Here is a 44,565-nt window from a genome sequence, read left to right as displayed (position 1 = left end):
TCGAGCACACCCCCGGAGGGACGCTTCCGTTGGGACCGACACGGCCCGGCCCCATGGCCACGAGCAGGGAGATCAGCTGTCCGTCAACCGGGAAGTACGTGTCCGCCTACAGGGAGGTTGGCATGTCCGCTAGCACATCCGGTGCGGTTTCACCTCGACCCGGCGGGGTGCCTGGTGGGTCGACCGGTGGGTGCGCGGCATCCGGTGCGTTATCACCTCGACCCGGGGGGGTCCTGGTGGGTCGACCGGTGGGTGCGCGGCATCCGGCGCGGTTTCACCTCGACCCGGCGTGTTCCTGGTGGGTCGACCGGTGGGTGCTCGGCATCCGGTGCGGTTTCACCTCGACCCCGGCTGGCTACAGTGCTCGCCATGGGTACGACGAGGGTGGCCGTCATCGGGGCCGCCGGCCGGATGGGGTCGACGGTGTGCCGCGCGGTCGAGGAGGCGGACGACCTCGAGCTCGTCGGCCGCTTCGACGAGGGTGACCAGCTCGGCGACCTCGCAGGGGCCGACGTCGTCGTCGAGTTCTCCGTGCCCGACGCGTCGCCGGCGAACGTCGAGCACTGCGTGGCGCGGGGAGTCCACGTCGTCGTCGGCACGACCGGCTGGACGCCCGAGCGCCTCGCCACCCTGCGCGAGCAGGTCGGCGACGACCCCGGCGTCGGCGTGCTCGTCGCCCCGAACTTCGCTCTCGGCGCCGTGCTCATGATGGCCTTCGCCCAGCAGGCGGCCCGCTTCTACGAGTCGGCCGAGGTCATCGAGCTGCACCACCCGGATAAGGTCGACGCGCCCTCGGGCACTGCCGCGCGCACGGCATCCCTCATCGGCGAGGCCCGAGCGGCGGCCGGGCTCGGCCCGGTCCCCGACGCGACGACCCACGACCCGGACGGGGCCCGCGGGTCGCGCGTGGACGGCATCCCGGTGCACTCCGTGCGGCTGCGGGGGCTCGTCGCGCACCAGGAGGTGCTCTTCGGGGGGCCGGGGGAGATGCTGACGATCCGGCACGACTCCTTCGACCGGGTCTCCTTCATGCCGGGGGTCCTCGCGGCGGTCCGAGCCGTGGCCGACCACCCCGGCGTCACCGTGGGGCTCGAGCACTACCTCGGCCTGGCCTGACGGGTGACGACGCTCGTCGGGCTCGACCTCGCCGGCCGCCGCGTCGTCGTCGTGGGTGCCGGCGTCGTCGGGACGCGCCGGGCCCGCCGGCTCCTCGAGGACGGCGCGTGGGTCGTGCTCGTCGACCCGAGCCCGTCCGACGACGCACGGCGGATGGCGAGCGACGACGACGTCGAGCTCGTGGAGCGGGCGGTCGAGGCGGCCGACGTCGAGGGGGCCTGGCTCGTCGTCGCCGCGACGGGCCACCCCGCCGTGAACGCCGAGGTGGCGGCCTGGTCCGTCGCACGGCGCACGTGGTGCGTCAACGCCTCCGACGGCCGCGGCGGCACGGCGCGGGTCGCCGCGTCGAGCACCCACGACGACCTCACCGTCGGCGTCGTGTCGACCGGCGATCCCGACCCGCGGCGGGTGGCGACCGTCCGCGACGCGCTCGCCGACCACGTCCGCTCCGGCGCGGTCGACCTGCGCCGGCAGCGCACGCGGCGGGGGAGGGTCGTGCTCGTCGGCGGCGGCCCCGGCGACCCCGGCCTCGTCCCGGTGGCCGGTCTCGAGGCGCTCGCGGCCGCCGACGTCGTCGTCACCGACCGGCTCGGCGCCACGGCCCTGCTCGACCGGCTGCCCCCCGACGTCGAGGTCGTCGACGTCGGAAAGACCCCGACCCACCACCCCGTGCCCCAGGACGAGATCAACCGGGTCCTCGTCGACCGCGCCCTGCGGGGGCTCACCGTCGTGCGCCTCAAGGGGGGTGACCCGTACGTCTTCGGACGCGGCGGCGAGGAGGTGCACGCGTGCCGTGCCGCCGGGGTGGAGGTGAGCGTCGTGCCGGGCATCACGTCCGCGTTCGGCGTGCCCGCCCTCGCCGGGATCCCGCTCACCCAGCGCGGGGTCGCGACGTCGGTCCACGTGACGTCGGGGCACGCCGGCGCGGATGCCGCGACGCTCGCCTCGCTCGCTGCCGGGGCGACCGTCGTGCTGCTCATGGGCGTCGCCGCGCTGCCCGGGATCTGCGCGGCCGCGATGGCGGAGGGGGTCGACGCCGACCTCCCGGTGGCCGTGGTGGAGCGGGGCTCGACGGTGGAGGAGCGGGTGACCCGGGCGACGCTCGGCACGGCTGCCGAGGTGGCCTCGCGCGAGGGGGTGCGCGCGCCAGCGATCGTCGTCATGGGGCGGGTCGCGGCGCCGGGGTTCCTCGACGACCCGGTGTGCGCGACGACGGCGCCGGACGATGACGGCGCCGGACGATGACAAAGGGCGCGCGCTGGGGGGCACGGCTCGTGGGGGCACGGCTCGTGACGGCGTCCCTCGTCGTCTGTGCGCACGTCACCCGGGACCCACGGGGGCGCGAGACCGTGCGCGATGGGAGGCACGGCTCGTGACGGCATCCCTCGTCGTCTGTGGGCACGGCACCCGGGACCCGCGGGGGCGCGAGACCGTGCGCGCCGTCCTCGCGGCGGTCGCCGCGCGGTGCCCGGACGTCCCCGTGCTCGAGGCCTACGTCGACGTGCACGGCCCCGAGGTCGCCGAGGTCGTCGCCGGGCTGCCGGCCGGCGAGCCGGTGGCGGGTGTCGTCGTGCCCCTTCTGCTCGCCGGGGGGTACCACGTGCACGTCGACGTCGCCGAGGCCGTCGCGGCGCGCCCGGACGTTCGCGCGACGCCCGCGCTCGGACCCGACGAGCGCCTCGTCGACGTCGTGCTCGACCGCCTCCGCGAGGCCGGCGCGGCGCCGGGGTCCTCGCTCGTGCTCGCCCCCGCCGGGTCGAGCGACGCGCGGGCGCAGGCCGACAGTGCGGCCGCGGCGCAGCTGCTCGCCGTGCGGTGGGACGGGCCGGTGACCCTCGGGTTCGCCGCCGGGCCGGCGCCGTCGGTGGCGGATGCCGTGCGTTCGGCCCGCGCGGCGGCCGGCGGTGCGCCGGTGGTCGTCGCGTCGTACCTCCTCGCGCCGGGCTTCTTCCAACGCCGTCTCGAGGAGGCCGGGGCGGACCTCGTGTCCGGGCCGCTCGCGCCGGACGAGCGGATCGTCGACGTCGTCGTCGACCGGTACCGCGCGGCGCTCGCCGGCTAACCAGTGAGGGCGCGTGGCCCGGCGGCGACCGCCCCTGCCCGGCGCTCGCCGGCTAGCCCCAGCCGAGGGCGCGCAGCCCGGCGGCGACCGCCCCCGCGGCGAGGACGACGAGCAGGAAGTTGGTGCGCAGCAGCAGGAGCACGACGGCGACCCCGACCGCGACGAGGCGGGCGTCGACGACGAGCGCGCCGGCATCCCCGGTCACCGCCTGCACGACGACGAGGGCGGCGAGGAGCGCGACGGGCAGCAGGGTCGTGACCCGCGACGTGCGCTCGCCGGCGAGCAGGCTCTCGGGCACGAGGTAGCCCGCGAGCTTGATGGCGAACGACAGCAGGCTCGCGACGACGACGGCGACCCACAGGCTCACGGTGTCGGGTCCGATCCGGGCAGGAGGCCGTCGGAGCCCTCGAGCGGGCGCTCGTGCCGACCGGCGTGCCGCAGCCCGACGACGAGTGCCGCGAGCGAGGCGAGGATGACGGGCACCCCGGCCGGGAGCACCGGGGAGGTGACGAGGGCGATGAAGACGGCGAGCACCGCGGTGGCGGCGGCGTCCCTGCTGCGCAGCCGGGGCCAGAGCAGCGCGACGAAGGCGGCCGCGGCGGCGGCGTCGAGGCCGAGCGCGCGCGGGTCGCCGAGGGCGTTGCCGAGGAGGGCGCCGAGCAGGGAGGAGAGGTTCCAGAGCACGAAGACGGCGATGCCGGTCTGCCAGAACCCGAGCCGCTGGGCGGCGGGTTCGGGTTGGGCGATGCCGACGGCCGTGGACTCGTCGATGGTGAGCTGGGCGGCCGCGAGCCGGCGCAGGCCGGTGGCGTCGAGGAGCCGCGAGGTCTGCAGGCCGTAGAGCCCGTTGCGGATGCCGAGCATGGATGCCGTGGCGATGGCGGCGGGGGCCGCCGCGAGGCCGCCGGACGCGATGATCCCGACGAACGCGAACTGGGACCCGCCGGTGAACATGACGAGGGAGAGCGCCATGGCCTGCCAGGTGTCGAGCCCGGCGGCGACGCCCAGTGCCCCGAAGCTCACGCCGTAGGTGCCGCTCGCGATGCCGACCGACCAGGCCTGGCGGACGACCTCGCGGCGGCGCGTGGGGGGCAGCGGCGCATCCGCCCCCGCGCCGCCCCCACGGTGCGCGTGCTCCGCGCTCACGCCGTCGCGTCCCCCGCGGTGACGGAGGCGGTCAGGCGGACCTCACGCAGGGCCTCGCCGTCGGGGGAGACCACGCGGTCGCGGTAGGCCCCGTCGGGTGCGAACCCGGAGGCGGCGAGGAAGGCCCGGGTGCGCTCGTCGTCCGAGAGCAGCCACACGGCCACCGACTCGGCCCCGGCCTCGCGGAGCACGTCGACGCCGGCGTTGAGCAGGCGCGAGCCGTGACCCTGGCGGCGGGCGTCGGGGTGCACGGCGAGGACGGTCACCTCGCCCGCGGCCGGGCCGGCATCCGGGTCCTGCGAAGGCCCCACCGCGCAGAGGCCGACGACCTGCTCGCCGGCGCACGCGACCATGAGGCGGTGCACCCCGCCGGGGGGTGCGTCGAGGCTCGCGCGCCAGGTGCGGGCGAAGGCGTCGGGCTCGAAGCGGGCCACGACCTCCGCGGGGACGCGGCCTGCGTACGCCTCGCGGAACACGGTCGCCTGGACGAGGCCGACGGCGGGCGCGTCGTTGGGCCGGGCGCGGCGCACGCTGGCGTCGGCGAACGGGGGCCCGCCGGGATGCGGCCGGGGCTCGTCGGCGTGGGGGTGCGGGTGGTCGTGCTCGTGCGGGTGGCCGTGGGCGTCGCCGGCGGGGGGCGGGGGGCTCATCAGTGACCCCGGAAGACCGGGTCGCGGCGCTCGGCGAAGGCCCGGCGCCCCTCGGTGAGGTCGTCGCTCGCCCAGGCACGGGCGAAGGCCGCCTCGTAGCGGGCGACCTCGGCATGGTTGTCGTGGTGGGCGTCGAACCCGACCTTGGACCCGGCCTGGCTCAGCGGGGCGAGGGCCGCGGCGCGGGCGGCCAGGCCCTGCGCGTCCGCGAGGGTGCCACGCTGCTGGGCGAAGCCGAGTCGCCACGCGTCGTCGGCGTCGAGGACGGTGCCGGTGAGCACCATGAGCCGGGCGGCGCCCTCCCCCCAGCACCGCGCGAGCCGGTCGATCGTCCAGTGGTCGACCATGAGGCCGAGCCGGGCGACGGGCACGGCGAAGCGGGCGGAGTCCGCGACGACCCGGATGTCGCAGGCGAGGGCCAGCTGCATGCCCAGCCCCATGCACGAGCCCTCGACGGCCGCGACCGTCGTCACCGGGAGGGCGGTCAGGTGCGCCAGCACCTCGGCGAGGCGCGAGGTGAACGAGACGTCCTCGAGCTCGGTGAGGTCGGCGCCGGAGCAGAAGTGGCCGGCCGCCCCGGTGACGACGAGGGCACGGGCGCCGCCGGCGATCGCCTCGGCGACGGTGTGGTGGAGCTCGTCGAGCGCCTCGTGGTTCAGCGCGTTGCGGCGGTGGGTGCGGTCGATGGTGACCGTGGCGACCCGGTCTGCGACGTCGAGGTGGATGGGCACCCTCACGACCCTACCGACCGGTGGGCGCACGGCATCCGCCCGGCCTCGCGCGACGCCTAGGGTGGTCGTGTCACACCCGTGACACCCCACAGACGAAGGAGAATCCGGATGGCCACCACCCGCACCGCGTCCGCCCACTGGGAGGGTTCCCTCATGGAGGGGGCCGGTCAGGTCTCGCTCGAGTCGTCGGGCATCGGCACGTACGACGTCAACTGGCCGGCGCGCGCCGAGGCGGCGAACGGGGTGACGAGCCCCGAGGAGCTCATCGCCGCGGCCCACTCCACGTGCTACTCGATGGCGCTGTCGCACGCCCTGGCGCAGGGCGGGACGCCTCCGACGACCATCGACACCACCGCCGACGTCACCTTTCAGCCCGGGACCGGGATCACCGGCATCGCGCTCAGGGTCGTCGGCTCGGTGCCGGGCCTCACGGCCGAGCAGTTCGAGGAGGCCGCCCAGGCCGCGAAGACCGGTTGCCCGGTGAGCCAGGCCCTCTCGGCGGTGCCGATCACGCTCGAGGTGCAGTTCACGAGCTGACGTTCGGATGCCGGGTGCGCCGGTCGGGGCCTCGCGTCCCGGCCGGCGCACCCGTCTCAGGTCGCCAGGCGTCAGAAGGGTGGGGGTGGCCGGCGCGCGCGGGCCGGACACCCCGTCGGTGTCGGAGGGAGGGGATCGATCGGCGCGCGCGGTGCCGGACACCCCGTCGGTGTCGGAGGGCGGGGATCGATCGGCGCCAGTCCCTCTCGCCGCATACGGTGGACGCATGCTCCTGCCGCTCACCGTCGTCGCGGTCCCCGGCCACGGCGCCGAGGACGTGCTCGTCGCCCCCGACGGGCGGGTCTGGACGGGCACGGCCGACGGCGCGGTCCACGTCCACGACCCCCGCACCGGGGCCACGACGACCGTCACCGCGACCGGCGGCCGTCCGCTCGGTCTCGAGAACCTCCCCGACGGCAGGATCCTCGTCTGCGACGCCCACCGCGGCCTGCTCGCGCTCGACCCGGCGACCGGTGACCTCGAGACCCTGCTCACCGAGGTCGACGGCGAGCGGCTGCGCCTCACGAACAACGCAGCCGTCGGCCCCGACGGCACGATCTGGTTCTCCGAGTCGAGCCGCGTCTGGCCGATCGAGGAGTGGAAGAGCGACCTCATCGAGCACACGCGCACCGGCCGGCTCCTCCGGCACACCCCCGACGGCGTGGTGACGACCGTGCTCGACCGGCTCGCCTTCGCCAACGGCGTGGCCCTCACGGACGACGCCGTGCTCGTCGCCGAGACCGCGACCCGCACGATCCGGCGCGTCGCGCTCCGCGCCGACGGCACGCCGGGGGCGACGACCACCTGGGTCGACGACCTGCCCGGCCACCCCGACAACCTGGCCCTCGGCAGTGACGGCCTCGTCTGGGTCGCGATCGCCTCCCCGGCCGACCGCACGCTCGCCGTGCTCCAGCGCACCCCGTATGCCGTGCGCGGGCTCGTCCGGCGCCTGCCGGACCGGTTGACGCCGTCGCCGAAGCGCACCGCCCGCGTGCTGGCACTCGACCCGACCGGCCGCACCGTGCACGACCTGGAGTTCGACGCGTCGACCTGGCACCTCGCCACCGGGGTGCGAGAGCACGCGGGGCGGGTCTGGCTGGGGAGCCTCGTCGAGCCCGCGATCGCGGTCGGCGACGTCCCGCTGAGGTGACCGGCAGGAGTCGGGTGCTCAACTGGTCGCCCGGGCAACCGTCTCGGCACCCAGCTCGGTGTGGACCTAGCCGCGGACCCGCTCGTAGACCACGCGCGACCAGCCCCCGTGCACCTCGCGCGTCTCCTCGGCCCACTCGTCGCGCGGCCACACCGGGAACCAGGTGTCGCCCTCGGGCTCGGCGTCGACCTCGGTGAGCAGCATCCGGTGCGCGAACGGCATCGCCTCGGCGTAGACCTGCGCGCCGCCCGCGACGAACACCTCGTCGGCCGGGCCGGCCAGGGCGAGCGCCTCGGAGAAGGAGTGGGCCGTCTCGACGCCGGGGTGGTGCCACGCCGGGTCACGGGTGACGACGATGGTGCGTCGCCCGGGCAGCACCCGGCCGATCGACTCGAAGGTGGCCCGCCCCATGACGAGCGGGTGCCCGATCGTCGTCGCCTTGAAGTGGGCGAGCTCGTCGGGCAGGTGCCACGGCATCGTGCCGTCGAGGCCGATGACGCCGTTGCGCGCCACGGCGGCGATGATCGTGATCCGGGTCATGAGGCCTCCTCAGACCGCGATCGGTGCCTTGATGGGCGGGTGCGACTCGTAGCCGACGAGCTCGAAGTCGCCGAGGTCGAACTCGTCGATGCCGGCCCGCGGCGCGATGAGCATTCGGGGGAGCGGGAGGGGCTCGCGCCCCAGCTGCAGGCGCGCCTGCTCGAGGTGGTTCGAGTACAGGTGCGCGTCGCCCAGGGTGTGCACGAAGTGGCCGGGGCGCAGGTCGGTGAGCTGGGCGACCATCATCGTGAGCAGCGCGTACGAGGCGATGTTGAAGGGCACGCCGAGGAAGACGTCGGCCGAGCGCTGGTAGAGCTGGCAGTCGAGGAGGGCCGGCCCGCCGTCGGATGCCGGGCGCACGTAGAACTGGAAGAGGGCGTGGCACGGGGGCAGCGCCATGGCGTCGACGTCGGCGACGTTCCAGGCCGACACGACGTGCCGCCGCGAGTCGGGGTTGGTGCGGATGGCCTCGATGACCTTCGCGACCTGGTCGACCTCGCGGCCGTCGGGCGTCGGCCAGGACCGCCATTGGTGGCCGTAGACCGGGCCGAGGTCGCCGTGCTCGTCGGCCCACTCGTCCCAGATCGTGATGCCGCGCTCCTGCAGCCAGCGCACGTTGGTGTCGCCGCGCAGGAACCACAGCAGCTCGCCGATGATCGAGCGCAGGTGCAGGCGCTTCGTCGTGACCACCGGGAACCCCTCGGCGAGGTCGAAGCGCATCTGGTGTCCGAAGACGCTGCGGGTGCCCGTTCCGGTGCGGTCGGACTTGTCGACGCCGTGCGTCATGACGTGGTCGAGCAGGTCGAGGTACTGGCGCACGCCCGGAGCCTACTCGGCGCGGGCCGAGGGAGTGCGGCGGCCCAATGGTAGAGTGCCACCCATGACGGTATCGATCGACCGGGCGGGGCGGGTGGTCATCCCCAAGGACATCCGCGACCGGTTGTCCCTGGCGGCCGACGCCGAGCTCGAGATCGAGGTCGACGGCGACAGCATCCGGCTCGTGCCGGTGCGTCGGCGCGGCCGGCAGGTGCACCTCGTCGACGGCTGGCCGGTCATCGAGCGCGGGGACGGGCCGCTCATCACCGACGTCGACGTGCAACGCTGGCGCGATGCCGACCAGCGCTGACCCGGTCGCCGTCGACACGAGCGTCGCGGTCGCCGCCCTGGACGCCGCCCACGCCGCGCACGACGTCTGCCGCGCCGCCGTGCAGGCCCTGCGGCCCGGCCTGGCTGGCCATGCCGCCTTCGAGACGTACTCGGTGCTGACGAGGATGCCGGGTGTCGCGGCCCTGGACGCGCCGACGGCGGCGTCGGTCATCCAGCAGGCGTTCCCCACCGTCTACGTCCTCGACGACGACGCGACCCGGCACCTCCTGCAGCGGCTCGGCACCATCGGCGTCGTCGGCGGTGCCGTCTACGACGCGCTCGTCGGCGAGGCGGCCCGCACCCACGGATGCCGGTTGCTCACGCGGGACCACCGTGCTCGCCGCACGTACGACCTCCTCGGTGTCGACCACGAGGTCATCGGCGCCTGACGCGAGGTCCCGCCGCGGCCGTGGCGGCAGGTGAGCCGTCCGGCGGGCCCGCACCACTACCCTTGCCCCCATGACGAGCTCCCCCTTCGGCCGGGTCCTGACCGCCATGGTCACCCCCATGTCACCCGACGGCGAGGTCGACTCAGCCGGAGTCGACTCGCTCGTCGACCACCTCCTCGCGACGGGCCACGACGGCATCGTCGTCAACGGCACCACGGGCGAGTCCGCGACCCTCACCGAGGACGAGAGCATCGAGATGGTGCGGCGCGTCAAGGAGCGGGTGGGCGACCGGGCCGCCGTCGTCGCGGGGGTCGGCTCGAACGACACCCGGCACGCCGTCCACATGGCCGGGCGTGCCGCCCGGGTGGGCGCCGACGCGCTCCTGCTCGTCTCGCCCTACTACAACAAGCCCACCCAGCCGGGCGTCGTCGCCCACTGCCGCGCGGTCGCCGACACGACCGAGCTCCCGCTCATGCTCTACGACATCCCCGGGCGCACCGGCATCCCGTTCACGACGTCGACCCTGCTCACCCTCGCCGAGCACCCCCGCATCGTCGCGGTCAAGGACGCCAAGGGCGACCTGTGGGCGTCCACGCACGTCATGGCCGCCACCGACCTGCTGTGGTTCAGCGGCGAGGACGCCCTCAACCTCCCCCTGCTCGCCCAGGGGGCCACCGGCGTCGTGTCGGTCGTCGGCCACGTCGCGGGCCGCGAGTACGCCGCGATGGTCGCGGCGGTCGACCGCGGCGACCTCGTCGAGGCCCGCCGCATCCACGCCTCCCTCATCCCGGTCGTCGACGCGATCATGAGCACCTCCCAAGGAGCCATCATGGCCAAGGCCGCCCTCGTCGAGCTCGGTGTCATCGGGTCGGCCACCGTCCGCCTGCCGCTCGTCGAGTCACCCCCGGAGCACCTCGAGCTGCTCCGGGCCGCCCTCGCGACGCGGTCCGCGCGATGAGCCACCCGCACCCCGACCTCGACCTCCCCGAGCCGCTCGTCGACGGCGGCGTCCGGGTCGTCCCGCTCGGCGGGCTCGGCGAGATCGGGCGCAACATGACCGTCGTCGAGCACCGGGGCCAGCTGCTCGTCATCGACTGCGGCGTGCTCTTCCCCGACGACCACCACCCCGGCATCGACCTCATCCTCCCGGACTTCGAGTTCATCAAGGACCGGCTCGACGACATCCAGGCCGTCGTGCTCACCCACGGGCACGAGGACCACATCGGTGCGGTTCCCTACCTCCTGCGCCTGCGGCCCGACCTGCCACTCGTCGGCTCGACGCTGACCCTGGCCCTCGTCGAGGCCAAGCTCAAGGAGCACCGGATCACCCCGTACACCCTCGGCGTGCGCGAGGGGGACCGCGAGCGGCTCGGGCACTTCGACTGCGAGTTCGTCGCGGTCAACCACTCCATCCCCGACGCGCTCGCGGTCATGGTGCGCACGTCCGGTGGCACCCTGCTGCACACCGGTGACTTCAAGATGGACCAGCTGCCGCTCGACGGCCGGCTCACCGACCTGCGCGCGTTCGCGCGGCTCGGGGAGGAGGGCATCGACCTGTTCCTCACCGACTCCACGAACGCCGAGGTCCCCGGCTTCACGACGCCCGAGCGCGAGATCGCCTCGGCAGTCGACAAGGTCTTCCGGCACGCCGAGCGCCGGATCATCGTCGCGTGCTTCTCCTCGCACGTGCACCGGGTGCAGCAGGTGCTCGACGCGGCGGAGAAGGCCGGGCGCAAGGTCGCCATGGTCGGACGGTCGATGGTGCGCAACATGGGCATCGCGGCCGACCTGGGCTACCTCCACGTGCCCGACGGGGTGCTCGTCGACATCAAGAAGCTCCACGACCTGCCCGACGACCAGGTCGTCCTCGTCTGCACCGGCAGCCAGGGCGAGCCGATGGCCGCGCTGTCCCGGATGGCCAACCGCGACCACCGCATCGACGTCGGGCCCGGCGACACCGTGCTCATGGCGTCCTCGCTCATCCCCGGCAACGAGAACGCCGTCTACCGCGTCATCAACGGCCTGATGCGGCTCGGGGCGAACGTCGTCCACAAGGGCAACGCCAAGGTGCACGTCTCCGGGCACGCGAGCGCGGGGGAGCTGCTCTACTGCTACAACATCGTCCAGCCGCGCAACGTCATGCCGGTCCACGGCGAGTGGCGCCACCTCGTCGCCAACGCCGAGCTCGCCATCGCGACCGGGGTGCCCCGCGAACGGGTCGTCGTCGTCGAGGACGGTGTCGTCGTCGACCTCGTCGACGGCAGGGCGTCGATCGCCGGTGCCGTGCCCTGCGGCTACGTCTACGTCGACGGCTCCTCGGTCGGCGCAGCCGACGAGACCCTCCTCAAGGACCGCCGCATCCTGCGCGACGAGGGCTTCATCTCGGTCATCGTCGTCGTCGACTCGATGACCGGCAAGGTCGTCGCCGGCCCGGAGATCACGGCCCGGGGGTTCGTCGAGGACGAGGTGGTCTTCGACGACGTCATGCCGCAGCTCGTCCGGGCGCTCGACGAGGCCACCGCCAACGGGGTCACCGACACCTACCAGCTGCAGCAGGTCATCCGGCGCTCGGTCGGCGGCTGGATGGGCCGCAAGATCCGGCGTCGCCCGATGATCATCCCCATGGTCGTCGAAGCCTGACCTCGGTTGACCCAGAAGGTAAAGAGAACGTAAAGTCCGCGTCAGCGGACCACCAAGGCGGGTCCTGTCGAGCCTGACCCCCCCATGGTTCCGGGAACCCCGAGGGCGTTCGCGCCGGGCCGGTCGTCATTCGTGGCGGCCGGCCCAGGTTCGTCGCGGGCGGCCGCAGCCCGACGGTCACGGCCGGCCGGCCCGGGTTCGTCGCGAGCGGCCGCGGCCCCACGGTCGCGCGTGGCCACGGCCCCACGGTCACGGCCCGCCCCAGCCGCTTGTCACGGCCGTGCCGATTGTCACGGCCGTGCCGCGTGTGACGCGTGAGTCCGCTGTGACTCTCGCGTAGCCTGCGACCATGGCGACTCGTACGTCCTCCTCGTCGCGCGGCCGCTCCGCCGCGACGCGACCCGCGACCCGGCGGCCGGCCGCCCGCACCCGCAAGGGGTCGGCGCGGGCTCGCTCGGGCGGGCTGCCGCTCCCGCTGCGCGCGGTGCAGAGCACCTGGATGGGCCTGGCCCACGCGACCGGCACCGTGGCGCGCAAGGTCGGGGACACCGGCCGTGACCTCGAGCCCGAGCACCGCCGCGACGGCGTCGGCCTCCTGCTCGTCGCGCTCGCCGTCGTCGTCGCCGCCCGGGAGTGGTGGGGGATGCCGGGCGCCGTGGGCACCGTCGTCCACGCCGTGGTCGCCGGCACGTTCGGCAAGGTCGGCTACGCCGTCCCGATCGTCCTGCTGCTCTTCGGCATCCGCATGCTCCGGGCTCCCGGGGACGACGCCGCCACGTCCCGGGCCGCGGTCGGCACGACGGCGCTCGCCTTCGCCGCCTGCGGTCTCGCCCACGTGGCGGCCGGCATCCCCACCCCACCCGAGGGGGCCGACGGGATGCGCGCGGCGGGCGGCATCATCGGCTTCCTCGCCTCGAGCCCGCTCGAGGCCGCGGTGTCGGTCTACGGCACCGTCCCGCTTCTGCTCCTGCTCGGCCTGTTCGGCCTGCTCGTCATCACGGCCACCCCGCTGCACCAGGTGCCCACGCGGCTGCGCGCGGCCGTCGACCGACTCACCGGGCACACCCCGGAGCCGGCGGCCGCCGACGGTCCGCAGGCCACGACCGCCCGACGGCGACGCGGCCGCGCCGACCTCGCGGCGGACGGTCCGCTGCCCGGCGACGAGGCGTTCGAGCAGGCCGCGCTCGTCGACCCGGTCACCGGCAAGCGCCTGCGGCCCGGCCAGAAGCGCCCCGTCACGCCCGTCCCGGCGCCCGGCACGGGGGGCGACGCGACCGCCGCCGCCGGCCCGGCCGCGCGCGGCCCGGTGCCCGAGAAGGCACCGCTCGAGGCGCCCCCGACGACGCCCGTCCCGCAGCGCGTCGAGCAGCTGCTGCTCGCGGGCGACGTCACCTACACCCTGCCCGACGCGGCCATCCTCGAGCCGGGCAGCCCGCACAAGGCCCGCAGCGCGGCCAACGACCGGGTCGTCGAGGCCCTCACGACGGTGCTCGACCAGTTCGAGATCGACGCGCAGGTCACCGGGTTCTCCCGGGGCCCGACCGTGACGCGGTACGAGGTCGAGCTCGGCCCCGGCATCAAGGTCGAGCGCGTCACGGCCCTGTCGAAGAACATCGCGTATGCCGTGGCGAGCGCCGACGTGCGCATCCTCAGCCCGATCCCGGGCAAGTCGGCGATCGGCATCGAGATCCCGAACACCGACCGCGAGAAGGTCAGCCTCGGCGACGTCCTGCGCAGCCAGGTGGCGCGCACGAGCGAGCACCCGATGGTCATGGGGGTCGGCAAGGACGTCGAGGGGGGCTACGTCATCGCCAACCTCGCGAAGATGCCGCACCTCCTCGTCGCCGGCGCCACGGGCGCCGGCAAGTCGAGCTTCGTCAACTCGATGATCACCTCGATCCTCATGCGCTCGACCCCCGACGAGGTCCGCCTCGTGCTCGTCGACCCCAAGCGCGTCGAGCTCACCGCGTACGAGGGCATCCCGCACCTCATCACGCCGATCATCACGAGCCCGAAGAAGGCCGCCGAGGCCCTCCAGTGGGTCGTGCGCGAGATGGACACCCGCTACGACGACCTCGCGGCGTTCGGTTTCAAGCACGTCGACGAGTTCAACAAGGCCGTCCGGGCCGGGAAGGTGACGCCGCTGCCCGGCTCCGAGCGCGTCATCACGCCCTACCCCTACCTCCTCGTCGTCGTCGACGAGCTGGCCGACCTCATGATGGTCGCCCCCCGCGACGTCGAGGAGTCCATCGTCCGCATCACCCAGCTCGCGCGGGCGGCCGGCATCCACCTCGTCCTCGCGACGCAGCGGCCGTCGGTCGACGTCGTGACCGGGCTCATCAAGGCCAACGTGCCGTCCCGGATGGCGTTCGCGACGTCGAGCGTCACCGACTCCAGGGTCGTGCTCGACCAGCCCGGTGCGGAGAAGCTCATCGGCCAGGGCGACGCGCTCTTCCTCCCGATGGGCGCGAGCAAGCCGATGCGCGTGCAGGGGGCGTGGGTCACCGAGTCCGAGATCCACGCCGTCGTCAAGCACGTCACCGACCAGCTCAAGCCGCGCTACCGCGACGACGTCGTCGTCGCCGCGCCGAAGAAGCAGGTCGAGGACGACATCGGCGACGACCTCGACCTCCTCCTCCAGGCGACCGAGCTGGTCGTCACGACCCAGTTCGGCTCGACGTCGATGCTCCAGCGCAAGCTGCGGGTCGGGTTCGCGAAGGCCGGGCGCCTCATGGACCTGCTCGAGTCGCGCGGCGTCGTCGGGCCCTCCGAGGGGTCCAAGGCGCGCGACGTCCTCGTCAAGCCGGACGACCTGCCGACGACCCTCGCCCTCTTGCGCGGCGACGAGCTGCCCGACGCCGGGGACGCGCCCTTCGACGGTGGTGCCCCGGCCGCGGTCACCGACGACTCCACCGACGACACCTCCGAGGTGCCGGTCATGGCCTACGCGACGGATGCCGTGGCGGCCGACCTCGACCGCCGCCCCGAGGCCGTCGCCTGGGGCGACGAGGACGACGACGAGCAGGGCGAGGACGCCTGGCAGCTCACCGGGCGTCGGTGACGCCGGCCTCCGCCGCCTCCGCCCTCTCGTCCGCTGGCTTCGCCCCCTCGTCCGCCGGCTCCGCCGCCGCCGCACCGTCCTCCGGCCGGTTGGCGATGTCCGCGCTCGACAGCTCGCCCTCGGCCCGCGCCTCGCGCAGCTGCTCGGCGACCTCCGCGACGAACGCCGACACCGCCTCCTCGCCGTGCACCGGGCCACCGGCGATGAGCCCGTCCGCGCCGAGCAGGACCGCTGACGGGTTGCCGGCCGAGAAGGCCGCCCTGGTCACGCCGTGGGGGTCGAACCAGGCGTGCCCCTGCAGGTAGGTCAGCCAGGTGTCGACGACCGAGGGCTGACCGGCGACCACGGCCCGCACGACGACCGGCGCCAGCTGCTCGTTCCATCCGGCGACGAGCGGCCCGATCCGTCCGCACGGTCCGCAGCCGGGGGAGAGGAAGACGAGCAGGTGGGCGGCTCGGGCGCTCTCCTGCGCCAGGAGCACGAGCGTGCCGTCCTCGGTGAGCACCTGGGCCCTCGGGATCGCCTCGCGCACGTACTCCCCGGCCTCGTCGGTCGAGGGCTCGGAGGTCGCCGACGACGGCACCCCGGACCCCTGCTCGGCGGGCGCGTCGCGGTGGGTCACGAGCACCGCGACCGCCACGGTCAGCGCGCTCGCCGCGAGCCAGGCGAGCGCCCCACCGTCGACGAGGGCGGCGATGACCCCGACCCCGCGCAGGCCGGCCACGACGGCGAGGGCGGCGGAGACGACGAGCAGCACGTTGCGCCACACGGTGACCCGCGTGACGCGTGCCGACCCCAGGGCACCGAAGCAGCCGCAGTCGACCGGCTCGGGCCGGCGCTGGGCGCGCACGACGAGCACGAGGTAGGCGACGAACAGGGCGAGGGCCAGGGCCGCGACGACCGCGAGCGCGGCGCCGGTCGCGAGCAGCAGCCACGCCCCGAGCGCCACCTCCGCCCACGGCACGAGCCGGCGTACGAGCGGGGTGTCGAGGGCGGCGGGGACGTCGAGGGAGGTGAACGCCGCGTCGACCGTCGCGGGGGCGCGCAGCTTCGCGACCCCGCTGACGAGCAGCACGACGGCGCACGTGACGACGGGCAGGAGGAGGGCGCTCGGCATACCCGCATTCTCACCCACCCGGCCGTAGGGTGAGGTCCATGCCCTTGATGTGGGAGGAGCTGCGCGAGCCCCCGTCGCGCGCCGCCCGGTGGAAGGCGACCCTCCGCAAGCAGCCGTCGGCCTTCCTGCTCGCCGTGCAGATCCTCGTCATCCTGCTCCTGCCGGCGCTCGAGTCCTCCGACTGGGGCCGGGCGGTCATCTCGCTGCTCAGCCTGTCGGCGCTCATCACGGCCGTGTTCACGGTGCGCAGCACGCCGGCCCTCACGTGGCTCTCGGCGACCCTCGCCCTGCCGGCCGCCCTGTTCGAGATCTGGAGCCTCGTCGACGACCGCGCGATCATCCTCACCCTCGCGCACACCTTCCTCGCGCTGTTCTACTTCTACACGGCCTACGCGCTCATCTCGTACATGTTCGAGGACGCCTGGGTGACCAAGGACGAGCTGTTCGCGGTCGGCGCCTGCTTCACCGTGCTCGTCTTCGCCTTCGCCTACCTCTTCATGGCGATCCAGGAGATCTACCCGGCGTCGTTCACGTCGTTCGACGGGCCCGGGCAGCGCACCCTCCTCGAGCTGCTCTACTACTCCGGCGCCAACCTCACGAGCGTCGGCCTGAGCGACGTGGGGCCGATCCGGGCGCAGGCCCGGGCCATCGGCACGGTCGAGCAGCTGGCCGGGGTCATGTACGTCGCCATGGTCATCTCGCGCCTCGTCGCGCTCACGGTGATGCGCGCCCGGCAGTGAGCGGGTCCCGTCCGTCGAGGTCCTCGATCCGGGCCAGGCTCGGGCCCCGCGTGCGGGCGATCTCGCGCGAGCGCTCCTCCGCCTCCCCGAGCACCCGCAGGGCGTTCCCCCCGGCCAGTGCGGCGAGGTCGCCGTCGCTCCACCCACGCTCGGCCAGCGCGGCGAGCAGCCGTGGGTAGCCGCTGACGTCCTCCAGCCCGTCGGGGAGGCGGTCGACGCCGTCGTAGTCGCCACCGAGGCCGATGTGCTCGATGCCGGCCACGGCGCGCACGTGCTCGCAGTGCGCCACGACGTCGTCGAGGGTCGCCGTCGGAGCCGGGTGGGTGAGCCGGCGCTCCGTGACGAAGGCCCTGGACGCCGGCACGTCGGCGACGTCGACGCCGGCGAGCTCCGCGGCATCCCGCGTCTCGAGGTCCCACGCACGCACGGCGGGCGAGACGAATGCCGGCACGAAGGTCACCATGCACACGCCCCCGTTGCCCGCGAGGCGCTCGAGCACGTCGTCGGGGACGTTGCGCGGGTGGTCGCACACGGCCCGGGCGGAGGAGTGCGAGAACAGCACCGGAGCCGCGCTGACGTCGAGGGCGTCGCGCATCGTGTCGGCCGAGGTGTGCGAGAGGTCGACGAGCATCCCCATCCGGTTCATCTCGCGCACGACCTCGCGCCCGAACGGCGACAGGCCGCCCAGGACCGGCTCGTCGGTGGCCGAGTCGGCCCACGGCACGTTGTCGTTGTGGGTCAGCGTGAGGTAGCGCACCCCGAGGGCGTGCAGCATCCGCAGGGCCCCGAGCGAGCAGTCGATGCTGTGGCCGCCCTCGGCGCCGAGCAGCGAGGCGATCTGGCCCCGTGACCGGGCACGCTCGATGTCGGCGACGCTCGTCGCGAGGGCGAGGTCGGCGGCGTACCGCGTCGTCATGGCGTGCACGGCGTCGACCTGCTCGAGCGTCGCCGTGACCGCGGCGTCGCCCTGGAGGTCGGCCGGCACGTAGACCGACCAGAACTGGACGCCGACGCCACCCTCGCGCAGGCGCGGGATGTCGGTGTGGGTCGGCTGCCCGGGCCGGGAGATGTCGAGCCGGTCCCAGTCGTAGCCGACGCGCTCGCGGGCCTCCCACGCGAGGTCGTTGTGGCCGTCGACGACCGGGTGGTCGACGAGCAGCCCACGGACGTGGGCGAGGGTCTGCGGACGCATGCGCGCGACCCTACTCGGCGTGCGCGTCGCGGCCCGGCCCGCAACTAGAGTGGCTGGCATGCCCACCTCCTCGAGTCGCGGCAGCGTCGCCCTCGTCACCCTCGGCTGCACCCGCAACGAGGTCGACTCCGAGGAGATCGCCGGCCGGCTCGCCGCGGAGGGGTGGACCCTCGTCGAGGATGCCGCGGACGCCGACGTCGCGGTCGTCAACACGTGTGGGTTCGTCGAGCAGGCCAAGAAGGACTCCATCGACACCCTCCTCGAGGCGGCCGACCTCAAGGAGACCGGCCGCACCCGGGCCGTCGTCGCCGTCGGGTGCCTCGCCGAGCGCTACGGGCAGACCCTCGCCGACGAGCTGCCGGACGCCGATGCCGTGCTCGGCTTCGACTCGTACCGCGACATGTCGAGCCACCTCGGCGCGATCCTCGACGGCGCGCGACCGGCATCCCACGTCCCGTCCGACCGCCGCACCCTCCTGCCCCTCTCGCCCGTCGAGCGCTCGGGGGCCGCGGGCGGCGTCGCGCTGCCCGGGCACGGGGACCCGGAGGGGTTCGTGCGCGCCCGGCTCGACGCCCGGCCCTGGGCGCCGCTGAAGATCGCGAGCGGGTGCGACCGGCGCTGCTCGTTCTGCGCGATCCCGATGTTCCGGGGCTCGTTCGTCTCGCGCCGCCCCACCGACGTGCTCGCCGAAGCGCGCTGGCTCGCGGGGCAGGGGGTGCGCGAGCTCTTCCTCGTCAGCGAGAACTCGACGTCCTACGGCAAGGACCTCGGCGACCTCGGGCTGCTCGAGCGGCTCCTGCCCGAGCTGGCCGGCATCGACGGCGTCGAGCGGGTGCGGGTGTCCTACCTCCAGCCGGCCGAGGTGCGGCCCGGCCTCCTCGAGGCGATGGCCGAGACGCCCGGCGTCATGCCGTGGTACGACCTGTCGTTCCAGCACTCCTCGGAGGCCGTGCTGCGCCGGATGCGCCGCTTCGGCGGCACCGAGGCCTTCCTCGACCTCGTCGGCCGGGTCCGCGAGCGCGAGCCGCTCGCCGGAGTGCGCAGCAACGTCATCGTCGGGTTCCCCGGCGAGACCGAGGCCGACGTCGCCGAGCTCGAGCGCTTCCTCACGGCGGCGCGGCTCGACGTCGTCGGCGTCTTCGGCTACTCCGACGAGGACGGCACCGAGGCCGAGGGCCTGTCGGACCAGCTGCCCGAGCACGTCGTCGCCGAGCGCGTCGAGCGGCTGACCGGCCTCGTCGAGGAGCTCACGGCGCAGCGCGCGCTCGAGCGGGTCGGGGAGCGCGTCACCGTGCTCGTCGAGGAGCGCGACGAGGACGACCCCTCCGTAGGCGTCGGCCGGGCCGAGCACCAGGGTCCGGACGTCGACGGCGTGTGCCTCGTGCGGGCGAGGGCGGGGGCCGGGGCCGGCGAGCCCCCCGCCGTGGGGTCGTTCGTCGAGGGCGTCGTCGTCGACGCGGTGGGCGTCGACCTCGTCGTGGAGGTGCGATGAGCGAGAAGCCGCTGCGCCCCGTGCGCCCCGGCCCGCTCGCCGAGGGCCGCGCCACCGACCCGTACCGCGTCGGCGTCGACCCGGCGAGCCCGGCCGTGCCGGCGACCGGGCCGAGCGCGTGGAACATCGCGAACTACCTCACGATGGTGCGCCTGCTCCTCGTCCCCGTCTTCGGCTGGCTGCTCCTGCACGACGACGGGCGCAGCGCCGGCTACCGCTGGGCGGCCTTCGCCGTCTTCGTCGTCGCGATGATCACCGACCGGATCGACGGCGACCTCGCGCGCAGCCGCGGCCTCGTGACGAACTTCGGGAAGGTCGTCGACCCGATCGCCGACAAGGCACTCGTCACGATGGCGCTCGTCGGCCTCTCGCTCGTCGGCGAGGTGTGGTGGTGGGTCACCGTCGTCGTGCTCGTGCGCGAGTGGGGCATCACCGCCGTCCGCTTCTGGGTCATCCGCCACGGCGTCATGGCGGCCGGCCGCGGGGGGAAGGTCAAGACGCTCCTGCAGACGGTCGGCATCGGCTTCTACCTCATGCCGCGGTGGACCCTGCCGTTCCCGGAGCTGTGGGACTGGCTCGCCGCGATCTCGCTCGGTGCGGCGGTCGTCGTCACGGTCGTGACGGGTGTCGACTACCTCGTCCAGGCGCTGCGGCTGCGACGGACGAGCGAGCGGGCGGCCCGCAAGCGGGCGGAGCGGGCCGAGCGGGCGGCGGTGCGGCGCGCTGCCCGCGGCGGCCGGTGACGAGGCGTCGCGGTGACCGGGGTGACGAGGCGATGCGGTGACCGGGGTGACGAGGCGATGCGGTGACCGGGGTGACGAGGCGATGCGGTGACCGGGGTGACGAGGCGACGCGGTGAGGGGGTGACGAGGTGATGCCTGCGACGACGGCCGGCGCCGGCCCGGCGCCGGCCGTCGTCGGGCTGCTCCGCCGGCTCGGGCTGACGATCGGCACCGCGGAGTCGCTGACCGGCGGGCTCGTCTGCGCGGCCCTGACGAGCGTGCCCGGCGCGTCGGCCGTCGTGCGGGGCGGGGTCGTCGCCTACGCGAGCGAGGTCAAGGCGCAGGTCCTCCACGTCGACCGCGACGTGCTCGACCGTGAGGGTGCCGTCTCGGCGGTCGTCGCCGCGCAGCTCGCGCAGGGGGTGCGCAGCGTGCTGACCTGCGACGTCGGGGTGTCGACGACGGGTGTGGCGGGCCCGGAGCCGGCCGACGGTCGCCCGGTGGGCACCGTGCACGTCGCGGCCGCGGGGCCGTGGGGAATCCTCGGCGAGGCCCTGGCGTTGACCGGCGACCGGGAGCAGATCCGGGCCGCGAGCGTGCACGCGGCGCTGGGTCTCGTGGCCCGGGGGCTCGAGAACCTCCGCGACGGCGTCGGCCGGGCGGGGTACGGTGGAGTCGAGCCGGGTCGACCGGCCCACCCGGACGAGGGAGAGGAGGCGCTGTGATCCTGCTTCGCCACGAGCTCGGCGAGGTCCTGCGGGAGATCCGCCAGGACCAGGGCCGCACGCTGCGCGACGTCGCGGCATCCTCCTCGGTCTCCCTCGGCTACCTCAGCGAGCTCGAGCGCGGCACGAAGGAGGCCTCCTCCGAGCTGCTGGCCGCCGTGTGCGGTGGCCTCGGCCTGAGCCTGTCCGAGGTGCTCGAGCTCGTCCGCGACCGCGTCGAGCGGGTCGAGACCTTCGGCACCCCCGTTTCGCTGCCCGTCGGGCCCGCGCTCGGCGCCGAGACGGTCTCCGCCTCCGCCGCCTAGCGTCGGCGCGAGCTGCCGAGCGGTCGCTGCGGGCGCCCGGCCGACTGTGCACTGCCTCACGGGTACCTGCGGTCGAGTGAGCAGGACACGCCGACCGGGAGCACGGCATCCGGGCGAGTCGCGCTCACTCGACCCGGCTCAGCGGCGTTCGGCTGCGGTCCCCGTGCGACCGCGCCCCCGGGACCCGAGGGGCCGCTGGGGTCGACCGTCGTCGGTGGGCGCGAGGCCGCCCTGGCACGTGGGGCACGTGAAGAGGGTGCGCTCGCGGGGGGCCGCCCCCGTCACCGCGACCCGGACGGTGTCCCCGCAGCGACGGCACGGCCGACCGGAGCGGGCGTGCACGTAGGCCTCCTCGCCGTTGCGCTGGACCCCGGTGCTCGACTGCCAGCCGGTGCGCCGGGCCAGGGCCATGAGGGCGTGCAGCCGGTCGAGCACCCGGCGCACCCGCCCGGGGTCGAGGTCGCGGCCCGGGGTCCACGGCAGGACCCGCTCGAGGAAGAGCACCTCGCTGGCCCAGAACGTGCCCACCCCCGCCAGCACGCGCTGGTCGAGCAGGAGGTCACCGACGAACCGCTCGGATGCCGTGAGCCGCCCGGTCACGAGCTCAAGGTCCCAGTCGGGCCCGAGCACGTCGGGGCCGAGGTGGCCGACGACCTCGTGCTCGCGGGCCGTCGGCACGAGGTCGAGCATGCCGAGCCGCAGGCCGACCGCCGACCACGTGTCGGTGACGACGGCGGCGCGCACGTCGGGCCGGCGCAGCGCCCGTCGGGTGTCGGGGCCGGCGTGCTCGACGCGCCACTGGCCTTCCATGCGCAGGTGCGTGTGCAGGGTCGACCCGGCGTCGAAGCGGTGGAGCAGGTGCTTGCCCCGGGCGAGCACCTCGATCGTGCGCGAGCCGGCGAGGTCGACGTCCGGCGCCGACGGCCAGCGCAGCTCGGCGTGCTCGACGACCCGGCCGGCGAGCGCCCGGTGCAGCCGGTCGGCGGTGCGGTGGACGGTGTCACCCTCGGGCACGGTGTCCTCCAGTGCTCTCCTCGGTGCGCCCCGCCAGCGCGCGGCCTGTGCCGCTCGGCGACGCGGCGATCCGCTCGTGCAGTGGCTTGTCGTCCGTCCCTGCTAGAAACAGGTCCGTGAGAGACACGAGCACGTCGATGCAGCGCCCCGGCCGGGCCGACCGGACCACCGCGAGCGTGCTCCTCGGGGGTGTCACGGCCTTCCAGCTCGCCCTCGCCGCCGGCGCGCCGTGGGGCCGCCTGGCCTGGGGTGGGGGCCACGAGGGCACCCTTCCCATCGAGCTGCGCGTGTCATCGGGCGTGGCGGCCCTGCTGTGGGGTGCCGCCACCGTCGCGGTCGCCGCCGAGCGGCCCCGGTCGGCTCGGGGGCAGCGGGTGCTCCTGCGCGGGTTGGGCGGGGTCTGCGGGCTGGGTGCGGCCCTCAACCTGGCGTCGCCGAGCCGGGCCGAGCGCGCCGTGTGGGCCCCCGTGAGCGCCGCGGCGGCCGTGCTGACCTGGCGGGTGGCCCGCGCAGTCGTGGTCACCGACGGATCCGCAGGCCGCGCGGGGTGAGGTGGAACCCGGCCTCCTCGAGGGCCCCGACGACGGGGTGGCCGGACCCGAGCAGCCGACCGCCGTCGGCCTTCTCGACGGTGATCCGCCCGAGGCTGCCCCGGCGCACGGCATCCGCGAGGGCCGCCGCCGCCGCCCGCAGGAGGTCGGGCTGCTCGGAGTGGGTGAGCAGCGTCCTGCCGCCGCGCTCGACGTAGAGGACGAGCTCTCCGTCGACGAGCACGACGACGGCTCCGGCCTTGCGGCCCGGCTGGTGCCGGCGCCGCCCGTCGGATGGCCCCTCGGCGTCGCCGGCGGCCGGGTCGACGGCACGGTCGGGCCACGCCAGTGCGGCGCCGTAGGGGTTCGCCGGGTCGCTGGCGGCGAGCACGACGGCCGACGGCGCCTCTCTGGCGCGGTCGCGACGGGTGCCCCCCACGCCACCCGTGCCGCTGCGGAGCCGGTCGACGGCACCCGTCGTGCCGAACTGGGACGCCCCGAGGCCCTCGACGAAGTAGCCGCGGCGCACCCGTCCGGCCTCCTCGGCCCGGCCGAGCACCCGGTACACGGCCGCGAAGCCGCCGGGGACGTCCTCGGCGGTCGTCGCGCCGCGGGTGAGGATGCCGTGCCGGTCGAGCAGCAGCTCGGCCGTGGCGAAGGTGCGCACCGTGGGGTCGAGCTCGACGGGGGGTAGGAGCGACCAGCGACCGGTGGCCCGGGGTGGCCCGGTGCGGCTCGGCAGCGCCGGCCGGGCCGGCGCCGCCCCGAGCCCGCCGAGGGGACCGCGGCGCCCGGCGTACCGGCTGCGCCGCGGGCCCGGTGCCGCGCGCCGGTGGGCCGTGCGGCCGCCGGCGAGGAGCGCGCGGACCGGGGCGAAGGTGTCGCCGGTGACCCGGCCGGCCCACACGAGGTCCCACAGGGTTACGGTGAGCGCCTCGTCGTCGGTGGAGCCGACCTGGTCGGAGAGGGTGCGGAAGAAGTGCGCACCGCCGCCGGCGAGGGCGTCGAGCACGGCGCGGCCCTGCTCGGTGGGGACCCGCTCGGGGTCGGGTCCGGGCAGGGTGAGGTGCGCGGAGTCGGCGAGGTGGAGCGAGACCCAGCCGTCGTCGCCGGGCAGCGAGCCGTGGCCGCACCACAGCACCTCGCCGGAGGCCGTGAGCTCGTCGAGCAGGGCGGGGGAGTAGTCGGCGACGCGCGAGGGGAGCACCAGCGACTCGACCGCGCTCGCGGGGAGCACGGCACCGCTCAGCTGCTCGACGACGCGCAGCAGGCCGTCGCGGCCGCGGACCCGGCCGCCGACCCCCTGCCACTCCTGGAGGAAGCGGGCGAGGTCGACAGGCGTGACCGGCTCGACCTCGGCGCGCAGGGCGGCGAGGGAGCGTCGGCGCAGCATCCGCAGCACCTCGGGGTCGCAGTACTCGGTGCCGCCGCCGTTCGGCAGCAGCTCTCCCTCGACGAGCCGGCCCGAGGAGACGAGCCGGGCCAGCGCCGCGGTGGCGACGGCGACGCCGAGGCCGTGGGCGCGGGCCACCTCGGCGGCGTGGAACGGCACGTGGGTGCGCGCGTAGCGGGCCACGAGGTCACCGAGCGGGTCGGCGACGGGCTCGAGGAAGGCCTGCGGCACACCGGGGGGCAGCGACGCGCCGAGGGCGTCCCGCAGCCTCGAGGCGTCGTCGATCGCAGCCCACCGCGGCTCGCCCGCCACCCGGACGGGGATGACCTGGCGGATTCCCTGCAGCCCCTCGAGCCAGCCCTCGACGTCGGCGCCGGAGGTGCCCTCGCGGCATCGGGCCAGGATGCCGTCGACCGGTAGCGGCCCGAGGGACCGGAGCAGGTCGAGCACGTCGTCGGCGTCGCGGGCGGCGCGCTCGGGGGTGAGCCGCTGCAGCTCGGCCTCGGTGCGCGCGATCTGCTCGGCGTCGAGGAGGTCGCGCAGCGCCAGGCCCTCACTGGTGCCGAGCAGCTCGGCGAGCAGGCTCGGGTCGAGGGCCAGCGCCGCGGCCCGACGCTCGGCGAGGGGGGAGTCGCCCTCGTAGAGGAACTGCGCGACGTAGCCGAAGAGCAGGGACTTCGCGAACGGCGACGGGGTCGAGCTCTCGACGTCGACGACCGTGACCCGGCGCGCACGCACGTCCCGCATGAGGTCGACGAGGCCGGGCACGTCGAACACGTCCTGGACGCACTCACGCACGGCCTCGAGCACGATCGGGAAGGACGGGTACTGGCTCGCGACCTCGAGCAGCTGCGAGGCGCGCTGGCGCTGCTGCCACAGCGGCTGGCGACGGTTCGGCTGGCGACGCGGCAGCAACAGGGCGCGGGCCGCGCACTCGCGGAAGCGGGCGGCGAACAGCGCGGACCCGCCGATCTCGTCGGTGACCAGGCCCCGGACGTCGTCGGGGTCGAGGGTGACGAGGTCGAGCAGCTCGGGCCCCACGCCGCGCTCGCGCAGGCCGTCGACCTCGTCGAGCTCGAGGTCGGGCAGGCGCAGCACGATGCCGTCGTCGCCGTGCATCGCCTGCACGTCGACGCCGAAGCGGTCGCGCAGCCGGGCGCTGACGGCAAGAGCCCACGGGGCGTGCACCTGCGCCCCGAACGGTGAGTGGATCGCCACCCGCCAGTCACCGAGCTCGTCGCGGAAGCGCTCCACGACGACCGTGCGGTCGTCCGGCACGTGGCCGGTGGCCTCGCGCTGCTCGCGCAGGTAGCCGAGCAGGTTGTCGGCGGCCCACGCGTCGAGGCCGGCGGCCCTGACCCGGGCGCGCGCGGCATCCGGAGCGAGGGCCTCGACCTCGCGGACGAACGCGCCGACGGCCCGCCCCAGCTCGGCGGGGCGCCCGAGCGAGTCGCCCTTCCAGAACGGCAGGCGGCCGGGCAGGCCCGGTGCCGGGGTGACGAGCACCCGGTCGTGCGTGATGTCCTCGATGCGCCAGGTGCTCGTGCCGAGGGTGAACAGGTCGCCGACCCGCGACTCGTAGACCATCTCCTCGTCGAGCTCGCCGACCCGGCGGCCCGCCCCCTCGCCGGTGGCGAGGAAGACGGCGTACAACCCGCGGTCGGGGATCGTGCCGCCCGAGGTGACGGCGAGCCGCTGCGCCCCGCGGCGCCCGGTGAGCGTGTCGGACAGGCGGTCCCAGGTGATGCGGGCGCGCAGCTCGGCGAACTCCTCGCTGGGGTAGCGACCGGCGAGCATGTCGAGCACCGACTCGAGGACGGGGCGGGTCAGGGTGGCGTAGGGCGCGCAGCGGCGGGCGAGCTCGAGGACGTCGTCGACGGCCCAGTCGTCGAGGGCGCACATCGCGACGACCTGCTGGGCGAGGACGTCGAGGGGCGTGCTCGGCACGTGGAGGGCCTCGATCTCGCCGGCGAGCATGCGCTCGACGACGACGGCGGTCTGGACGAGGTCGCCGCGGAACTTGGGGAAGAGCACCCCCCGGCTCACCGCGCCGACCTGGTGCCCTGCCCGGCCGACGCGCTGCAGCCCGGAGGCGACGGACGGTGGCGACTCGACCTGGACGACGAGGTCGACGGCCCCCATGTCGATGCCGAGCTCGAGGCTGCTCGTCGCGACGACCGCCGGGAGGCGGCCGGACTTGAGGTCCTCCTCGATGGCCGCGCGCTGCTCCTTGCTCACCGAGCCGTGGTGGGCCCGGGCGAGGACCGCCGGGGCCCCGGTCGAGGCGCCGGACTGGGCCATGACCTGGGCGGGGCTGCGGGTCAGCGCCGCCGGGCGGGGCACGGCATCCGCTGCCGAGACCACGTCGGCGCCCTCGGCGGCCTCGACGCGCTCAACCCAGATCTCGTTGAGGCGGGTCGTGAGTCGCTCGGCCAGGCGGCGGCTGTTGGAGAAGACGAGCGTCGAGGTGTGCTGGGCGACGAGGTCGACGATGCGCTCCTCGACGTGCGGCCAGATCGAGGCCCGCTGCTCCTGGCCGGATGCCGCACCCGACAGGTCACCGGTCGGCTGGCCGAGCTCGGCCATGTCCGGGACGGGGACGACGACGGAGAGGTCCCACTCCTTCGTCGACGGCGGCTGGACCACCTCGACCGGGCGCCCGCCGGCGAGGAACCGGGCGACCTCCTCGACGGGGCGCACCGTGGCGGACAGGCCGATCCGCTGCGCCGGCCGGGGCAGGAGCGCGTCGAGGCGCTCGAGGCTCAGGGCGAGGTGGGCGCCGCGCTTGGTGCCGGCGAGGGCGTGCACCTCGTCGAGGATGACCGTCTCGACGCCGGCGAGGGCCTCGCGGGCGGCCGAGGTGAGGATGAGGAAGAGCGACTCGGGGGTCGTGATGAGCACGTCGGTGGGGGTGCGGGCGAAGGCGCGCCGCTCGTCGGCGGGGGTGTCGCCCGAGCGCACCGCCACGGTGATGTCGGGCTCGGGCAGGCCGAGGCGGGTCGCGGCGTGCCGGACGCCGACGAGCGGGCTGCGCAGGTTGCGCTCGACGTCGACGGCCAGCGCCTTCATCGGCGAGACGTACAGGACGCGGCAGCGCTCCCTGCGCTCCTGGGGGAGGGGCTCGCTGGCCAGGCGGTCGAGGGCCCAGAGGAACGCTGACAGAGTCTTGCCCGACCCGGTCGGGGCGACGACGAGGGCGTGGTGGCCGCTGCTGATGGCGTCCCACGCGCCCTCCTGGGCGGGGGTGGGCGCGCTGAAGCTGCCCCGGAACCACGCGGCGGTCGCGGGGGAGAAGCGGTCGAGGACGTCACCGGTCATGTGGCGTTCAGCCTCTCACCCGCCACCGACACCGTGCGTGCGGCAGGTCGCACGAGGGCGACCTGCCGCACAACGGGGGGCGTCCCCGCCGCTCAGTTGCCCGGCTTCAGCCTCACCACCTGCGGGTCGTGGTCGCTCGCCTGGTCGAAGAACTCGGCGTTGATGTGGACCACGTCGTAGTCCACCGTCTTGAGCCGGCCGCTCACGAGGATGTGGTCCAGCGTCTGGGAGTTGCCCTGGAAGACGTAGCTGTACCGCTCGTTCTCCGGAAGGGTCGTGATGAGGTCGACGAGCGCACCACCGGCGGTGAGCCGGGACACCACCGGCGAGAACTCGAAGTCGTTGATGTCCCCGAGCACGACGACGTTCGCGTCGGCCTTGACGGCCTGGAGGTCGTCGACGAACGCACGGACGGCATCCGCCTGCTGGAGGCGCTGGATCTCGCTGATGCGTGACGGCGGCTGCTTGCGGCCCGCCAACGGCTCGTCCCCACCCTTGGAGTTGAAGTGGTTCGCAACCACGAAGACCGTCTTGCCGTTGAACACGAACTCGCCCACGAGAGGTTTGCGACTGCTGCTCCACGCCACGTTCAGCGGGTCGATCCGCCCCGGGGACACGCTCAGTCGTGGCTTGCCGTTCGGTCCCGCCTCCACGGCCACGGCCGTCACGGCGTCGCCGCCCGGACGGTCGACGAAGGAGACCCGTGCAGGGTTGAAGAGGAACCCCACCCGGATGTTCCCTCCCGGCTCGCCGCCGTCCTGGTTGTTGACCGGGTCGATCTGGCGCCACAGGTAGCGAGGACCGCCGGCGGCGACGATGGCGTCGGTGAACCGCTCCAGGGTGACCCCCGCCGTCACGACGCCGTTGTTCGTGGGCCCGCTGTCGTCCTGGATCTCCTCGAGGGCCAGGACGTCGGGGTCGGCCAGGCTGTCGACGACGCCTTCGGCGAGCCGGTCGAACTTGTCCTGCGGGTCGCCCGGGTCGAGGTTCTCGACGTTGTAGGTGGCGATGGCCAGCTCGTTGTCTCGTTGTGGCCTCGTCGTCTCGCGCTGGATGCCCCCCGCAACCTCGGTGCCGAGCTCGGTGGCGAGGATGCCGTACCCGTTGAAGGCGTTGTAGTCGACCGGTCCGGCGGTCAGACCGTCGAGCCTGTCACCGACGTTCACCTTGGGGAAGGGACGCTGGGAGAACGGGATCACTGAGGTGACGAGCAGTCGTCCACCGTTCTGCTCGTCGTACCCGGCGTAGCGGGTGCCGCCACGCGCCGTCGGGTTCTGCTGCGGCTTGCTCGTCACGATGAGCTCGTTGAACGAGGTCGTCGGGCCCACAACGCCGGCGTCGGTGATGCCCACCAGCATCCCCTCGCGTGACTCGTAGAAGTCCAGCGCGAACTCCTCGGGCCTGAGCAGCAGAGCCTCGATCGAGCCGCCGTCCGCCTCGGGGGTGAAGTCCTCCGGGACCGTGCCCGGGAGCAGCTCCTCGGCGGTCGGCAGGGTGTTCCGGGTGGACTCGACGGTCCAGCTCGCGCCGACGAGCTCGGTCGTGGACGGGTGCACGGAGGTCGTGGGTGTCCCGCTGGGATAGAACTCGTCCACCGTGCCGGTGACCGTCACGGCATCGCCGGGCTGGACGCCGGGGGTCGAGGCCCCGGTGAACACGAACAGGCCCTCGCTCGTGGCCGGGTCGACGTCCGGGGTGGGGTCCTGGAACCAGAACCCGCGGGCGGAGCCGAACGACCGGACGGCCGTCACGACCCCCGTCACCCCGGACACCCGTTGGCCGTCGAGCGGCGACAGGCGGGTGGTGCCCTGGATCTCGCTGATGCTCGCGACCGGGGGAGGCGGCGGGGGAGGGGTGCTCGTGGTGGGCGTCGGCGCACCCACCGTGAAGTCCGTGCTGTTGTCGTCCGTGTCGGTCAGGGCCGGGCGGGCGCCGGACGTCGTGTTCGACAGGTTCGCGGTGGGTGCGGTCTCGCGCACGACTGCTGTACTGCCGTAGCCGACGAGGTCGCGGATGCGGGAGTCGCCGGCGCAGTCGGCTGCCGTCTTGCAGGTCAGGGCAGTGGTGCTCTCGACGAGTGCGACGGTGCCGGCGGTCGCCGACATCGGGATGGTGCCCACGGCGTCGGCGGTGGGGAGCGGGGTCGTGCCTCCGCTGCCAGCGGCCTCGCGGACGAGGTAGCGACCTCCTGCCGCGACCTCCCCACTGAGGGGCGTCACCTGCCACACGGTGCTCGTGGAAGGAACAGCCGGGAGGTACTGGACGCTCCAGCCGGTCAGCGCGGCCGCGACGCTGCCAGCGTTCCCCAGCTCGACGAAGTCGTTGGTCAGGGTGGCACCGGAGGTGCCCCCGCCGCCGTACACCTCGGCGATCATCACCCCGGTGCTCGGCACGGCGACGGCCGAGGAGGCTCCGACGACGCCGACGCCGAGGGACGTCACGAGCGCTGCGGTCAGGCCGGCCGCGCGGGCCCGCCCGGTCGTGGATGACATCATGCGAGGGGCTCCTGCCTGCCGGGCGGCGCGTGCCGCACGTCGCATCATGCCGCCGGCGTCTCCGGGCGTAAAGGGACCCCCGCCGAGGATGCCGACCCGAGGGGGCGGGTCAGGCGCGGGGCTGCTGCTGGGTGATGCAGTGGATGCCGCCGCCGCGGGCGAAGAGCGGACGCGCGTCGACGCCGACGACCCGCCGGCCGGCGTACGCACGCTCGAGCACGGCGAGCGAGTCGGCGTCCTGCGGGTCGTCGAAGGCGCACGCGACGACGCCGTCGTTGACGACGAGGTGGTTGATGTACGACCAGTCGACCCAGCCGTCGTCGTCCTCGAGCGTCCTCGGCGCCGGCACCCGCACGACCTCGAGTGGCTCCCCACGGGCGTCGCGCGCCGACGCCAGCAGCCCCTCGAGCTCGACGGACACCGCGTGGTCGGGGTGGGCCGGGTCGCCCTGCCAGTGCAGCAGCACGACGCCGGGCGACGCGAACGTCGCGACGATGTCGACGTGACCGCGGGTGCCGAACTCGTCGTAGTCGCGGGTCAGGCCGCGCGGCAGCCAGAGGCACGTCGTCGCGCCGATCGTGCGGGCCAGCTCGGCCTCGACGTCGGCGCGCTCGAGCCCCGGGTTGCGCCCGGGGTCGAGCTGGACGGTCTCGGTGAGCAGCACCGTGCCGAGGCCGTCGACGTGGATGCCGCCCCCCTCGTTGACGAGGTCGCTCGCCACGAGCGTCGCGCCGGACCGGCCGGCGACGAACGCCCCGACCCGCGCGTCGCGCTCCCACGTCGCCCACCCCTGGGCGCCCCAGCCGTTGAAGACCCAGTCGACCGCGCCGAGCTCGCCCGACGGCGACACGACGAAGGTCGGCCCGATGTCACGCATCCACGCGTCGTCGAGCGGCGCATCGAGGAGGTCGACCCGGTAGTGGCCGTGACGCCCCTCGCCGACCCACCGGCGGGCGACGTCGACGGTGCCCGGGTCGACGACGAGGGTCACCGGCTCGAACCGCGAGACGGCGAGCGCGACGTCGGCCCACGTCGCGCGGGCCTCGTCGGCCTCGGCCTCGGTGTCGCCGAGGGTGTAGCCCGACGACGGCCACGCCATCCAGGTGCGCTCGTGCGGGACCCACTCGGCCGGCATCCGCCAGCCGCCCGGGGCGGCCACGCCTCAGCCCTCCCGTCGGTGCTCGGCACGCACCGGCTCGGTGAGCGGCGCGTAGGAGTCGGGGCGGCGGGTCGACAGGAACGGGAAGAGGTCGATCCAGTCGCGGCCCTGGGCGAGGTCGAGGTCGGCGACGAGCACCGCGGCCTCGTCGCGCGGCGCCTGCACGAGCACCCGCCCGTAGGGGTCGGCGATGAAGGACGACCCGTAGAACGTGATGAGCCCCTCGGTGCCGTAGCGGTTGGGCACGACGACGAACAGCCCGTTGGCGATGGCGTGACCGACGATCGTGTGCTGCCACAGCGGCTGGGTGTCGAAGTCGGGGTGGTCGGGCTCGGAGCCGATGGCCGTCGGGTAGACGAGCACCTGGGCTCCCGCGAGCCCGTACGCCCGCGCGACCTCGGGGAACCACTCGTCCCAGCAGGTCGGCATCCCGAGCCGCAGCGCCGGGTCGGCGAGGTCGTACACGGGGTAGGCGTCGTCCGGCGGGCCCTGGCGGAAGTACTTGTCCTCGTGGTAGCCGGCGGTGACCGGGATGTGGGTCTTGCGGGTGCGCGCGACCAGCTCGCCACTCGGCGCGACGAGCACGGCCGTGTTGAAGCCGAGGCCGTCGTCCGTGCCGTCGGGCGCGGGGGCGCGCTCGAAGAGCGAGGCGTGGACGAGCACACCGGATGCCGCGGCCGCCTCGCGCGCGAACGTCACCGTCGGGCCGTCCTCGAGCGACTCGGCCGTCTCGTCCGGGCGTCCCGAGGGCAGCGCGTCGGCGGGGTAGCGCGACAGCGTCAGCTCGGGGAGGAAGACGATGCGGGCCCCCGCGTCGGCCGCCGTGCGGATGCCGTCGAGCAGGGTCGCGCGCAGCGCGTCGGCGTCGGGGTCCCAGGCGTGCTGGACGAGGCCGACCCTCACGGGCGGTGCGGTGGGCTCGTGGACCCGGGCGAGGGACGTCGGCACCCCGGAGGCGGTGATCAGGCGCATGGCGGTCAGTATGCCGCTGGCGGGACGGGTCGAGAACAGGCCCTACGATCCGGCCATGCGCCACTCCCGGTTCTGGGTCCTCGCCGAGGACGAGTTCGGCGCGGCGTACGCGCACACGCTCGCCGGCTCCACGCACCTCGCCGCCCTCGGCGGGCGGACCGCGCTCGAGGCGCTCGACGCGGGGGTGCCGCCACGCGAGGTCTGGGCCGCCCTGTGCGACGCGATGGACGTGCCGGAGGAGCGCCGCCACGGGCGGGACACGCCAAAGCGCAGGTGAGTCGGGTGGAGGGCGCCCCCCGGCTGGGCTAGCGTCCCTCCGGTGAGCGACGACGTGCTGCTGCGTGCCAGGGGTCTGACCAAGACCTTCGGCACCTTCACCGCGGTCGACGGCATCGACGTCGAGGTGCACCGGGGCGAGGCCTTCGGGTTCCTCGGGCCCAACGGCGCCGGCAAGTCCTCGACGATGCGGATGGTCGGGTGCGTGTCGCCCATCAGCGGCGGCGAGCTGCGCATCCTCGGCATGGACCCGGCCGCCGACGGCCCGGCGATCCGGGCCCGGCTCGGCGTCTGCCCGCAGAAGGACATCCTCGACGAGGACCTGACCGTCGAGGAGAACCTGTGGGTCTACGGGCGCTTCTTCGGGCTGAGCCGGCGCGAGGTCCGCAAGCGGGCCGACGCCCTGCTCGACTTCGCCCAGCTCACCGACCGCCGCCAGGACCGCGTCGAGCCGCTGTCCGGCGGGATGAAGCGCCGCCTCACCATCGCGCGCAGCCTCATGAACAACCCCGAGGTGCTCCTCCTCGACGAGCCGACGACCGGGCTGGACCCGCAGGCCAGGCACGTGCTGTGGGACCGGCTGTTCCGGCTCAAGCGCGAGGGCGTCACCCTCATCATCACGACGCACTACATGGACGAGGCCGAGCAGCTGTGCGACCGGCTCGTCGTCATGGACCACGGCCGGATCGTCGCCGAGGGCAGCCCGCGCGCCCTCATCGCCGAGCACTCGACCCGCGAGGTCGTCGAGCTGCGCTTCGACCCCGACGAGCAGGACGACCACGTGGCCGCCGTCACGGGGGTGGGGGAGCGCCTCGAGGTGCTGCCCGACCGGCTCCTCGTCTACGCCGACGACGGGGACGGGGCGCTCGCGACGATCCACGCCCGGGGGGTCGAGCCGCTCTCCTCCCTCGTGCGCCGCTCCACGCTCGAGGACGTCTTCCTCCACCTCACCGGTCGCACCCTCGTCGACTGATGACGACGCCCACGACCGACCCCGGCACCCGCGTCTCGCGCACCCCTGCGAGCGGGCGGCTCGTCCACGGACCGCGGCCGGCGCTCGGCGTCGCCGAGCGGGTCGGCGTCGTCGTGGAGTACCACCTCCTCGTCTACGGCCGCACGTGGAAGGGCTCGATCATCGGGCGCTTCCTGTCCCCGCTGTTCTTCCTCCTGGCCATGGGCCTGGGCCTCGGCACCCTCGTCGACGAGAGCGCGGGCGGGGTGGACGGCATCCCCTACCTCCAGTACGTCGTCCCCGGCATCGTCGCGTTCCAGGCGATGTGGCTGGCGTTCAACGAGTCGACGTACGTCGTCATGGGCTACATCAAGTGGAACCAGATGTACGCGGCGATGCTCGCGACGCCGTTGCGGGTCACCGAGGTGCTCGGCGGCCACCTCGCCGTCATCGGGGTGCACCTCGTCGTCGCGACGACGATCTTCGTCGCCGTCGCCGCGCTCTTCGGTGCCTTCGCGTCGTGGTGGGTGCTCCTCGCCATCCCCGTCGGCCTGCTCACCGGGCTCGCGTTCGCCACACCGACGTTCGCGCTGTCGGCCCGCCTCGACAACGACAACGGCTACGGCATCCTCTACCGCTTCGTCATCACGCCGCTCATGCTCTTCTCCGGCACCTTCTTCCCCGTCGACCAGCTGCCGCCCCTGCTCCAGCCGGTCGCGTGGGTCACCCCGCTGTGGCACGGCGTCGAGCTGTCGCGGGCCGCCGCCACCGGCACCCCGCCGGACTGGGCCGCGCTCGGCCACCTCGCGGTGCTCGTGCTCTACGTCGTCGTCGGGTGGGTCCTGGCCCACCGCGGGTTCACGAGGCGGCTCACGCCGTGAGCGCCGCGGACGTCGTCTCGCGGGCCTCGCGCGCCCTGCCGTTCCCGGCCGGTGCGGGGCTGGCCCGGCACGTGGTCGGCCGCAACGTCATCGCCTTCCGCCGGGCCTGGATCCTCCTGCTCAGCGGGTTCGCGGAGCCGGTGTTCTACCTCTTCTCCCTCGGGGTCGGCCTCGGGGCGCTCGTCGGCACGGTGACGACCGACGGCGGCACGACGGTGCCCTACGCGACGTTCGTCGCCCCGGCGCTGCTCGCGACGTCGGCGATGAACGGCGCGGTCTTCGACAGCACGTTCAACGTCTTCTTCAAGCTGCGCCACGCCCGGCTCTACGACGCGATGCTCGCGACCCCCGTCGGCCCGCGCGACATCGCCGTCGGGGAGATCACGTGGTCGTTGCTGCGCGGGGCCCTCTACTCGGCGATGTTCCTCGTCGTGGCCCTCGTGGCGGGCACGGTGCACTCCTGGTGGGCCCTGCTGGCGCTGCCCGCCGCGACGCTCATCGGCCTGGCCTTCGGGGCGATGGGCATGTTCGCGACGACCTACATGACGAGCTGGCAGCACTTCGACTACGTCACCCTCGTCATCCAGCCGATGTTCCTCTTCTCGGCGACCTTCTTCCCGCTGTCGACGTACCCGGATGCCGTCCGCTGGCTCGTGCAGGTGACCCCGCTCTACCACGGGGTCGCGCTCGAGCGCGGGCTCATGCTCGGCGAGGTCGGGTGGTCGCTGCTCGGCAACGCCGCCTACCTCGTCGCGCTCGGCGTCGTGGGCGTCGTCGGGGCCTCGCGCCGGATCGAGCGGCTCCTGCTGACCTGACGGCCGAAGGCCGACGGCGGAAGGCCGACCGCAGACGGCACGGCATCCCCGCCGCTCGTGACGTTCAGGTCGCCGCGCCGCTCGGCGGGGGCTCGGGCGGAGCGAGGGGCGGCGGGACCGGCCCGAACGGGTGCGGCCGCCCGGCGCGCTCCTCGTGCCAGGCGAGGTAGGCGGCCACCGCCGTCGGGAGGGTCGGGTAGATGCGGTCGGCGCCGATCGCGTCGACGAGGTCAGCGGCACGCAGGTCGTCCATGAGGTCCTGCTTGACGCGGGCCAGGGCGAGGACGATGCCGCGCGCCTCCATCTCGCGGTGCAGCCGGGCGAGGGCGTCCAGGCTCGTGAGGTCGACCTCGACGTTGGCCTCGGTGTTGATGAGGAGCCACTCGACGGGGTGCTCCGCCTCCTCGACGGCGGTGAGCGCCCGGTGGTGGAAGTCCTCGGCGTTGGCGAAGAAGAGGGGGGAGTCGTAGCGGTAGACGACGAGCCCGGGCACCTGCTCGGCGTCCGGGAAGTCGTCGACGTCGTGCATGCCCGCCATGCCGCTGACGTAGCCGAGGATGCCGTCGTGCGGGCGGGCGACGCGGCGCAGCAGGTCACCGAGCGAGAGCGCGACGGCGAGCAGGATGCCGTAGAGCGCGCCGAGGGCGAAGACCCCGAGGGTGGCCGCGACGAGGAGGACGAGCTCGCTGCGGCGGAACCGCGCGACCCGGCGGATCTCGGGGACGTCGACGAGCCGGATGGCGGCGTAGACGACGAGGGCCCCGAGCGCCGCCTGCGGGAAGGCGGCGATGACCGGGGCGAGGGCGACGATCGACAGGAGCACGGTCACGAGGGTCGCGAGGGAGTACAGCTGGGTGCGGCTGCCCATCGCGGCCCCGATGGCGGTGCGGCTGCCGCTGCTGCTCACCGGGAACCCCGAGAGGAGCCCGCCCGCGACGTTGGCCACGCCGAGGGCGAGGAACTCCTGGTTGGCGTCGATCCGCTCGCCGGACCGCTCGGCGAAGGCCCGGGCGGTGAGCACGTTGTCGGAGTAGGCGACGACGGCGATGCCGAGCGCCGGCCCGATCATCGCCGCGACGGCCCCGGCGGACAGGTCGGGCAGGCTCAGCTCGGGGACGGCGTCCGGGAGGGGGCCGACGGTCGCGACCCCGAGCCGGTCGAGTCCGAGCGCCGCGACCGCGGCGGCGCCGAGGAGCGCGGCGAACAGCGGGTTCGGCAGGCGGGGGAAGAACCGGGTGGCGAGGAGGAGGAGGACGAGCAGCACGCCGGAGAGCACGAGCGTCGGCACGTGCACCTCGTCGAGGCGGGTCACCGCGCTCCACACCTGGGCCGGCATCGACTCGCCGTCGACGTCGATCCCGGTGAGGCTGTCGACCTGGCTGACGACCATGAGCACGGCGACCCCGGTGAGGTAGCCGACGAGCACCGGCTTGGAGAACAGGTCGGCGAGGAAGCCGACGCCGAAGGCCCAGCCGAGCACGCACAGCCCCCCGGTGACGACGGCGAGGGCGGCGGCGAGGGCGACGTACTCGTCGGGCCCGCCGACCCCGACGGCGGCCACGGCCGTGGCGGTCATGAGGGCGGTCGTCGACTCGGGGCCCACGGAGAGCTGGCGCGAGGAGCCGAGCACGGCGTAGACGAGGGTCGGCGCGACGATCGCGAGGAGGCCCGCCGCCGGCGGGAGCCCGGCGATCTGGGCGTAGGCCATGACCTGGGGGATGAGGTACGCGGCGACGGTCACGCCGGCGAGGACGTCCCCGCGCAGCCACCCACGCTCGTAGTGCCGCAGGGCGACGATCCCGGGAAAGGTCGTCGCGACCGTCGGGCGGCGCCGCACGTTGAGCGGCCGGTGGTGGCCTTCGGCGGAGGGCACGGGACGATTCGACCACAGCGACACGGCGTGTCGCCCGGGCATTGCCCCGACGTCGAACAGGTGTTCGGCTAGGGTCGTCCACAGGTGGCGCTCCCGGCGGCTTCCGTCCACAAGCCCACGGCGCCCGTCGACCGTTGTCGGTGCCGCCACCTAGCGTCTGACCAGACCTCGCGACGAGACCGACGGCGAGAGCTGGTCGCCGGTGGGCGCGCTCGCTGCACGAACAGGAAGACAAGGTGTGACATGGCTGGTAACCGCGCAGGCGTGGTGCCCAACCCGGGGGCCGCGGCCCCCGGCGGGGAGAAGGACAAGGCGCTCTCCTCGGTGATGGCGCAGATCGAGAAGCAGCACGGCAAGGGTGCCGTCATGCGCCTCGGCGACGACGTCCGTCCCCCGATCGAGGTCATCCCGACCGGCTCGATCGCGCTCGACGTCGCCCTCGGCATCGGCGGCCTGCCCCGCGGCCGGGTCGTCGAGATCTACGGACCGGAGAGCTCTGGAAAGTGTCTGACCGCCGACACCTACGTCTGGACCGCCCACGGCCTGGAGACCGTGAGCGAGCTGTTCGCCCGGGCCGGGCAGCCGGCCTCGTGCACGTCACGCGTCACCGACGTGCGTGAGCTGGGGCTGCGCGTCGTGAACGAGCGCGGTGAGCTCGAGCAGGTGGCGGCCCTGACCCACAACAACCGCAAGCCCGTCGTGCGGCTGGTCACCCGTTCCGGCCGGTCGGTCAGCGCGACCCACAACCACCCCTTCCGCGTGCTCAACGAACGTGGACACATCGTGTGGCGACAGGCCGGTCGCATTGCCACGGGTGACGTCCTCGTCTCCGCCCTGTTCGGCGCCGCCGAGGCCGCCTGCGGCGACGGGATCAGCGAGGACGAGGCGGTCTTCCTCGGATACCTCGTCGCCGAGGGCACGCTCGGGGAGGCCAACAAGCACGCCGTGCGGTTCACGAACTGGGACCCGCAGGTGGCTGCGGAGTGGACGGCGTTGGCGAGCTCGCTGTTCGGCGAGACGGTCAAGAACCACAACGGTCAGGAGCACGTCGTCCACGACACGGCACTTCGTCGTCGGCTGGACGAGGAGTACGGCCTGGCCTTCGTCAACGCGCCGGAGAAGTCGGTTCCGCACGCGATCCGGACCGCGGGTGCCAAGGCGCAGTCCGCCTTCCTGTCGGCACTGTTCGAGGGCGACGGGTGGATCGACACCTCCTCGACCATCGGCCTGGGGACGGCGTCGCGAGTGCTCGCCGAGCAGGTGCAGCTCCTGCTGTACGGTCTGGGCGTCCCGGCAACGATGCAGACCTCGTTCAACAAGGTCTACGGACGCGACTACTACAGCGTCATCATCAACCCGTCGGTCGCCCATCGATTCCTGGAGACCGTCGGCTTCCGGAGCGCGCGTCGGGCGAGCCAGGTGGAGAAGGTGTTCCGCCGGTCTCCCCGGGAGCCGCAGGTCGAGAACGTGCCCTTCGCTGCGAACCTCATCCGCGACCTGCGCGACTCCATCGGCGGAGACCGGGAGTTCGACCGCATCGCCGGTGACATGTTCCGCACGGACATGGCGTTGTCGTGCTCACGAGAGCGGCTCCGTCGCATCGTCGACTGGGCCGAGCGGCGTGCCGGGCTCCTGCCTCCCGGTGCACAGCACCTCGTCGGCATGCTCCGGGACCTGGCGACTTCCCGGTACACCTACGAAGAGGTCGTCGCCGTCGAGGATGGGGGCCTGCAGCCGACGTTCGACCTGATGGTTCCCGAGACGCACAGCTTCGTGGCCAACGGTGTGCTCTCGCACAACACCACGGTGGCCCTGCACGCGGTGGCCAACGCCCAGAAGGCCGGTGGCATCGCGGCCTTCATCGACGCCGAGCACGCGCTCGACCCCGAGTACGCGAAGGCCCTCGGTGTCGACACCGACGCGCTCCTCGTCTCCCAGCCCGACACCGGGGAGCAGGCGCTCGAGATCGCCGACATGCTCATCCGCTCCGGTGCCCTCGACATCATCGTCATCGACTCGGTCGCGGCCCTCGTGCCCCGCGCGGAGATCGAGGGCGAGATGGGCGACAGCCACGTCGGCCTCCAGGCCCGGCTCATGTCGCAGGCGCTGCGCAAGATCACCGGCGCCCTCAACACGACCGGCACGACGGCGATCTTCATCAACCAGCTCCGCGAGAAGATCGGTGTGATGTTTGGGTGCTTCTCGTACGGCACCCGGGTCGTCCTGGCCGACGGGAGCACCGAGAAGATCGGCAAGATCGTCAACCAGCAGCTCCCGGTCGAGGTACGGACCTATGACCCCGAGACCAACGAGGTCGTCGCCCGGCGGGTGACGAACTGGTTCGACAACGGGCCGACAGATCGGTTCCTCCAGTTCACGGTCGAGAAGTCAGGCGGTAACGGTCGGTCGCAGTTCGCTGCGACCGAGAACCACCTCGTCCGCACCCCGGGAGGGTGGCGCGAGGCCGGCGAGATCATCGCCGGCGACCGCGTCATGGTCGGTGAGACGGCTCGACTGTCAGAGCAGCAGTGGCAGGTCGTCCTCGGCGGACTCATGGGTGACGGTCACCTCGCGCCGAACCGGCGCGGTCGCCACGGGGTGCGTTTCCGGATGGGGCACGGAGCGAAGCAGGTCGAGTACCTCGACTGGAAGGCGGGTCTCCTCGGCAACATCGGGCAGAGCCGCACGGTGCGTCCCAACGGCGCGGTCCACGTCGACCTCACCCCCCTGCCCGAGCTCGGGGAGCTTCGAGAGGTCGTCTACTGGGGCGACGGGCGCAAGCACCTCTCCGCCGAGTACCTCAAGGCCCTCACCCCCTTGGCGCTCGCGGTCTGGTACATGGACGACGGGTCGTTCGCGGTTCGCTCCAAGGGGCTCCAGAAGCGCACGACGGGTGGCAGCGGTCGGATCCAGGTCTGCGTCGAGGCGATGAGCGAGGGGTCTCGCGAGCGACTCGCCGACCACCTGCGCGACACCTACGGGGTCGACTGCCGGGTCCGGAGTTCCGGTGCCGCGGCCAAGGCGGTGCTCACCATGACCACGGCGGGCACGCGCCGCTTCCAGGAGGTCGTGGCGCCCTTCATCCACCCGTCGATGGAGTACAAGCTGCTCCCGGCCCTACGTGGTCGCTTCGCCGTCGAGCCGCAGTTCGTCGAACCGCGTGCGGTCGTCGTGCCGGCCCGCGTGCTCGACGTGCACGTCAAGCCACAGACGCGCTCGATGCACCGCTTCGACATCGAGGTCGAGGGCACCCACAACTACTTCGTCGACGGCGTCATGGTGCACAACAGCCCGGAGACCACGACCGGTGGCAAGGCGTTGAAGTTCTACGCATCGGTCCGCCTCGACGTCCGGCGCATCGAGACCCTCAAGGACGGCACCGACGCCGTCGGCAACCGCACCCGGTGCAAGGTCGTCAAGAACAAGGTCTCCCCGCCGTTCAAGCAGGCCGAGTTCGACATCCTCTACGGTCAGGGCATCTCCCGCGAAGGGGGCCTCATCGACATGGGTGTCGAGCAGGGCTTCGTGCGCAAGGCCGGTGCCTGGTACACCTACGACGGCGACCAGCTCGGTCAGGGCAAGGAGAACGCCCGGACCTTCCTCAAGGACAACCCCGACCTCGCTGACGAGCTCGAGAAGAAGATCAAGGAGAAGCTCGGGGTCGGCCCGCGGGTCGACGCGCCCGCGACCCCCGACGTCCCGGTCGACTTCTGACCCCGTCCGCGATCTCGGATGCCGTTCGCCGACTCGACGACCCCGCCGCCCGCCTGGGCGGCAGGGCCGTCGGCGGTCGCCCCGTCGGCGGCAGGGGCCCCGGCGGCGCCCCTGCCGCCGGACCCGGAGGGTGACCCGCGCACCCGGGGCGCCGAGCCCGACCCGCACGACTGGGCCCGCCAGATCGTCCTGCGGCAGCTGACGAACGCCCCGCGCAGCCGGGCCCAGCTCGAGCAGGCACTGCGGCGGCGGAACTGCCCTGACGACGTCGCCGCGGCCGTGCTCGACCGGATGGAGGAGGTCGGGCTCGTCGACGACGTCGCGTACGCCGGGATGCTCGTGCGCTCGCAGCAGGCGGGGCGTGGGCTCGCCCGCCGGGCCCTCGCCCACGAGCTGCGCCGCAAGGGCGTCGACGACGACACGGCGCAGGCCGCCCTCGAAGGTGTCGACCCGCACGACGAGGAGGAACGCGCCCGGGCGCTCGTCGCCCGGAGGATGCGATCGATGTCCGGGCTGGACCCCGTCGTGCAGACCCGCCGGCTCGCCGGCATGCTCGCCCGCAAGGGCTACGGCTCGGAGGTCGCGATGCGCGTCGTGCGCGAGGCGGTCCGCGAGGCCCCCGAGCACCAGCGCGACTGACGACCCGGTCAGATCGAGTGCAGTGGCCGGTCGCCGGGGGCCAGCGAGTCCGCCGGCACGATCCGCTTGCCGTACGGAAACAGCGAGATCGGGATCATCTTGAGGTTCGCGATCGCGAGCGGGATGCCGATGATGGTGATGGCCTGGGCGACCGCCGTCACGACGTGCCCGAGCGCGAGCCACCAGCCGGCGAGCAGGATCCACACGACGTTGAGCACGACCGAGCCGGCACCGGCATCCGGCTGGGGCACGACCGCCCGACCGAACGGCCACAGCGCGTAGCGCGCCATCCGGAACGCCGCGACCCCGAGCGGGATGGTGAGGATGAGCAGACACAGCAGCACCCCCGCGGCGGCGTAGCCGAGGGCCAGCCAGAACCCGCCGAAGACGAACCAGATGAGGTTGAGCAGCGTGCGCACGTCGAGGTTCCTCTCACGGGGCGGATGCCGTGGCACCAGCCTGTCAGGCCGTGCCGGGCCGCCCTGCGTCAGGTCCGGTCGAGAGCCGCGCCACGACCTCGCCCTCGTCCACCTCGCCGGTCTCGGCGAACCCGAGGCTCGCGTACAGCCCCTTCGCGACGGAGTTGTCCGGGTCGTACGACAGGGCGAACTCGCTCGCCCCTCGATGCTCCCGGAGCATCCTGAGCGCCTCGAGCACCGCGGCGCGCCCCACGCCGCGCCCCTGGTGCCGGGCGTCGACGAGCACCCCGCCCAACCAGCAGCTGCCGTCCGCCTCGTCGATGCCCCACATGAGGAACCCGACGACCGAGCCGTCCGCGTCGTGGACGGACATCGGGTGCCACACGTCGTCGTAGGCGCACATCGTGAGGTAGTAGGTGGGGGCGGCGACGAACCGCTCCTGGCCCGCCGCGACGGTGAGGCGCGCGACGTCCCGCCAGCTGCCGGCATCCACGGGGCGCAGCGTCACCACCGGCGAGCCACCATCCACCCGGTCAGCGTACGGCTCCGGGGGCGCTCACCCGCCCGGGCTGAGGGCCTGCGCGTGGTGCTCGTCGCGGGCCACGTGCCGCCGCGCGTGCGCGATCGCGGCCGGGGTGTGCTCGAAGACGTGGTGGAGGTCGGTGAGGTGCTGGTGGATGCCGGTCGCCGCCAACCGCGCGACGAACCGTCCCGGCATCCCCGAGAGGAGCACGGTGACGCCGCGTGCCTCGAGGGAGCGGATCGTGTCGGCCAGCACCGCCGCTCCGGTGGCGTCGAGCGTCGTGACGTGCGACATCCGCAGGATGACGACGCGCACGTCACTGACCTCGGTGAGCTCGAGCAGCGCGGAATGGGCCCCGCCGAAGAACAGCGGCCCCTCGAGCCGGTAGGCGACGACCCGCTCGTGGAGCAGGGCCGCCTGCTCGGCGCCGTGGTGGTCGTCGGCGTCACCCTCACCGTGGCCGCGCAGGTCCTCGGTGCGCAGGGCGGTCGTGCGGGCGAGCTGGCGCAGCGCGAGCCCGCCGGCCGTGATGATGCCGAGCACGACGGCGGTGGCCAGGTCGAGCACGACCGTGGCCAGGAAGGTGAGGGCGAGCACGAACGCGTCGCTGCGTGACGCGCGGGCCAGCGCGCGCAGGCTCGACACCTCGACCATCCGCACCGCGGTCGCGATGAGCACCCCGGCGAGGGCGGCGAGGGGGATCCACGCGACGACGTCGGCGAGGGCGAGCACGACGACGAGCAGGACGAGGGAGTGGGTCACCGCCGCGAGCCGCGAGCGGGCGCCCGAGCGGACGTTGACGGCGGTCCGGGCGATCGCCGCGGTGGCCGGGATGCCGCCGAGCAGGGGAGAGGCGAGGTTGGCCAGACCCTGCCCGACGAGCTCGCGGTCGGGGTCGTGGCGCGACGACACGCTCATCGCGTCGGCGACGGTCGCCGAGAGCAGGCTCTCGAGGGCGGCGAGGGCGGCGACGGCCACCGCCGGCGCGACGAGCACCCGCAGCTCGGTCCACGACACCGACGGGACGGTCGGGGTGAAGAGCCGGTCGGGCAGGGCGCCGATGGTGTCCACGCCGGTGTCGGTCAGCCGCACGGCCACCGTCGCGGCGACGACGGCGAGCAGGGCGACCGGCACCGCGGGGCGCACCCGGGCCAGGAGGAGGATCGCGGCGGCGACCCCGGCGCTCACGGCGAGCGCAGCGGGCTGGGGGCTGGCGAGCCAGTCGCCCACGGCGGCGACCGCGGACGCGACGACGTGCTCGTACCGCGCCTCAGTGCCGAGCGCGGCGGGAACCTGCTGGAGGGCGATGAGGGCGGCGATGCCGAGGGTGAAGCCCTCGATGACCGGGAGGGGGATGAAGCGCACGTAGCGGCCGGCGCCGGCGAGGCCCATGGCGACGAGGAGGACACCGGCCATGAGCGACACGACGAGCACCCCCTCGGGGCCGTGGGCGGCCACGATCGGCACGAGGACGACGGTCATCGCCCCGGTGGGGCCGGACACCTGCACGTGGCTGCCGCCGAAGAGCGCCGCGACGATCCCGGCGACGACCGCCGTCACGAGCCCGGCGGTCGCACCCAGTCCGGAGGCGATGCCGAAGGCGAGGGCGAGGGGCAGGGCGACGACCCCGACGGTGACCCCCGCGAGCAGGTCGTGGCGCGGGGTGCGCGCCATCGCCCGCAGGTCGCGGCTGCGGGGGCGCACCGCGTCGAACCGGGTGTGCAGGTGGGTCAGGGCGTCCCGGACCGGCCCCGCGGTGGGCCGGCCGGCGGGGCCCGGGGCCGCCGTGCTCATGCCCGCGCCGACGGCGTGATGTCGTCGACGAAGCCGCCCTGGTCGGCCGCCTTGGTCTCGAGGATGGCCCGGGCGCTCGCGAGCAGGTCACGCACCGCGGGCAGCGCGAGCGAGTAGACGACCTGCCCACCCTCGCGGCGCTGGGTGACGAGGCCGGCGAGCCGCAGGACTGCGAGCTGGTGCGAGAGGGCGGGCGCCTCGACGTCGATGGCCGATCGCAGCTCGTGCACGGCGCGGTCGCGCTCGGCGAGCAGCTCGAGCACCCGGATGCGTGCCGGGTGCCCGAGGGTGCGGAAGAACTGGGCCTTGGCCTGGTAGAGGGGGACGGGCACGGGTG

General features: G+C 74.0%; 39 protein-coding genes and 2 pseudogenes. 23 read left to right on the top strand and 18 right to left on the bottom strand.

All coding sequences use genetic code 11. From position 1 onward, the window contains the following. The first annotated feature begins 369 nt into the window (after positions 1-369). From dapB to ABD899_RS08105, 3 genes are all read left to right on the top strand, one after another. On the top strand, positions 370-1,116 hold the full coding sequence (gene dapB / locus ABD899_RS08115) for a 4-hydroxy-tetrahydrodipicolinate reductase (protein WP_345204426.1): 747 nt from the start codon (positions 370-372) through the stop codon (positions 1,114-1,116). 3 nt (positions 1,117-1,119) lie between these two features. Beyond that, the gene (gene cobA, locus ABD899_RS08110) at positions 1,120-2,361 is read left to right on the top strand and encodes a uroporphyrinogen-III C-methyltransferase (protein ID WP_345204424.1); all 1,242 of its coding nucleotides are present in this window, start codon (positions 1,120-1,122) and stop codon (positions 2,359-2,361) included. A gap of 127 nt (positions 2,362-2,488) precedes the next feature. Beyond that, positions 2,489-3,178 carry a sirohydrochlorin chelatase gene (locus tag ABD899_RS08105; RefSeq protein ID WP_345204421.1) on the top strand — a complete coding sequence of 230 codons (690 nt, stop codon included), beginning with the start codon at positions 2,489-2,491 and terminating at the stop codon, positions 3,176-3,178. 52 nt (positions 3,179-3,230) lie between these two features. Here the strand turns inward: ABD899_RS08105 and ABD899_RS08100 are convergent, their stop codons facing one another. Genes ABD899_RS08100 through ABD899_RS08085 form a run of 4 tightly spaced genes read right to left on the bottom strand, consistent with a single transcriptional unit; the run spans position 3,231 to position 5,705 of the window. Further along, on the bottom strand, positions 3,231-3,545 hold the full coding sequence (locus ABD899_RS08100) for an AzlD domain-containing protein (RefSeq protein ID WP_345204418.1): 315 nt from the start codon (positions 3,543-3,545) through the stop codon (positions 3,231-3,233). Continuing rightward, positions 3,542-4,324 carry an AzlC family ABC transporter permease gene (locus tag ABD899_RS08095; RefSeq protein WP_425474953.1) on the bottom strand — a complete coding sequence of 261 codons (783 nt, stop codon included), beginning with the start codon at positions 4,322-4,324 and terminating at the stop codon, positions 3,542-3,544. Before ABD899_RS08095 ends, ABD899_RS08100 begins: the two co-directional genes overlap by 4 nt. Further along, a complete protein-coding gene (locus ABD899_RS08090; protein ID WP_345204416.1) occupies positions 4,321-4,974 on the bottom strand; it encodes a GNAT family N-acetyltransferase in 654 nt (217 codons plus the stop codon). The genes ABD899_RS08095 and ABD899_RS08090 overlap by 4 nt, the downstream gene beginning before the upstream one ends. Continuing rightward, entirely contained in the window at positions 4,974-5,705 is a 732-nt protein-coding gene (locus tag ABD899_RS08085) for an enoyl-CoA hydratase-related protein (RefSeq protein ID WP_345204413.1), read from the bottom strand. The genes ABD899_RS08090 and ABD899_RS08085 overlap by 1 nt, the downstream gene beginning before the upstream one ends. 108 nt (positions 5,706-5,813) lie before the next feature. Here ABD899_RS08085 and ABD899_RS08080 point away from each other — a divergent pair, with 108 nt between their 5' ends. After that, the gene (locus ABD899_RS08080) at positions 5,814-6,242 is read left to right on the top strand and encodes an OsmC family protein (RefSeq protein ID WP_345204411.1); all 429 of its coding nucleotides are present in this window, start codon (positions 5,814-5,816) and stop codon (positions 6,240-6,242) included. A 226-nt stretch (positions 6,243-6,468) separates the two neighbouring features. Beyond that, a complete protein-coding gene (locus tag ABD899_RS08075) occupies positions 6,469-7,392 on the top strand; it encodes an SMP-30/gluconolactonase/LRE family protein (RefSeq protein ID WP_345204408.1) in 924 nt (307 codons plus the stop codon). A gap of 66 nt (positions 7,393-7,458) precedes the next feature. Here the strand turns inward: ABD899_RS08075 and ABD899_RS08070 are convergent, their stop codons facing one another. Together ABD899_RS08070 and ABD899_RS08065 are read right to left on the bottom strand one after the other, a co-directional pair. Then, a complete protein-coding gene (locus tag ABD899_RS08070; protein ID WP_345204406.1) occupies positions 7,459-7,932 on the bottom strand; it encodes a dihydrofolate reductase in 474 nt (157 codons plus the stop codon). 9 nt (positions 7,933-7,941) lie between these two features. Further along, the gene (locus ABD899_RS08065; RefSeq protein ID WP_345204404.1) at positions 7,942-8,751 is read right to left on the bottom strand and encodes a thymidylate synthase; all 810 of its coding nucleotides are present in this window, start codon (positions 8,749-8,751) and stop codon (positions 7,942-7,944) included. Between the two features lie 61 nt (positions 8,752-8,812). On the opposite strand from ABD899_RS08065, the gene ABD899_RS08060 reads away from it, so the two are divergent. The 5 genes from ABD899_RS08060 to ABD899_RS08040 all read left to right on the top strand — a co-directional run bounded on the left by ABD899_RS08060 (position 8,813) and on the right by ABD899_RS08040 (position 15,168). Further along, positions 8,813-9,058, top strand: coding sequence for an AbrB/MazE/SpoVT family DNA-binding domain-containing protein (locus ABD899_RS08060; RefSeq protein ID WP_345204401.1), 246 nt, complete (start codon positions 8,813-8,815; stop codon positions 9,056-9,058). Then, on the top strand, positions 9,042-9,467 hold the full coding sequence (locus tag ABD899_RS08055; protein WP_345204398.1) for a PIN domain-containing protein: 426 nt from the start codon (positions 9,042-9,044) through the stop codon (positions 9,465-9,467). The genes ABD899_RS08060 and ABD899_RS08055 overlap by 17 nt, the downstream gene beginning before the upstream one ends. 70 nt (positions 9,468-9,537) lie before the next feature. After that, positions 9,538-10,425 (top strand): 4-hydroxy-tetrahydrodipicolinate synthase, encoded by an 888-nt coding sequence (gene dapA, locus ABD899_RS08050; RefSeq protein WP_345204396.1) that lies wholly within the window; start codon positions 9,538-9,540, stop codon positions 10,423-10,425. After that, complete coding sequence (locus ABD899_RS08045) at positions 10,422-12,107, top strand: ribonuclease J (RefSeq protein ID WP_345204394.1); 1,686 nt, start codon at positions 10,422-10,424, stop codon at positions 12,105-12,107. Before dapA ends, ABD899_RS08045 begins: the two co-directional genes overlap by 4 nt. A gap of 349 nt (positions 12,108-12,456) precedes the next feature. Continuing rightward, a complete protein-coding gene (locus tag ABD899_RS08040) occupies positions 12,457-15,168 on the top strand; it encodes an FtsK/SpoIIIE family DNA translocase (protein WP_425474952.1) in 2,712 nt (903 codons plus the stop codon). Here ABD899_RS08040 and ABD899_RS08035 read toward each other — a convergent pair. Beyond that, positions 15,152-16,285: a MauE/DoxX family redox-associated membrane protein gene (locus ABD899_RS08035; protein WP_345204391.1), complete on the bottom strand. Its 1,134-nt coding sequence runs from the start codon at positions 16,283-16,285 to the stop codon at positions 15,152-15,154. The two genes, ABD899_RS08040 and ABD899_RS08035, sit on opposite strands and share 17 nt — an antisense overlap. A 38-nt stretch (positions 16,286-16,323) precedes the next feature. Between ABD899_RS08035 and ABD899_RS08030 the strand changes: the two genes are divergently transcribed. Further along, complete coding sequence (locus ABD899_RS08030; RefSeq protein ID WP_345204389.1) at positions 16,324-17,025, top strand: ion channel; 702 nt, start codon at positions 16,324-16,326, stop codon at positions 17,023-17,025. Here ABD899_RS08030 and ABD899_RS08025 read toward each other — a convergent pair. Then, a complete protein-coding gene (locus tag ABD899_RS08025) occupies positions 17,000-18,217 on the bottom strand; it encodes a dipeptidase (protein WP_345204387.1) in 1,218 nt (405 codons plus the stop codon). The two genes, ABD899_RS08030 and ABD899_RS08025, sit on opposite strands and share 26 nt — an antisense overlap. 58 nt (positions 18,218-18,275) lie before the next feature. Here ABD899_RS08025 and rimO point away from each other — a divergent pair, with 58 nt between their 5' ends. From rimO to ABD899_RS08005, 4 genes are all read left to right on the top strand, one after another. Further along, positions 18,276-19,709, top strand: a complete 1,434-nt coding sequence (rimO, locus tag ABD899_RS08020; protein ID WP_345204384.1) for a 30S ribosomal protein S12 methylthiotransferase RimO — start codon at positions 18,276-18,278, stop codon at positions 19,707-19,709. Then, a complete protein-coding gene (gene pgsA / locus ABD899_RS08015) occupies positions 19,706-20,452 on the top strand; it encodes a CDP-diacylglycerol--glycerol-3-phosphate 3-phosphatidyltransferase (RefSeq protein WP_345204381.1) in 747 nt (248 codons plus the stop codon). The genes rimO and pgsA overlap by 4 nt, the downstream gene beginning before the upstream one ends. Before the next feature lie 131 nt (positions 20,453-20,583). After that, positions 20,584-21,156, top strand: a complete 573-nt coding sequence (locus ABD899_RS08010; RefSeq protein WP_345204380.1) for a CinA family protein — start codon at positions 20,584-20,586, stop codon at positions 21,154-21,156. Continuing rightward, positions 21,153-21,461 (top strand): helix-turn-helix domain-containing protein, encoded by a 309-nt coding sequence (locus tag ABD899_RS08005; protein ID WP_345204378.1) that lies wholly within the window; start codon positions 21,153-21,155, stop codon positions 21,459-21,461. Before ABD899_RS08010 ends, ABD899_RS08005 begins: the two co-directional genes overlap by 4 nt. A gap of 138 nt (positions 21,462-21,599) precedes the next feature. On the opposite strand, the gene ABD899_RS08000 is transcribed toward ABD899_RS08005, so the two are convergent. After that, positions 21,600-22,475, bottom strand: coding sequence for an Fpg/Nei family DNA glycosylase (locus tag ABD899_RS08000; RefSeq protein WP_345204376.1), 876 nt, complete (start codon positions 22,473-22,475; stop codon positions 21,600-21,602). Positions 22,476-22,591: 116 nt separating this feature from the next. Here ABD899_RS08000 and ABD899_RS07995 point away from each other — a divergent pair, with 116 nt between their 5' ends. Continuing rightward, a complete protein-coding gene (locus ABD899_RS07995) occupies positions 22,592-23,026 on the top strand; it encodes a hypothetical protein (protein WP_345204373.1) in 435 nt (144 codons plus the stop codon). Here ABD899_RS07995 and ABD899_RS07990 read toward each other — a convergent pair. From ABD899_RS07990 to ABD899_RS07975, 4 genes are all read right to left on the bottom strand, one after another. After that, positions 22,995-27,716, bottom strand: a complete 4,722-nt coding sequence (locus tag ABD899_RS07990; RefSeq protein WP_345204371.1) for an ATP-dependent helicase — start codon at positions 27,714-27,716, stop codon at positions 22,995-22,997. The genes ABD899_RS07995 and ABD899_RS07990 overlap by 32 nt on opposite strands. Before the next feature lie 92 nt (positions 27,717-27,808). Next, positions 27,809-30,211 carry an endonuclease/exonuclease/phosphatase family protein gene (locus ABD899_RS07985; protein ID WP_345204369.1) on the bottom strand — a complete coding sequence of 801 codons (2,403 nt, stop codon included), beginning with the start codon at positions 30,209-30,211 and terminating at the stop codon, positions 27,809-27,811. A 109-nt stretch (positions 30,212-30,320) separates the two neighbouring features. Beyond that, entirely contained in the window at positions 30,321-31,346 is a 1,026-nt protein-coding gene (locus ABD899_RS07980; RefSeq protein ID WP_345204439.1) for an agmatine deiminase family protein, read from the bottom strand. A 27-nt stretch (positions 31,347-31,373) separates the two neighbouring features. Further along, positions 31,374-32,342 carry a nitrilase-related carbon-nitrogen hydrolase gene (locus ABD899_RS07975; RefSeq protein ID WP_345204366.1) on the bottom strand — a complete coding sequence of 323 codons (969 nt, stop codon included), beginning with the start codon at positions 32,340-32,342 and terminating at the stop codon, positions 31,374-31,376. Between the two features lie 55 nt (positions 32,343-32,397). On the opposite strand from ABD899_RS07975, the gene ABD899_RS07970 reads away from it, so the two are divergent. The 4 genes from ABD899_RS07970 to ABD899_RS07955 are packed head-to-tail and all read left to right on the top strand — an operon-like array spanning position 32,398 to position 35,266. After that, complete coding sequence (locus ABD899_RS07970) at positions 32,398-32,619, top strand: DUF3046 domain-containing protein (protein ID WP_345204364.1); 222 nt, start codon at positions 32,398-32,400, stop codon at positions 32,617-32,619. A gap of 42 nt (positions 32,620-32,661) precedes the next feature. Next, positions 32,662-33,591, top strand: coding sequence for an ABC transporter ATP-binding protein (locus ABD899_RS07965; protein WP_345204362.1), 930 nt, complete (start codon positions 32,662-32,664; stop codon positions 33,589-33,591). Beyond that, entirely contained in the window at positions 33,591-34,451 is an 861-nt protein-coding gene (locus tag ABD899_RS07960; protein ID WP_345204359.1) for an ABC transporter permease, read from the top strand. The genes ABD899_RS07965 and ABD899_RS07960 overlap by 1 nt, the downstream gene beginning before the upstream one ends. Then, entirely contained in the window at positions 34,448-35,266 is an 819-nt protein-coding gene (locus tag ABD899_RS07955; protein ID WP_345204357.1) for an ABC transporter permease, read from the top strand. Before ABD899_RS07960 ends, ABD899_RS07955 begins: the two co-directional genes overlap by 4 nt. A 64-nt stretch (positions 35,267-35,330) precedes the next feature. Here ABD899_RS07955 and ABD899_RS07950 read toward each other — a convergent pair whose 3' ends face one another. Then, the gene (locus tag ABD899_RS07950; RefSeq protein WP_345204354.1) at positions 35,331-37,139 is read right to left on the bottom strand and encodes a SulP family inorganic anion transporter; all 1,809 of its coding nucleotides are present in this window, start codon (positions 37,137-37,139) and stop codon (positions 35,331-35,333) included. 243 nt (positions 37,140-37,382) lie between these two features. Here ABD899_RS07950 and ABD899_RS07945 point away from each other — a divergent pair. From ABD899_RS07945 to ABD899_RS07920, 3 genes and pseudogenes are all read left to right on the top strand, one after another. After that, positions 37,383-37,655 (top strand): annotated as a pseudogene (locus tag ABD899_RS07945) (recombinase RecA); the annotation flags it as partial. Next, positions 37,647-40,806 (top strand): annotated as a pseudogene (locus ABD899_RS18910) (LAGLIDADG family homing endonuclease); the annotation flags it as partial. The pseudogenes ABD899_RS07945 and ABD899_RS18910, both read left to right, overlap by 9 nt. A gap of 65 nt (positions 40,807-40,871) precedes the next feature. Further along, a complete protein-coding gene (locus ABD899_RS07920; RefSeq protein ID WP_345204351.1) occupies positions 40,872-41,492 on the top strand; it encodes a regulatory protein RecX in 621 nt (206 codons plus the stop codon). A gap of 8 nt (positions 41,493-41,500) precedes the next feature. On the opposite strand, the gene ABD899_RS07915 is transcribed toward ABD899_RS07920, so the two are convergent. From ABD899_RS07915 to ABD899_RS07900, 4 genes are read right to left on the bottom strand one after another with little or no spacing between them, the layout of a single operon-like run. Then, positions 41,501-41,911, bottom strand: a complete 411-nt coding sequence (locus ABD899_RS07915) for a YccF domain-containing protein (protein ID WP_345204348.1) — start codon at positions 41,909-41,911, stop codon at positions 41,501-41,503. Positions 41,912-41,954: 43 nt separating this feature from the next. Next, complete coding sequence (locus ABD899_RS07910; protein WP_345204345.1) at positions 41,955-42,440, bottom strand: GNAT family N-acetyltransferase; 486 nt, start codon at positions 42,438-42,440, stop codon at positions 41,955-41,957. Positions 42,441-42,467: 27 nt separating this feature from the next. Further along, entirely contained in the window at positions 42,468-44,228 is a 1,761-nt protein-coding gene (locus ABD899_RS07905; protein ID WP_345204343.1) for a SulP family inorganic anion transporter, read from the bottom strand. Next, positions 44,225-44,560, bottom strand: a complete 336-nt coding sequence (locus ABD899_RS07900; RefSeq protein WP_345204340.1) for an ArsR/SmtB family transcription factor — start codon at positions 44,558-44,560, stop codon at positions 44,225-44,227. The genes ABD899_RS07905 and ABD899_RS07900 overlap by 4 nt, the downstream gene beginning before the upstream one ends. Positions 44,561-44,565: the final 5 nt, after the last annotated feature.

Source organism: Fodinibacter luteus, from assembly GCF_039541575.1.
GTDB lineage: Bacteria > Actinomycetota > Actinomycetes > Actinomycetales > Dermatophilaceae > Fodinibacter > Fodinibacter luteus.
Note: the sequence above shows the minus strand (reverse complement) of the source record. Positions and strands in the feature narration are given on the sequence as shown.

Excerpts from the sequence above, each read along its gene's own strand:
- ABD899_RS08035 (WP_345204391.1), bottom strand. The coding sequence starts at position 16,285 with ATGCCGAGCGCCCTCCTCCTGCCCGTCGTCACGTGCGCCGTCGTGCTG.
- ABD899_RS07980 (WP_345204439.1), bottom strand. The coding sequence starts at position 31,346 with ATGCCGGCCGAGTGGGTCCCGCACGAGCGCACCTGGATGGCGTGGCCG.
- ABD899_RS07990 (WP_345204371.1), bottom strand. The coding sequence starts at position 27,716 with ATGACCGGTGACGTCCTCGACCGCTTCTCCCCCGCGACCGCCGCGTGG.
- ABD899_RS08070 (WP_345204406.1), bottom strand. The coding sequence starts at position 7,932 with ATGACCCGGATCACGATCATCGCCGCCGTGGCGCGCAACGGCGTCATC.
- ABD899_RS07920 (WP_345204351.1), top strand. The coding sequence starts at position 40,872 with ATGCCGTTCGCCGACTCGACGACCCCGCCGCCCGCCTGGGCGGCAGGG.
- ABD899_RS07970 (WP_345204364.1), top strand. The coding sequence starts at position 32,398 with ATGCGCCACTCCCGGTTCTGGGTCCTCGCCGAGGACGAGTTCGGCGCG.
- ABD899_RS08080 (WP_345204411.1), top strand. The coding sequence starts at position 5,814 with ATGGCCACCACCCGCACCGCGTCCGCCCACTGGGAGGGTTCCCTCATG.
- ABD899_RS08010 (WP_345204380.1), top strand. The coding sequence starts at position 20,584 with ATGCCTGCGACGACGGCCGGCGCCGGCCCGGCGCCGGCCGTCGTCGGG.
- dapA (WP_345204396.1), top strand. The coding sequence starts at position 9,538 with ATGACGAGCTCCCCCTTCGGCCGGGTCCTGACCGCCATGGTCACCCCC.
- ABD899_RS08075 (WP_345204408.1), top strand. The coding sequence starts at position 6,469 with ATGCTCCTGCCGCTCACCGTCGTCGCGGTCCCCGGCCACGGCGCCGAG.
- ABD899_RS08030 (WP_345204389.1), top strand. The coding sequence starts at position 16,324 with ATGCCCTTGATGTGGGAGGAGCTGCGCGAGCCCCCGTCGCGCGCCGCC.
- ABD899_RS08040 (WP_425474952.1), top strand. The coding sequence starts at position 12,457 with ATGGCGACTCGTACGTCCTCCTCGTCGCGCGGCCGCTCCGCCGCGACG.
- ABD899_RS08055 (WP_345204398.1), top strand. The coding sequence starts at position 9,042 with ATGCCGACCAGCGCTGACCCGGTCGCCGTCGACACGAGCGTCGCGGTC.
- ABD899_RS08025 (WP_345204387.1), bottom strand. The coding sequence starts at position 18,217 with ATGCGTCCGCAGACCCTCGCCCACGTCCGTGGGCTGCTCGTCGACCAC.
- ABD899_RS07905 (WP_345204343.1), bottom strand. The coding sequence starts at position 44,228 with ATGAGCACGGCGGCCCCGGGCCCCGCCGGCCGGCCCACCGCGGGGCCG.
- ABD899_RS07985 (WP_345204369.1), bottom strand. The coding sequence starts at position 30,211 with ATGATGTCATCCACGACCGGGCGGGCCCGCGCGGCCGGCCTGACCGCA.
- dapB (WP_345204426.1), top strand. The coding sequence starts at position 370 with ATGGGTACGACGAGGGTGGCCGTCATCGGGGCCGCCGGCCGGATGGGG.
- ABD899_RS08090 (WP_345204416.1), bottom strand. The coding sequence starts at position 4,974 with ATGAGCCCCCCGCCCCCCGCCGGCGACGCCCACGGCCACCCGCACGAG.
- ABD899_RS08045 (WP_345204394.1), top strand. The coding sequence starts at position 10,422 with ATGAGCCACCCGCACCCCGACCTCGACCTCCCCGAGCCGCTCGTCGAC.
- pgsA (WP_345204381.1), top strand. The coding sequence starts at position 19,706 with ATGAGCGAGAAGCCGCTGCGCCCCGTGCGCCCCGGCCCGCTCGCCGAG.
- ABD899_RS08060 (WP_345204401.1), top strand. The coding sequence starts at position 8,813 with ATGACGGTATCGATCGACCGGGCGGGGCGGGTGGTCATCCCCAAGGAC.
- ABD899_RS07960 (WP_345204359.1), top strand. The coding sequence starts at position 33,591 with ATGACGACGCCCACGACCGACCCCGGCACCCGCGTCTCGCGCACCCCT.
- ABD899_RS07975 (WP_345204366.1), bottom strand. The coding sequence starts at position 32,342 with ATGCGCCTGATCACCGCCTCCGGGGTGCCGACGTCCCTCGCCCGGGTC.
- rimO (WP_345204384.1), top strand. The coding sequence starts at position 18,276 with ATGCCCACCTCCTCGAGTCGCGGCAGCGTCGCCCTCGTCACCCTCGGC.